This is a genomic window from Alcaligenes phenolicus (assembly GCF_032063905.1).
GTDB lineage: Bacteria > Pseudomonadota > Gammaproteobacteria > Burkholderiales > Burkholderiaceae_B > Alcaligenes > Alcaligenes phenolicus.
In genome coordinates, this window is record NZ_DAMBOE010000003.1 from 347028 (window position 1) to 403511 (window position 56484).

Consider the following 56484-nt stretch of genomic DNA (forward strand, 5'->3'; position numbering starts at 1 on the left):
CTGTTCCGGCTGTTCCGGCTGTTCCGGCTGTTCCGGCTGTTCCGGCTGTTCCGGCAGCATGATCAGCCAAAGCCAGACGAGCTGCATCATCCGATGTGTTTTGTATTTGAACTGGCAAAGCAGGCTGCAAAGCTCCCGACTCGGACAGCAGTTTCAACTCCGGTGTTGTCGCGGCTTGTGACCCCGAAGCCTGAGCTAATTGCTGCCCTGCCTCCGTGCCATTTTGTGTACCTGTCAGCTGCGACCCAAGCTGATCTGTTCCTTCCTCCAAAGGCTGCCCAGATTGAGATGCAGACACACCCCCTGCACCCAAAGCAGCCACATCATTCGGCTTGGACTCTCCACCCGCCACCAGCCCGCCCAGCGGCTCCGACGTAGTTGGTCCCGGCCTTGATATGGACTCTTCAGGCGTGGCGCCCGCCACCGCCGGACGATTGGCATCAGACGATGCAACAGCGGGCCCGGAAATATCGCCATCACCGCTCCAATACGCCGCCCCCAGCCCTGCCAGAACGATTACTGCCAAGCCTGCCACCCACAAGGGCAAGGAAGACCGGCGTTCAGGCGTAATCGGCAGCACAGTTTGCGCAGCGGGAGCATGTGCGGGTACAGGCTCTGGCACTTGCCCCAATCGTTCCAGCCTTCGGTAAGAAGCCATGGACTGAGGCCGCTGCACCCAGTCAAGGGCCAGACCCTGCAACATGGCCTGCGTCGGACCGTCCGCGTCCTCGTCCATCACCACAGGATCTTTCAATTGCCGCCAAGGGGCGGCCATCAGAGGAAAGCCCGTTGTCAGTTGCCAGCGCAAGGCCGCATAAGCGTATACATCCGTCCAGGGGCCGGCAGGCCGCACAGGATCATCCACATATTGCTCGGGGGCCGCACAAGATTCATCAAAAGCCATACCCTGAGCATGCGCCTGCGCCAGACTGCGCTTGTGCATGTTCTGCTCCAGCGGCAATAACTGAACCAGACCTTCATCACTCAAAACCACCGTATCCAGCCCCAGTGCGCCATACCATTCCTGGCTCTCATGCAGCTCGGCCAGTTGCAAGGCCAATTGATCCAGAATCACCAGCCGTTGGTCTAGCAGCAAGGAGTCCAGAATCTGCCCCAAAGGGCGACCCTGGACATCCTTGGCAGAGTTTGTACGTTTCATGAGGGATCTCACCATGGTTGATAAGCGCGGCTTGCTGCATCTGCCGCTGTTGCTGACACGAACAAGCGCCGAAACAGGGCCAGACTTAGCTCGCCGCTGTGCGTCACGCTGCGCCAGCCAGGATTGTTCATGCCCAGGCACCACCAGTAACTACGGTGGGAGCCGGGCTCCAGACAAGGCTGCAGGACAGCCCACGGGTCTTGTGGCACAGACGGCGCACGAGAGCCATACAAAACATCCAGAATGTCCTGCCCGGCATCACGCTGCTCGGACTGGGCGGCGACACTCTCCGCCAGCAAACCGGCGTAGGGCATGGCACTGCACAAAGTCTGATCCAGCTGCGTTACCGCCCAGCAAAACCTCACCCCTTGCTGCAAGGACAGGCCCAATTGCTCAACCATATTGGCCAGTACAGGCAGACGGACACGCTGACATTGCTCGACACTCAAAGGCACCAAAGCGCACACCATATACTCGCGCCCAACCCGGTCCTGACTGGGCATGACCGCCCCTGCTTGCACACCACCTTGCGGCAAGGACATCAGAAATCCCCAGGCATGGACGGGCGAGCTGGACATATTGGCTCCAGCCGTCTTGTTGGGCGAACGAATCTGGCTGACACCACTGCTGAACCAGCGTTCCCACGGCAGCAAAATCGGCTCGGGCATACGTCGACGTACAAAGTCCCCCATGGCCGGAATCTTGCCGTACCACATCACCACCGGATTGGAGTCGAAATCATCCTGGCGCATCTCAATGGCTCCCTGGGCAGCTAAACCCTCTCATCTCCGCCAAACGCCACGGATTCCTGGAGCTATTGGCCACCACATCCACCACAAACTGGCGGCTCCCCAAGGCAAAGGACAAGCGCTGGGCCCCAGCAGACGCGCCCGATACAGGCTGTGCCTTGTCCAGCAAGCGCAGCAGTGCCCAGGCACCGGTCGCCCTCATCCCCGAGCCTTCGGACTGTGGCTGTGCCTCCAGACTGACCTGACGGCCCCCGCGCGGCCCCGGCCACTGCACCCCCATGGCGACCTGCGGGCCATGGGCATAACGCAGCACCTGGCCATCCACATCCAGCAGCACTTGTGACAGCTCGGCATCCAGCTGAACCGGAGTGAACGCCATATCGATACGCGGTTGATTACTGCCTGCCGGGAAGAACACATCCCGAATCACAGCCGCACGCTGAAACGCATCCAGATAACGGAAGTTGGCCGCCGCCTGTCCATCTATGCCCGGCTTGAAGCGCCAGCGCCCACCTGACATATCCACCTGGTGCATCAGATGCTCTTGAAAAAAGGCATCCATCAAGCCACCCGGCGCAAACATGCGGGCAAAATCGTTAGGTGCGACATCCTGCCTGGATTGAGCGGCGAAGGGATAACGACCCGCAATCGCACTACGGCAAAACTGACCGATAGTGGCATTTACCAACTGCCCCAAACTGGCTTGAGTCCGCGACGCAATCTCGGCAGAAGCACCCACTGAAAACTGATCCAGCGCGTCCCGCAAAGGCCCTGGCAACCGACCTGCCTCTGCCTGCAGCTTGGTCAAGACATTGGACTGCGGCGGTGTCCCCGCGCTGCGCAAAGCAGCATCCGAGGAGGTCAAAAAAGCATAGAACTCATCCAGCAATTCCAGGGTGCCATCAATAGGCGCTGGTGCCCCGCCACTACTGGAGGCCAGGCGGTGATAAGGCTCGAAGTGCTGATCCACAATCGCCTCTACCTGCTTGGCCTGGGGCTCATTACGACGACTCCCCTCCAAGCCGACCGGGCCAAACATCTGCTCCAGCGCCTGCCGGGTATCGTCCAGCCGCACTTTGGCTTGTGCCCCCAAAGAGGCCCCCTGCTGCGCATCCTCTCGCAACAGGCGAGTTTGCAAAGCCACCTGCTGGACCAGCTGCTTCAAGGGAGAATCGGACATGGACAAGGTGCGGGCCAGCTGAATGTTTTCCAGCAAGCTGCCGCCTTGCAGCAGGCGCAAGTCAGCCAGATACTCATCCCACACACGCACATAATCCAGCAGATACAGACGACGCAGCTCCTGACTTGCCGCACGACGCGCCGCCTCGGACTGTCCGGCTCCCGTATCCAGCCCCAGAATCCAGCGGTCATCCTCGCGCATCTGCTGCAGTTCGCTGTCGATACGTGGTTCAACCACGGTCCAGTAACCCTCGTAGGTGTACAGACCGTCTATCCCTTCGGTTAACGGTTTGCCGCTTTCACGCTTGAATACAGAGGCAGCGTATGGCCCGGCCATGCCTGAGACAGACATGGGTAGCAAACCGGGTGTGGCCGCCAGAATACGGCGCATGCGGCTGTAAGTGCGCTGCTCAAGACTGATACGCGCCAGACGTTCCCGGCTTTGTTCAATCAAGGCTTCATTGCGCGGGAAGGGATTCAAGAGCAAGCCCGCCTGCGTCACTGCACGGACATGGCTCTCCAGCCTGTCGTATTGCGACTGGGTAAAGCCTGCCGGCAAGTCCTGTTTCAAACTACCCAGCAACCAGGTCTGTAAATGGGCCGCGTCATAACGTCGCGTGTCGTATAGCATCAAATAGGCGCGCAGGGCCTCGTAGCCGTACTCCAGGTCCTGCGCCTGCTCGCTGCGCAACACGGTTTCTATACGACGCGCCAGCAAGGGGGCCAGCAGTTTTTCCAAGGCGCGTTGATAGACGGTATCGGCGGCGGCCTTCATCTTGTCGCCCTGATACAGGCCCATGCGCCGCTCCAGACCGGGCGCATCCAAGCGAAACTGATCGCTTTGCGGCAATAGCGACAACATATCCAGCAAAGGCAGCAAGCCGACTGCCGGAGTGGTATCCAGCACCTGTGTCTGATCCGCCTGTTGCTGAGCCTGGGGGACACGTCCTTCAACCTGCTCCACATAGCTGCGGTTCAACAGGAAACTGCGACTCCAGGCCAGCCCGAGTAACAGCACGCCCACCGCCACCAGACCGTAGACCAGAAAATGGCGCAAGCGTACACGGCGCTCCCAGCGCTCGTCCCGGCCTGCCACACCGGCTTCCTGAAAAATCAGCTCTTTCAGCAACTGCGTCAGAAAATAGCTGCGACCCTGACCCGCCACCGGCTGCACTTGATCCGCCTGCACATCCACTTCCAGATACTCGCGCATGGAGTCCCGCACCTGATCCAGGCGCACACCTCCTTGCCGACCACTGGTGAAGTACACGCCACGCAGCAACAACGGTGCCTCGAAGCGGGACTGGCTAAACACCTGTTCCAGAAACTCCTCCAGCACAGGCCCCAGGCGAGCAAACTGTTGTGGCAGCAGATAGGCTTCGGCACGCACGCTTTCGTTGGGCTGCTCGGCCATCACGGCCGCCAGACCACGCTCCAGGCGTTGATGCAAGGCTTCGTACTCGCGCCCATAGGTGTGCGACAAGGAAAATCCCGCTTCGCGAGAGCTTTCATAAGGCAAGGTGAAGCCCCAGACCTGCTCCAGTTCCTGACGATCACAATGGTCGAAATACTCCTGAAAGCCCTGGAGCAAATCCATTTTGGTGACCAGCACATAGATAGGAAACTGAATCCCCAAACGCTCGCGCAATTCGGCCAGGCGCTGGCGCAAGACCTGCGCATGATCGTGACGTTGCGCGGCCGTGCTGGACAATAAATCCGGCACGCTGATGGTCAACAAGGTGCCATTAATAGGCTGCCTGCGGCGATAGCGTTTGAGCAAGCCCAGAAAACCACGCCATTCCTGTTCATCCCCTACCGGATCACTTTCATGCGTGGTGTAGCGTCCTGCCGTATCCAGCAGGACGGCTTCGTCGGTAAACCACCAGTCGCAATTGCGCGTGCCCCCTACACCTCGCAGAGACGTTTTTCCGTAGCGCTCCGACAAAGGGAACTGCAAGCCGGAATTGACCAGCGCCGTGGTTTTACCTGCTCCGGGTGCACCGATGAACACATACCAGGGCAGCTGATAAACGTACTGACGCGACAACAAGGAGCGCAAACGCCCGCCCATATGCGAACCGAAGCGAATCCGCTTGAGCAGTTCGATCGCCTCATCGAACTGGCTTTGCAAAGGATGCGGCGTAGCCGTATTGCTCGGTGCTGACACCTTCTGCGCCGGGCGGCTTAATTGGCCTAGCAACTGCGCGTTCAAGCGGCCTTCACGCCAACTGCGCCATAACAGGCGCAACAACCAGAACACCACCACAACCGCCATCGCAATCCAGCGCGACAGCTCGGTTTCCAGTGGCCGGGTTTGACCAATCGCCAACAAGGGCCCCAGCAACCAGATCAGCACCAGCAGGATCAGCACACCCACAAAGGTCCAGACGCTACGGCTGAAGACCAGACTCAAAAGACGTGTCATTGCCCGGCCTCCTTGCTCAAGGGCACGATCGTGATCTCCACCCGACGGTTCTGTGCCCGGCCTTGAACGGTGTCGTTATCAGCCACAGGTGCGGCATCGGCCCGACCTTGGGCACGGACACGTTCAGGCTGGCTCAAGCGCTCCTGCAAGACAGCCTTGACTGAATCGGCACGAGCCTGCGAGAGATGAAAATTGGAAGGAAAGCGCACGCTGCGTATGGGGACGTTATCGGTATAGCCATCTACCAGCACCAAACCCGGCGCGGCTTCCACCGCATCCGCAATACGGGCAATGACGGGGAGCAGCGGCGCACGGATCTGGTCGGCTCCTGAATCGAACAGGCCATCGCCCCGCAGGATAATGACGCTGCGATCGGCCTGATCGCGCACGGTCAGCAGACCCTCGGCCACCTCGGGGGCCAGCAGCTCTGCCAAGGCCAAGGGTGCAGGCGGTGCGACGCCACCAGACGGCGGCTGGCCCTGTGTCTGCAAGGCCGGCAGGCGCAAAGCCACGATGTCTTCGAAAGCTCGATCAGACTGCCGGTTCAGCAACAGACTGGCACCCAGATACATCAACAAGCACAGCAGCAAGGCCACGCAAACGGCCACCCAGATAGGCACAGGTAAAGGCTTGCCAACTTTCTGCGCCGGGTTGTCGCGCCAATGCGGGGACAGAGCGGCTGGCACCGTTTGCCCATACTGGCGCAAGCTCATGTACAGCCGTTGGCGCACGGTTTCCAGCTGGCTGGCGCCCTGCTCATGCACGCGATAGCGGCCTTGAAAACCCAAAGCCAGGCAGAAATACATCAGCTCCAACAACTGCAAATGCGCCGCCGGGCTTTGCATCAATTTATCCAGAAGCTGAAAGAACTTCTCCCCACCCCAGGTCTCGTTGTGAAAAGTGACCAGCAAGGTGTGCGAGGACCAGACTCCAGCCTGCCCCCAAGGGGTTAGCGCGGCCGCCTCATCCAAGGTCGTGCACAGGCAATAACGAGCCGCCAAAATGGTTTCATTGGCCACGGGCACGGCCTGGGCGCGCAATTCAAATTGACGGATTTCAGCGACCAGCTTGGCACGCAGACCCGCCGGGTCTGCATGTCGGGCACTGCGGCGTATATCGGACACCATCACCAGCAAAGGGTTGGCGGCCTCCAACAGGGGATTGGCCCCTTGCGCAACAAAACGCGGCGCATCTGCCCGCGATCGGCGCTCGTCCGGGACCGGGCCATTACTCCAGGAAACTGTCTCGTTCATAGCCATGCTCCGGGTCAGCGGCGTATTGCCCAAAACTCAAGTTGCAGGCCGGGAAAGTCTCCGGCCAAATGCAGGGCCAATGCACCGTTCTGCTCCAGCTGACGCCACAGCTCGCCGCCTTTTTCCAGCTCGAAGTAGGTGAAGCCGGCGTGATACGGCAAGGCACGTGGCGCGACAGACAAGGGCTGCAAACCGATACCCGGCAATTGCAGATGAACCAGATCGCGGATGCGCTCTACCGGCCCCAATTTCACCTGTGCCGCAAAATGCTGCCGCACGGTTTGGGCGGGCAAATCGGCCTGTACGGCCAGCACAAAACCCGCCTGACGCAAGAGTGCGCGGTCCGCAATCTGGGCCAGCCGTACACCCTGCCCCTTGTCCTCCAGAGCAATCGACACGGCCTGCTGTTCCAGGACCACAGACAAGGCGCGGCGCAACTTCAGCACCAGCGGCAAAAAGGACTGGGCCAGATCGTCATGCTGATAGGAGGGCCAGACCAGCGGCTGACGTCCGTCCTGGGTGTAGGTGGCCAAGGCGCCATGCAGCTCCATCCAGGTCTGATACAGCTCGCCAGGATGTACGTATACGCGCTGCTCCATGGCCCACAAGGCAGCCCGGTAGCGATTGACCAGCTCCAGCATCATGAAGTCGGCCACATCACCCTGCCCGCGCCCTCCCGGCCCCAGGCGTTCTGCCAAAGCTTGTGCACGGGCCTGCAATAGAGCCTGCACATCCGCGCTTAAAACACTGAGGCGTGCATGAGCCTGAATGGACAGGATGGGGGGAATGAAATCCGGGTCCAACACCAGCGAGCGGTCAGGCCTGCGCTCCAGAATGCGGGCCACGGGCATGGCAATGCTGTCTTCATACACCTCGGATTCGGGCAGCAAAACTGGCTGCAAACGCCCTAGTTGCGACAGGCAAGGTTCAGGCGACAAACCACTGCTGTCATACAAATCCTGTTCGCTGACCACATAACGCGAACGACGCGAACTGTGCCCATCAAACTGAATCTCTGCCCGCCCGGCCTGACGACGGGGCAGCACCAGCATCAGGCGCTCGGGACGCACCACTTCGGGGGCTGTCCAGGCCACAATCTGCATCGCACCCGGCCGACAATCAAAGGGCGTGCCATCCGGCAGCAGACCACACGCTTCGCGCAAGGCGACACTGCCCATACTCAGGGCCTGTTCGTCCAGACTCAAGGTTTCAAAGCCCCAGCAAAATGGCTGCGCAGCCCGCCTTCCGGCGTGGGCATAGTGCTCCAGATAGCGCTCCATCTGCTGAAAATGCTGAGGCCGTAAAAACAGCCCTTCGGTCCAAATGACTTTATCCATTGAAATAATCCGTTCTACGCCCATCAATCAACGACATGAATGGCGTTCTTGCGTAACTGCAGGCTGACCTGGACGGCGTCCGGGGCCGCCTGCCAGAACTTGTAGATATTGGTGGTGCGCGACTCGGGCAGCGGCAACAGGACACGCCACACACTGGCATCCAGCTCGCGATACCCTACGACCACGCCAACAGCGGTGGCCTGCAGATCGCCCGGCCGTTTGAAGGTATGAGTCTGGCCGGGGCGCAGCACGATCTGCTCCACATTGAGCAGATCCGCCTGCAAGGCTTGTTGCGGGTCAGACTGCAAGGCAAAGAAGTCCCTGGATTCAAAGGTGCTGCCCGAGCGCAGCTCGAACACAAACACCTGTACCGGGGAAGGCCGACCCGTGGCATCCGGGTTGAGCTGTTCATCAGCAGTCAGAACAATCTCGTAGGGCACGGCCATGCGACTGGAGGTGGACGCACACGAGGCCAGCAAACCCAGCATCAGCAGCGAACACAAACGAAGCAATCGGCGAACGGTCACGATGTCTCCTTGAATGGCAATGCGCCCCATCTAAAAGCATGAATGCGACAACTTTGTTAAGGACACGGGGTGTTTCGGTGCTTACCCTTGCGCAACAACTCTTACAAAACCGTCCGCGTCATGTCATGTGGCTGTCTTTTTCCTTTCCTAGTCTTGAGGGCAAGTACAACTTTTCTTTTTCCTGCCATGTATTTACCTGCCCGCCTGATCGTTCCGGCTCTGGCCCTTTTACTGACCGCCTGCGCCCAAACCCAGAACAAGCCAGTGGCTGTTTTCAGCCCGGCTGCCGAAGCTGAACTGGAGCAAATACGCTCTGCCTTTAATGAGGGCGACTACAGCACCGTGATCCGGCAAGTGGGCCGCTCCAGCACCCTGCCTGCTGCCGCGCCCAATCAATACAGTGAAGCCTTGAAACTGCAGGCCTTCAGCTTTTGCGTGCGCGACTACACTTTTTTATGTGAAGAGCGTTTCAAGCAGGCACGGGCTGTAGACCCTGGCTTTACCCTGGCCCAGGCCGAGCGCGGTCACCCCACCTGGGGGCCGGTTTATGAAAAAGTGGCAGGAGCACAGCCATGAACACAGCAGCTTTAGATTGGCGCTTGCAAGCAGAATCCGGCGGAGCCCCGCGCCCTGTTCCTGAACCCGGTCTGGTCTGCGGTTCCTGGACTCAGGCTGACCTGGTTTTGCCCGATAACAATCAGACGCCGCCCGTGCTGTCTTACCTGCGTCGTCAGCAAGATGTGCTGACAATTCAACGAGCTAGCGCAGACGGTCAAGTTGCCGTGAATGGCATCGAGTTGGCACTGGCACAGGTCAAGACTTTGCAGAACGGAGATCGCCTGACTTTGGGGGAAATGCACTACCGGGTGGAATCGGGAGTCAGCCCTGTCACACAGGATGAAACGCCTTTGGCAACTGCGCCGGCAGCCGATCCTTTTGCGGATCTGCATGTTCCCGGCATGGTCCCGGTGGGTGGTCCCATGCCTGATCCTTCGGACAAGCATCCCTTTGATACAACAGCTAAACCGGCCAGCTCGCCCAGCACCGACAGCACCATTCCGGCAGCCAGTTGGCAGCCCGAATTGGGGCGCGCACCGGAGTGGGTCAGCACCTTGTCCGACAAGGAAAACGAGTTCGATCTTTTGCAGGGAATGCGTCAGGCCTAGGCCTTAGCTGCGCGGATCTTGCCAATCTGGACGGCTGTCCAGAAACAGGCACAGATCCGCTCTGTCCTGCGTGCCGGGCGAGCCCAGCCAGGTTTCCTGGCCCAGGCCCAAGCCCGCCCCCAATCCCAGATCAGGCTGTTCGCTGGCTTGTAGCACCAGTTGCAACTGAACCGACCACTCCAAGCCCAGATACAAAGCCAGGCAATAGCGCAATTGCCGCCAGGCCGGACGACCCGGCAAGAAGCGGCCATAGTCCTGCCGACTCAAAGGGCCGATCCGTATTCGTATGGTTTGCTGCACATCCAGAATACGTGCGCCAAGAACGGTATTTTTCCCAAGCCCCGAACAACTGCGGCCCAGGCTGACCTGAGTTTGATCATCCAGCGGCACCCAAACCGGCACGTTCTGCTGAATGCTGACGGGCAATTGGAAATAGCTGGCCAGAAGCGACTGCAGAGCAGGCGCACTACGGGTTTGAGAAGCCAGCGCGGGTGCCTGAAAATGGACCGCATGGTCGCTCATGGGAGCCGATTCGCTCTGGCTCCCGACTCCTGCCAGGCTGGCCAGCCAGCGCGTAAAACCATCCTGATCATGTTCCAGGTCACAGACTGCCTGCGCTTGTGCCCAGGCTCTGAAAAACAGCAAAAACAGACGGTGATGGAACTGGTCCAGAAAGGCCACACCAGCGCGGTCACCAAAGTTGCGACTACGCTGAAAAAAGTACTCCGTCATGTGCAGCGGCAAAGGGCCATTGGGCCCCCACAAGCCAAAGCCCTGCACATCCAGATGCAGTTGTTCATCGTCCCAACGAGCGGTTTGCACACTGGAGGCCGCAAAAGCCAAACTAGGCGGCTGGCCTACCCGCACATCTTCTTGGCGAGGCGTAGGCGCGGTTCCCAAACGAGGCTGGCCTTGGGCGGCTTGCAAGGCATCAACAGCCCGCAAAACCCGAAACAGATCATGGCCATAAGGCCATTGCTGAATGATCCGGCCCAGCTCTTCCAAAGAAGCCTGGGGCTTTAGCTGTTCCTGCTCGGCCCGGTTCACAGCACCGCCCGCGTACCTGCTTGCGGTCCCCAGGCACCTAGCTCCACCCCTGTCTCGGAAAGAAACTGGGTAGAGACAAAACTGTTCAGGCTGACATGACGGGCCAGATAACGACTGAGCACGGCGGCCAGAACAAAAGGACGACCGCCGGGAAAACCACTTTGGTCCAGCATGACCTCAAAATGCACGCCACGCGCCATCACCAACGGTCCTGGAACCGGCATGGCCCTCTGCACAGGCCGCGCCTGCACCGCCACAATGGAGGCCAATTGACGCAAGGCACCGGCATCCGCGCTGTCCACATGCGGGGCCAGCAAGGCACGCCAGCGACCTGCTGCCTGCTTGGGGTCGGACTGGGCCACACCCAACTGGGCCAGACTCATCTGCGAAATCAAGTCCCAGGCCTGACGGCCGCCGGTTGATGCGGATCGCGGACGGGTCAACCCTCCCAATAAACTGACACCGGCCACGGGCGCCGAGACTTGCAGGCTGAAGTCAGACTCGGGCGAGCGCGGCAGCAACAAGGGCAAATCACGATTGCTGCACCAGGCCGTGACACTGATCTGATTCATGCCGAAAAACTCGGACTGCTCGTGCTGATTCACTAGCGATAAATACACTTCGCTACCGCCATAACTGCTGCGGCCACCCCAGCGTTTCTGGGTGTCAGACACCACGCGTGGTTCGCGACGCAAGGTGTAGTAACTGCCATAGCGTCCTGGGTCCTGCGCCGTGCTGGCATACAAGGGACGAAACAGCACATCGTCCGTACCCTGTCGGCCATGCCCTTGCACTTGCTCCATCAAGCAAACTTCAAAGTCCATGGGACGCGTTCTGTCCATGACCACATGATGATCTGTTGCCTGTGGGCGTAAGGCCATGCGTTCACTGCGTCGACGAAATAGATTCACGACCGGTGTGCAATACAAACGCACATGGCCAGGGCCAACGCGTGCCGCCAGATCGGGCCAAGCCTGCTTAAGGACAATATGCAGGCTCCAGCGGCGGCTTTTTCGCTCCTGCGCACGTCCTCTGGCGATAGCGGCTTGCAGACCACGCAGCCGTACAAAAGCAAAACGGCCCGGCAAGGCGAAATACTCCCGCAGCAAGCGATGGCCGGAGAACTCGTGGGACACCATGGGCAAGATGGTTTGATCATCTTCCAGGCCATCGTGTGTCAAACAATCAGACGTAGCCAGAAATTGTGGGGCCTCGTCCTCCATTTGGATGAACACCCCCAACGCCTGCCGCAGCAAGGCATCCAGCAGCAAGCTGCTGTCAGATTCCGGGCCGTCCAGATGCAGGCTAAGCTCATCCAGAGCCAGCTCTTCCAGTGTCAAACCGCCATGCACCGTGAAGTCCAATTTCAAAGCCGAACGAGCTTGCGCGGCCTGTCGGCTACCTAAAGCCGCCAGGGGCAGATCAGCCGCCACATCGCCTAAACGTACCTGCGACAAGCTCATGGGCCACAAGTCCACGGCATGGCAAGTAGAAAACTCGCAGGCGGTTTGTTCTCCGGCCGGAATACGAGAGCGCAAGGCGGTGTGGCGCGGCATGGTAAAGCCTTTGGCCAGAGCACCTTCGCTCATGCTGGGGCGAAACTGCACCAGTCCCATACTGGGGGTGGGCATCAACCAGGAAGGTTGAATCACATCCAGCAATTGCTGGCTTAGACGGGGAAATTCCGCGTCCATCTTCATCTGAATGCGAGCCGTCAGAAAGCTGAATCCTTCCAGCAGACGCTCGACATACGGGTCAGCCACCGCCGTATCGTGCACACCCAGACGGGCCGCCACTTTGGGGTAGGCTTGCGCAAATTCGGCTCCCAGCTCGCGCAGGTAAGCCAATTCACGGTTGTAGTAATGCAGCAGCTCCGGATTCATCCCGACGCGTAACTCTCTTCAAGGTCCAACTGCCCGCTTTCCAGATCAATACTGGTGCGCAGCAAGAATTCCTGCGGATACGGCTCGCACCAGACATGGCCCTGAATACGCAGGCTCAAAACGTTATGCAAATCGCGCTGAGCCCTGTGATCCAGACAATGCACCTGCAAGGTATCGGGCAAAATGCGCGGCTCGAAATGCAGGATGGCGGTACGCAGCGCTTCTTCCACATCCAGCCATTCCACTTCGCTCATGGTCTTGCCCGCCAGCGGGCTCATGCCATAGTTCAGGCAGGAGCGTCGTACATGGGCCAAGGCCTGCATCAAGGGGGTAGCGCCCTGATTGGGTGTATTGAGCAAATGACCCAGATCGCGCAATACCGCCTGACGCATCTGGTACTGGCTCATAGGCTGGGGAGGTTCCCAGGTTTGATCGGGCCGCTCGTCGGTCAGCCTGTCCAGCAGACAAGGTTGCAAGCGATCCGCCTGACCGCGCATCAGCGCGGCCCCGCGGCGTCCCGGTAAGCGAAAGCGGTCCATAGCGGCCCTGCCTGAAAACCCAAGCCCGATCAGGCTTCTTTGTTCTGCTTGATGTCCCAGGCCACCAGCGTTTCAGCACCTTTGCTGCCACGATCGGACTGTTCCCAGTACTGCTGTTTGACGCGTGCGGCCTGGAAGGAGTAATTGACCATTACGCTTTCCACATCGCGCTCGGCATTGAGCTGAACCGAAGTCACCAGCACTTCTTCCAGGGTGATTTTGGTGTATTCCACCTGCTCGCCACCGGCCTTGCACACCGACAGCTCCACCTTGCCCAGGTGCTTGCCGCTGGCGCAGTGCTTCATCACGGCAGGCGCGGCCTTGTCGATGCGGGCGACCACATGCAGATCGTTGAAATTGGCCTTGCCCTGGCCGCCACCGCCGCCCGAACTCATGCTGCCGGGTTGCGAAGCGCCCCACGAAAAGGACTGGATATCGGTCCAATCCTTGTGGTTGGAATCCTTGGATTCGCCATTGGCGCCTTCAATTTTCATGAACATATCAACAGACACGCTTTTCTCCTTGGAGGTCGAATAAGGCCATCAAAAGGCCAGGGTGGGAATCAGTTCTGCTCGCCTTTGAGCGACGGCAAACGGGACACCAGGCGCAGGGAAACCGTCAGGCCTTCCAGCTGGTAGTGCGGGCGCAAGAAGAACTTGGCAGCGTAATAACCGGGGTTGTCCGGTACTTCCTGCACCGAGACTTCGGCGGCGGCCAGCGGCTTGCGTGCCTTGGTTTCCTGCGAAGAGTTGGTCGGGTCGCCGTCCACGTAATTCATGATCCAGCTGTTTAGCCAACGCTCCATATCGTCGCGCTCGCGAAAGGAACCGATCTTGTCGCGCACAATGCACTTCAGGTAATGCGCGAAACGGCAGCAGGCAAACAGATACGGCAAGCGCGCAGCCAGACGGGCATTGGCGGTAGCGTCTGCGTCGTAATATTCCTGGGGCTTCTGCAAGGACTGGGCGCCGATAAAGGCCGCAAAATCGGAGTTTTTGCGGTGTACCAAGGGCATGAATCCGTTCTTGGCCAGCTCGGCCTCGCGGCGGTCGCTGATGGCAATTTCCGTGGGACATTTAATGTCCACACCGCCATCGTCCGTGGGGAAGGTATGGCAAGGCAGGTTCTCGACCGCACCGCCCGACTCCACACCGCGAATTGCCGTGCACCAGCCAAAATGCTTGAAGGATCGGTTGATATTGACCGCCATGGCGTAGGCCGAGTTGGCCCAGGTGTAGCGGTCATGGCTGGCTCCGTCGGTGTCTTCCTCGAAGTCGAACTCATCAACCGGGTTGGTACGTGCGCCATAGGGCAAGCGCGCCAGAAAACGCGGCATGGCCAGGCCCAGATAACGGGCATCATCAGATTCGCGCAGGCTTTGCCAGGCGGCGTACTCGGTATTGGAAAAAATCTTGGTCAGATCACGCGGATTGGCCAACTCCTGCCAGGATTCCATCTGCATCACGGACGGCGCAGCACCGGCGATAAAGGGGCTATGCGCGGCAGCGCCGATACGAGCCAGCTCACCCAGCATTTCCACATCAGGCGGGCTGTGGTCGAAGTGATAATCCCCCACCAGGCAACCAAAGGGTTCACCACCAAACTGGCCGTATTCCTGTTCGTACACTTTCTTGAACAAGGGGCTTTGATCCCAGGCCACGCCTTTGTAGCGCTTCAGGTTACGTGCCAGCTCTTTCTTGGTGGCAGGCATCACACGAATACGCAGCAGCTCATCGGTTTCAGTATTGCTGACCAGATGATGCAGGCCACGCCAGGCCCCTTCCAGGCGCTGAAACTCCGGGTGGTGCAGGATGTGGTTGATCTGCTCGGTCATCTTCTGATCGATCTGGGCAATCACCGCCTGAATGGTTTGATAGGCGTCGTCGCTCAAGGTCACGGACTGGTCCAACGCCTGCTCGGCCAGAGTGGTGACGGCAAATTCAACCGCCTGCTGGGCCTGCTCGGTTTTGGGACGAAACTCCTGCTGCAACAGGCTGGACAGTTCATCCAGCTGGGCCGTATCGCGGGTGGCGGTCAATGTCTGTGTGGAGGTCATGGGGTAGGCTCCTTATGCTTTGGGCTCGCTGTCCTGATCGGGCTGGGACTCGTCCATCGTCAGGGCCTGGGGTGGGCGGCCAGCCAGGGCACGCAAGAGTTCGGGCTGTTGAAGCAGCCGGGACAGCAATTCCTCTGCCCCGCTTTTGCCATCCATATAGGTCAGCAAATTCGCCAGTTGGGTACGGGCTTCCAGCAGGCGGGCCAAAGGTTCGATCTGGCGGGCTAGTTCAGCCGGGGAGAAGCTCTCCATGGAGTCAAAAGACACTTCTACACCCAGCACGCCATCGCCCTTCAGGCTGTTGGGAACCTGCATGTTCAGCTTGGGTGCGATGGACTTCATGCGGTCATCGAAGTTGTCCACGTCGATTTCCATAAACTTGCGCTCGCCCAGATCCGGTTGGCTCTCCGTGTTGTGTCCGGCCAGATCCGCCAGCACACCCATCACGAAAGGCAGTTGCACACGATGCTCGGCGCCGTACAGTTCAACGTCGTACTCAATTTGCACACGCGGAGCCCGATTGCGCCCAAGGAATTTCTGGCCACTGCCAGAATTGGATTTCACAGACATCAGGTCTTCTCCAGTTGATTTATGGAATTAAGAAGCGGCTGTCGCCACTTCGGATCGAGGCATGAAAACCTGGATCTGATCCCAGGCACCGGGAGCCAGGTCACGAATCAGCTCGTGAAAACCCATGGGCACCAGTTGCTGGGCGCGACGCAGCAGCAAAGGGGCAGGATGGCTGGGTTCGTGCTGTTCGAAATACGCCACCAGCTTGTCCAGCAACAACACCACCTCTTCGCGGGATGAAACATGCAGGTTTTGCCAGCCCGCCAAGCCCATCACCGGCGGTACCTGATTGGCAGGCTGCGGCGACACGGAAATGGTGGAGTGACTTTCCTGCACAGGCTCGGGAGCAGAAGGGGTAGACAGTGAAGTCGCCGCATCCAGCACCGCGCAGGCGGCTTCCACGGTGTCCCAGGCTCCGTCCAGACGCACAGACCACTCGGCATCCAGATGGCGATGCACCAAGGCCTCCAGCTCCTGGCGGAACTGACGCAAACGGCTCAAGGCCACGGTCTGACTTTGGCCGGCGGCAAAGGCACGGCGCAACTCATCGACCAGACGGTCACGCCCCGGCAGGCCGCTATCTTTCTGGCTGCCATCCAGCACATAGCCGACTTCACGTAAATTCAGTTGACGATGCCCCAGGCTGACCACGGGAGCCTCACGCATCAGGCGACCCAGACCATCAATAGCCGACAGCCCGGCCAGCGCATTGACGCGCGGCAAGGGGTCCAACTCACCATCGTCGTGCAGACGCGGATGAACGTGCTCCCAGCCTTGTTGCAGGGCGCTCAACAGCCAGTCGCACACTTCCACCAAGGCGGGCAATCCACCTGTCTGCAATCGCGCCTGAGCCAGCACCACCAGCAAGCGAATATCCGCCGAGCGATCCAGCAAGTCCTGCACCAGGCGCACGATGCGCGTCCAGTCCGGCACCTGCGCCGGAATGATGGTTTGGCCAAACTGCTGCTCGCCCTGTACTTGCAAAGCCTGCATCAAGGCCAGAAAGTCGGCTTCGTATTCCAGGTTGTCGCCGTAATGGGCTTTGCCGGTAGCCAAAATCCAGGCTGGCTGCCACTGCTCCTGTATTCCTTCGACCATAGCTGTCGTCTCGGATAACTGATCACGGAGCCAGTCTAGGAACTGAAGGTGACACCTTTTTGACGAAAATTTTTCCTTACTTATTTTGCAAAATGGATGTATTTACGCTCTTTTTGAAGCAAATAAAGAAAAAGCGCCACCCCCAGGCAGCGCTTTTCAAAGGAAGCAAATAGAGATCAGCTAGGTGCTAGTCGTCCAGCCCCTGCTCCTGTCGCCAGTGCTGGTAGCGTTGCTCCAGAACCGGCCGCAAGGTTTCGTAGCTGTCCCAATCGTCAGGCACGTGATAGATGGATGGCAGAACCTCGTCGTCCAGCGTATCCACGTAATCATCCAGATACAGCTCGTCGTAATAAAAGTCGCTAAAGGCTTTGCCCTGCTCGGACATGTCTTCGCTGACCAGCACATCGTCGCAACACTCTTGCAGCAGTTGCGAGCCTTTTATCATGTGATCACGGCACTGGCGCACCTCGTTGGGGTAACGGTCCATAAAAGCATTGGCCAGCAGGCCTTTTTCTACCAGCCAGGCCAGATACATGCCGATGTGCGTGCGACCACCTTGCGGGCCCAGATCAGAGGGGTAGTCCCCGCCCACATGCCAGTCCACAGCGTCATATTTAACGGGATCAGTGTGCGTTTTCAATGTCGTACCTCCGTAGGTATGCGTATGTTCTTGGGAAGTGGCTGCTTGGGTGCATTCTTGCCAATCAACTCTGCGCCCTTGCTCTCCATTGCCTTGTCCTTGGCCTTCTGGGTTGCGGAGCGGCGCGCTCCCCCGCTCTTGACTTCGACCGCCCGGATTTTGCCCGTGTTCTTGTCCTTGATCAGTATATCGATCACACGGCGGGTCAATGGTGTTTTTGCAGAAACCTGCGTGCCCATGACCTCGTGGCCTTCCTGCTTCAGCTCGGCCTCGACCTCGCGCTCTCGCTGCGCACCCCGACGCCGGTTGCGTTTAAGCTGTGCCCGCTTGGCTTCACGTGCTGCCGCTTTACGCGCCGCCTTCGGCCCGCTGCCCGACACGCCCTTGCCGCCTTTACCGGCGCCGCCCCCAGCGCCACCGCCGCCTAGCAACAGCACTTTGAACTGGCTGGGCACTACCCGCATCCCTACCGTATTGACGGTATTTTGCATGCTCAGACTGGTCAGGCGAGTCGCCGGAATTCCCTTCCACAGCACATTAGGTACGCAGGTAATGGAGCGCGAGCGCGACATCACGGTTTGCGAGATCAAGCCCAAAGCCACACCCGGATTGTCACCATTACTCAAGGGTATCGTTGTGAGCAGATTATGGGCAGGCCCTCCCTGCAACAGGATGTTCCAGGCATTGGGAATACCCATCAGACCCGTTGCGAAATTGGGGTAAGGAATCGGCAACAGAGCCGGTGGCGTCTTGCAGATGTCGGGAAAGGCAATATCCATGCCGCCCCGTTGGCAATTGGCAAACATCAGGGCTCCTTATTCAAGATTCATGTAACGCGCGGTCCAGCTTTCAGACTCGTGCAAGGCCGGGTCATTAGGCAGGCAGCCTGCGGCCTGTTCTTGCCCGGCCTTGTCCAGCAAGCAACGATGAAACTGGGTGCGCTCAAAATGTGCGCCATCCCAGCGAGCACGGCGGCAATCTGCGTAGGAGAAATCGGCATAACGCAGCTGGCTATGCTCGAAACGGGCCTGCTCCAGAACCGCTTGCGCGAAGTAGGCTTGCTGCAAAAAAGAGCCACGAAAATCTGCCTCGGGAGCGTGGGCTTGAGCCCACAGACTTTGTGTAAGATCCGCCTCCCGAATCTGCAGCCCCTGGGCCTGCGCCTGAACGAATAAAGCTTGGTTGGCCTGGGCTTTGTTCAGCACGGCCTGATTCAGGATGGCCGACTTGAAATTGGTGCCGCAAAGACGAGCGTGGCTCAGATCCACTTGAGTAAAGTCGGACTCCATCAAGACACTGCCGCTGAAATCCAGCCCCGACAGGTCCATGCCCTGGAAATTGCATGTTTTGGCCGTCACCCTGCTCCAGCGACTACCGGCCAGAGTGCTGCCCCGCCAATCCATTTCGGTGACCACCACATCTTCCAGACGGGTCGACTGCAAGGACAAGCCCCCTGCGCGGCAACCGGTCCAAGTGCAACGCTGCAAAAGAGCTTGGTCGAAATTTCCCGACTGCAAAATGCATTGCGCCCAGTGAGTGTCGCTCCAGGCTCCGCCTTGCCAGATAGCGCCCTGTAAATCACAGTCCTGCCACATCACCTCCTTGGCCTGGACATGCTTGCAGGACAAGCCAATCAACACGCATTCCATAAAAGCGCAGCCATCCAGCACACTGGCGTCCAGTACTGCTCCGCTCAAGTCACATTGATGAAAGCGGCTACCCGCCAGATTGACGCCCAAGGCTTGCACACGCGGCAGGCGACAAGCGATGAACACCGCTCCTGAATAATCGCCCGGTGGCAAATACAGATCGCTGATATCCAGTCCCAGCAAAGGCTCACCTTGCCGAATACGCAAACGCAAAGCATGTGCGTCCATCAGGCTTGTCCCCCAGCAGGGTCGCGACGTGCAGTGCGCAAATACAGATTGCGGCTGCGGGTACGTGCATCCGTTTGCAAACCCATCAAATCAGCGCGGAAGAAGTTCACGGTATCCAGCATCGCGCCTTGAACCTTCGCGCCCCCGGCCAGGCTATTGCTCATATCCACCTTGTTCAAGGTGGCTTGGCTAAAGTCAGTCTCGATCAGAATGCAGTCGCTCAGGCGGGCCTGCGTCCATTGCGACCCCTGGAGATTGGCACCGGATAAATCACAGCGAATCAGTTGGGCCTGTTCAAAACAGGATTGCGACAAATCCAGCCCACGCAAATTGCTTTCTTCCAGGCAGGCACCGCGCCAGTCTGACCCCGGCATGTCCACGCCGGACACCACGCTTTGACGCCAGCGGCTGTCACGGCAATCGAGCACACCGTCCAACAGGCCCAGCAGCCAGGACGTGTCCTCCAGGCTGGAGCCCCTCAAGGACAGATCCCGCAGATCACAGTCCAGCCAAGCGCATTGCTGCAACTGGCAATCCAGATAAGACAATTCGGACAAGCGCGAGCGCATCAAATATTGCACGCCACTTAACTGCGAGGTCTCGAAGGTGCAGCGCAGCAGGTCCACATCCAGCCACTCCTGCTCCTGCAAATGGGACTGCTGAAACAAGACATCCTGCCAGCTGGACTCGCGCGGCTGCCATCGGGCCGCCTGCACCTGACGAAACTGTACGGATTGCAGCACTGCCGCGCTGAAATCCACATCATCCAATTGGGACTGATTGAATTGAACCTGCTCCAATCTCGCCCGCACAAATGTGGCTCCCGAGCAGTCTGCTCCTGCAAACGTGCCTTGCTGTAAAACCGCATCGTTAAAGCAGGTCCCGACACAGCGCACCCCGGAGAAATCGAAGTCCTGCAAATGCAGTCCGCTCAAATCCAGGCCAGACAGGTTACGGGTTCCGGCCAGAATCAACTCCACGCGCCTGCGCAAACGCTGCTGACGCAGATCAGAGGCAACAGGCGGTGCAGGGGCATAGGTTTGCATCGCTCGTCTGGCCTGCTCCATAGGTTTGGATAGCAAGCCGGACACAGGCGCCTGGTCGCTGGCCGCTGCATCCAGCTCATACAACATGCGCTGCGTATCGCGCGCCGTAACACGGGTGCCGGCCTGATCCTGAAAGGGAGATTCACGCTGCAAATCCTGCACTTTCGCCATGCCCTCTTCCATCTGCTGACGCGCCTCCCATTGCTGGCGATTGGCTTGGCGCACTTCCTGCACCCAATCCGTTCGGTCCACATCCATAGGTTTGGGAGGCCCAGCCTGCGCCAAGGAAAACAGCTCGTTCTGCCAAGCCGGGTGTTCATGTGCCGCGTCCTGCGCCCAGCGCTCCAGGCGCATCCGCATGGTCAAGGACAAGGGGTCGTCTGAACTGGTCTGAACGTCATCCAAAGGTGCGCAGCAGTCGGCGGGTAGCAAATCCTGGTCGCGCAAGGCAAATAATCCGGCTTGATCGCCTTCGCTACGCAAGCGCAGCACTTGCTCGTAATGATCCTGGCCACGCGCTTGGCCCAAGGGCTCCAGGGCAGGCATTAATAAGTTCACATCTTGCGCCTGCGCGTCCTGAACCGGCACGCTTCCTTGGTACAGCAAAAGCATGTGGCCCAAATCGGGGAAGAACCAGACAGTGGTGTGCCGCAGCGCCAACTTTTGCAGCCCGGGTAGACGACGATCCTGATACCAGCAGATCGCCTCCCACTGCGGCAAGCTGCCACTCCACCGGGGTCGCTGGGCGTGCAGATGGTGCAGTTCCCAAGAACTGTCTGCGGGCCAATGACCTTGCTCACGCCACCACTGGTCCGGTTCAGCAGCATTGAAAAAATGTGGGTCCAGGCTGTCCAGCATCATGCCTGGATCGCCTTGCTGCCAGGCGGGGTCATAACGACCCGCCAAACGAAAGCGACGTGGTCGCAAAGGCGATACCGGCCCCAAACCCGCTGGACGGCCCTGCTGGCCAGAACGGTGCAAGCGCCCTTCCCAAGGCTCTACCTGCGGCAAGCAAAGCGGCTCACCCGGACTGGCTGTTTCCATCCCCATGCCGGCAGGATTATCAGGATACTGCGGCCCGCCCCAGCTACGGCTGCCATCCAAAGGCACGCGGGTAAAAGGCTCTGCCTCCCCCGGTCTGCCTTGCCGCCACTGACGTTGCCCAAATACAGCCAACTGCTTTTCTATCGGGCCGACACGTGCTTGTACTGCCAGTTGGGATACCGGCCCACCACCGGGAGCGCAGGCATGGCCAGAGACCAGAAACTCTGCACAAGGTTTGGGCAAGGCCAGATCCAGTACATCGTCGTCCTGCATCAGGCCGGATACGCTTTGCCACATACGTGCATCGGTGCTCAAGACATGCGGAGCATCCATGGAGCACCAGGCCTGTACCGACACGCTTAGCGCGTGTTGTCCGCGCCAGCTCCAGGGGCGTGCCAAAACACCCAAGCGCAAGGGCTTTACGATGCGCATGGGACTTGTCCTTTGGGAGAGCACGAGCAGGACTGGCTTGAGTCAAGAGCACTGCCTGACTGCCTCGGACCAGCGTGTGCATCATCCCTGTTCAACTGCAAAGCCAACGCCACCATCAATCAATCCCCATAGGAGTTGGCGGCGGGTTTCAACTGCAAGGTCACCTGTTCACGGTTCAGAGCACACAGCTGAGCATTGGCCGGATCGCACAGTACGCTGACCCAATTACCCGGCTTGAATCGCTTGTTCAGTTCGGGCTGCACCAGCACATCCACATGGGTTTTCTGGCCATCTACGTCCAGGCCCAGGCGCACTAGCGGATAAGCAGATTTGAAAACTTCTGGCAGCAGCTCATCCTGAGATACGATCACGGCCTGTTGAGGTACGACCTCGGCACGATGCAGGCGCTGATACAAGAGTTCCTCAGGACGAGCACGCCAATAGCGCGTAAAACCCCGATACCCGGCGACAAAACCACCCACGGCGATCAGCATGGGCAAGATGACCAGATAAGGCAGCCAGTCCCGCCACTCCAGGGCAATACCAATCGAAATCATGATGGCCCCCATCAAGGCGCTGAAAGCCATCCACATAATCTGTCCCAACATCGTCGCGGACGTCCTTAAAAAAAGATGTGCAAGCCGGACTTGGCCAAACGCAGAGCCGAACTGCCGACGCGCACCGCCTGCTTGCCCAGATACACCGCACTGGTCTTGATCGCCGCGTAGGCTTTCTCGTCCTTGAAGGCCGAGTGGTCCATCTTCATGACGGCAGCCTGGAAATTGACCAGATAGCCCTGCGCTCGAATACCCCAGGCATCCAGGGAGGAAATCGTGCCGTTCAAGCGGAACCCCGTCACTTTTTCGGTATGCGGGATCCACCACTTTTCAATACCTGTGACATTCACCTTCCAGCTAGGCGTGGTGATGTTCACGCCCGCTGCGGCGGTAATGTCCACGGGACCGGAAATGCTTTTGGTCAGATTGCCAGTCAGGGTGTCAGTGATATTGCCGGTGGTGGTCAGGTCCACATCACCTGTAATGGTTTCTTTGACATCGCCAGTCACGGTGTAATCCACCGCGCCGGTAATCGTGCGGGTGTAATCACCGGTTTGGGTGGAGTTGCGAGTGCCGGTGATGGAATCCGTGACATCGCCCGTGACCGTATGAGTGACCTCGCCGGTGATGGTTCGGGTCAGATCGCCGGTCAAGGTGTCGGTGACATTGCCCGTCACGGTACGCGTCACATCACCGGTATGAGTTCGGGTCTGCTCACCTTCTATGGTTTCCACCAGATCCCCGATGACAGTACGTACGACGCCGCTATTGAATGTCTCGGTTTCCAGATCCTGCACCGTTGTTGTGCGGGTTGCCGTGACACTCAAGGTGTCATGGCCTGTGACCACCGTCGTCCGATTGCCATCGACGGTGTGGGTTTCATCGCCCTCGACTTCCGTATCCAGATTGCGCTCGGCATGCAGCCAGATACGCTCCTGCCCGGCTCTGTCCTCAAACATGAAGGCGTTGGCATTGCTCGGATCGCCATCCTTGGAGCGGCTTAAAAAACCGCTTTGTGTGGCATTGTCCGGCAAGTTCCAGGGCGGCATATTGCTGGCGTTATACACACGACCGACGGCAATGGGCCGGTCCGGGTCGCCCCCCAGAAAGTCCACAATCACTTCGTCGCCCACTCGGGGCAGTTGAATGCCACCAAAGCCACCACCTGCCCACGGGCTGGAAACGCGCAGCCAGCAGGAGCTGTTTTCATTGGCCTGCCCGTAGCGATCCCACAAAAACTGAACCTTGATACGACCATATTGATCGGTCCACAGCTGCTCGCCGCTCTTGCCCACCACCTTGGCCGTTTGCGGGCCGTAGGTACGCGGAATAGGTGTGCGTCGCAAAGGGCGATACGGCTGGCTGGACGGGATCACCAGAAAGTCAATGAAGTAGTGACTGGCCATGCCGCTCTCGCCGGTATGGCCTACATCCAGAAAGTCGTAATCGACCTGAGTCACCAGATAGTCGCGGTTATCCTCGGGGCGCGGATGATTGCGCACGGACAGCAAATAACCCGGCGCGACACCACGCGCGTTGGTCTGGGCCTGTGCCTGACTGCGGACCGCCTGCAAGGCTTCCAACCGCAAGCGGGAGTAATGTTCACCATGTTGAGGCTCGGTGTAGCCACCCGCCCATTCGTAGACTTCCAGATCACCCAAGGCGTGTTCAGCCGGGTTGCTGCGCGTGGCGTCCAGGCTGGCTCCCGGCTTGCAATAGTCGTAGTCAGCGGTCGCGTAGCGGCCCGGAGTGACTTGCTCATACGGGTGCCAGGCGTGAATGTGCTCAACATCGGGATGCGCTACCCGGTCGGGGGAAACAAAGGGCAGCTCAGAAAGCCAGGGCGCAGCCGCATGTTGACCCACATCGTCGGCCATCACCAGGGTATGGGCGCCATTGCGATGCTCAAACCAGTAGTAAATCCCCTCGCGCTCCATCAAGCGGCTAACAAACTGAAAGTCGCTTTCCTGATACTGGACGCAATAGGTTTGACGCGGATAGTCCTGCGTCAGGCGCGACTCCCAGGCAAAGGGGTAGCGGCCCAGCACCTCCTGCAAAACCTCGGGCACAGTCTTTTCCTGAAAGATCCGGCTGTCCATGTTCTGGCTCAAGAACCAGAGCCAGGGGCGCAAGGTGGCCCTGTAGGTATAAAAGCGGTCACTGCGGCCGGTTTTACCCATCAGGCGAAATGCACTGATACGGCCATCCAGAAAGCGCGGCACCGCAAAAGGTGTTTTGATTTCCAGGCTCAGGGACTCGCCCAGCAAGCTGCGCAAATCCAGCAAGGGGGTATTGCAGACCACATCCACCTGCAATTCAAAAGGCTGGGACAAAGCTTCCCGACCTTGCAGGGCCTGAAACAGCAAGACTTCCGGCCCCAGCGGGCTATGCACTTGTACAAGGCGTTCTGTCAGCATGCTTACCCCATATGGATTTGGTCAGCGTCGACTTTGACCAGTTCACGAGCAGTCATCAAAGTATGGCGGGCATGCAAACGCATTTGATGCTGGGCCTGCACATCCATGCGGCCCCCACGCCAACGCTCTTCTTTCTCTGTCAGACGAAATACGTGATTGCACACTTGGGACAGGCGATCCGCCACGGTTTCCTGCACGCGCGACAAAATCCGCAGCGTGCCTGCGGTCAGGCTCATCTCCCGGCCAGACTGGCGCAGATGGCCACCTGCCTGCAAAGTCAGGTCCGCCTCGGACTGGATATGCACCCCACCCTGCGCCGCCTGCACATGCAAGCCCTGCTCGGCGACCAGATGCAAAGCCCCACCCTGGGGTCGTTCCAGCACGGCGAACACATAGGCCTGCTCGCCATCGGCACCGCCTACCCAGACCTTGTCGCCCACTTGCGGCTGCACCAGGCAACTGACGGCCTGCGGCACAATCCAGCAATGCTCGCCGCAGTCGACTTCAAACTGCCCCGACTCCAGACGAGCCTTGACCCGTCCCTGCCAGAACATGGGGGGAACGTGCAGGCTGGACACCATGCGCGAGGGCAATCCCATACATCCTCCGTGTGAGCTGTTCAACACAATGAAAAGGACTATGGCGCGAGCCCATGTCTACTCTATGACAACAACAAAACTTTACTTTTTTGACATTTAGCGGGTTTTAAGCAAATTTGCTTACACGTATTGCGCCAATGCTCACTGATGCGGGTAGGCGAGCCAATAAAAAAGCCGCCCGAAGGCGGCTTTGTCCAGCAACGATAGAAACAGCAGCAGATCGGAAATTATGTCCGCTCGAAAATCCCGGCGGCTCCCATGCCTGTACCGATACACATGGTGAGCATGCCGTATTTCAGCTGACGACGCTGCAAGGCATGAACCACGGTGGCGGCACGCATGGCACCAGTCGCACCCAGAGGGTGACCCATGGCAATAGCACCACCCAGCGGATTGACGCGCTCGGGGTCCAGGCCCAAATCACGAATCACCGCCAGAGATTGAGCAGCAAAGGCTTCGTTCAGCTCGATCCAGTCCATCTGGTCTTGCTTCAGGCCAGCCAAGGCCAGCGCATGAGGCACGGCCTCTTTAGGACCGATACCCATGATTGCTGGGGGCACACCACGGACCGAGAAGGTCACGAAGCGGGCCAGCGGCGTCAGGTTGTGCTCGCGCAGGGCGCGCTCGGACACAACCAGCAAGGCACCTGCCCCGTCCGACGTCTGCGAGCTGTTGCCAGCCGTGACCGAGCCACGCGCTGCAAACACGGGACGCAGCTTGCCCAGCACTTCCAGGCTGGTATCAGGGCGGGGACCTTCGTCACGATCAACCACTTGGGTTTTGACGGATATTTCCTGAGTGCTCAGGTTCGGTTGACGACGTGTCACCGTTACAGGCAGAACTTCGCCCGTGAACTCGCCCGATTCCCAGGCCTTGACGGCTTTCTGGTGCGAAGCCAGGGCAAACGCGTCCTGATCTTCACGGGACACTTTCCACTGACGCGCCACTTCTTCAGCGGTCAGGCCCATGCCGTAGGCAATACCGTAGTTCTCGTCCGAGGCGAAGATCTCGGGGCTGAACGTGGTGTTCACACCCATCACCGGCACTTGGCTCATGGACTCCACGCCCGAAGCCACAATGATATCTGCCTGACCCGTACGGATACGGTCGGCAGCAATCGCAATGGCGCTCAAGCCCGAAGCGCAGAAACGGTTGACGGTCATACCAGCCACGGTGTGCGGCAGGCCTGCCAGCAAGGCAGAGATACGCGCCACGTTAAAGCCTTGCGGGCCTTCAGGCAGAGCGCAACCGGCTACCACTTCTTCAATGGCGGCTGGGTCCAGTTTGGGTACATCGGCCAGCATGCCGCGAATGGCTTCCGCCAAGAGCTCGTCAGGACGGTAGGACGAAAACACACCACGAGGTGCTTTTCCAATGGGCGTACGCTTGGCAGCGACGATATAAGCTTGTTGTACAGTCATGTCTACTCCTTGATCCGCTCTAGTTACGCACCGGCTTGCCAGTGGACAACATCCCAGTAATACGTTCCTGGGTCTTGGGGGAATTGAGCAGCTCCAGGAAGGCCTGCCGCTCTTGCGCCATCATCCAGGCTTCATCCACCAGCGAGCCTGGATCCACATCGCCCCCGCAGATCACGGTTACGACCTTCTCGGCAATATGGAAATCATATTCCGAGATGAAACCACCTTCTTTCATGTTCACCAGCTGAGCTTTCAGCGTGGCAATGCCATCGCGACCGGCAACCGGGAAGCGACGAGGCAATGGAGCACGCCAACCGGCGCTGGCCAGAGCCTGTGCCTGACGAACGGCCACATACACCAGTTCCTGACGATTCATGACGATGGTGTCGGACTCTTTCAGGAAACCAAGCTGACGGGCATCCAGAGCGGAGCGCGACACCTGAGCACTGGCGATCGCCAGTGCAAAACGCTTCAGGTAAGCCAGCAGCGGGGCATCAGGTGCACCCATGGCTTGCAGTTCAGCCGAGCGACGAGCTGAGTAAGCCAGACCACCTGCGCCTGGAACCAGACCCACACCCACTTCAACCAGACCAATGTAGGACTCGAAGTGAGCGACGCGGTGCGCGCAATGCACAGCCAGTTCGCAACCACCACCCAGAGCCAGACCGGCAACCGCAGCCACCACAGGCACCTGGGCGTAACGGATACGCAGAACCATGTCCTGCATGGCACGTTCTACCGGCTCAACACCGGCCACGCCTTCTTTCTCGAACACGGGCAAAATGGCTTTCAGGTCAGCGCCAGCGGAGAATGGATCACCATCCTGGGCCACTACCAGAGCCTGATACGAGGCTTCAGCCAGTTCAATCGCCTTGGACATGCCATTGACCACACCGGGGCTCAGCGTGTGCATCTTGGTCTTGAAGGACACGATCAGCACGTCTTGTGGGTGCGGTGCGGGCAGCGTCCAGCAGCGTACCGATTCATCCTCGAAAACCGTGGTGGTTTCCAGAGACTCGATCTCGCCCACCAGCAAAGGTGTGCCAATGTGGCGCAGGTAAACAGGCAGATCGCTACGGCCTTCAAAGCGGCTTTGCGAAGGATTCCAGGAACCGGCCGCGGTGTGCACACCTTGCGCTTCCCACACAGGACCACGAGTCGCCCAGTCTGGCAGCGGCTGGCTGCTAAGCGTCTTGCCGTCCTGAATGTCCTGATTGATCCAGTCGGCCACCTGACGCCATCCGGCAGCTTGCCAGATCTCGAAGGGGCCTTGCTTGTGACCAAAGCCCCATTTCAAGGCCAGATCCAGCTGACGGGCGTTGTCGGCAATGTCTTGCAGATGAATGGCACTGTAGTGGAAGGTGTCGCGCAGCACGGCCCACACGAATTGAGCCTGAGGCTTGTCGGACTCGCGCAGCTGGCGCAGGCGCTCAGCCGGGTCACGTACCGCCAGAATGGCGGCGACATCGGAATCGATTTTCTGGTCAGCAGCCACGTAATCGCGCTGTTGAGCATCGAACCGCTGGATTTCACGGCCCTTCTTGCGGAAGAAACCGGCACCGGTCTTCTGACCCAAAGCGCCTGCATCGATCAGGCCCTGTACTTCTGGTGGCAGGCCAAAGTGTGCTTTGAAGCTGTCATCAGGCAGCTGATCCTGCATGGTGCGGATCACGTGTGCCAGAGTGTCCAGGCCAACCACGTCAGCAGTACGGTAAGTACCCGATTTGGCGCGACCCAGACGTGTACCCGTCAATTCATCAACCTGCTCGTAAGTCAGGGAGAAACGCCGAGCCTGCTCGAACACGGACAGAATGCCAAAGACACCGATGCGGTTACCGATGAAATTGGGGGTATCTTTGGCGCGAACCACGCCCTTGCCCAGTTGCGATACCAGGAAGGTTTCCAGAACATCCAGCAGCTCTGGCTGGGTGTATTTCGTGGGGATCAGCTCCACCAGGCTCATGTAGCGTGGCGGATTGAAAAAGTGCACACCGCAAAAACGTGGGCGCAGCGCTTCCGGCAAAACATCTGCCAAGGAAGTGATGGACAGGCCGGACGTGTTGCTGGCGATGATGGCATTCGGGTTCAGTGCTGGCCCGATCTTGCGGTACAGATCCTGTTTCCAATCCAGACGCTCGGCAATGGCTTCGATCACCAGATCGCAATCGGCCAGACGGTCCAGGTTGTCGTCGTAATTGGCGGGCTCGATCAGGTCGGCCAGGTCTGGCGTACCCAAAGGAGCAGGATTCATTTTGCGCAGATTGGCAATGGCACGCAGGGCGATGCCATTTTTGGGCCCCTCGCGGGCGGGCAGATCAAACAGAACTACTGGTATGCCTGCATTCACGCAATGGGCGGCAATTTGCGCGCCCATGACGCCGGCACCGCACACGGCGACCCGACGCAAGGTACGGGCACTGCCCGTCACTGCACTGGCTGAACTAGATGTCATAGGTTTGTCTCCAGGAAACTGAAACCCCACGCAGCATAAGGTCCCAAACGGACGCTCTACGATGCGAGGCAATCAAATAATCGTACACGCACAACCGCTTTTACGACCATAAAGTCTTTTTTATTTTCAATCAAAGATGGGTATAGATCAAATCCATCTTCATGAAACTGTCCATGTTTGGATCCGGATCGGGGTCATCAGCCGCTCCAACAAGCCACCATAAATTCAAACGATCGTTTCAATCCCTTTTATTTCAACAGATTGAACCCATAAAAAGCTCATTACACACTTCATTATCCGCCGGAAGCACTAGTCTCCTAAAGCGGGCATCACACATGGTTTCAAGTTATTTTTTAATTCTTTTCTTATTTATTTCAATTCATTTTTTATTTAATTTCTGCGCCCACTTTAATTAATTTTTATCTTTAAATATTTCAAACAAATAAGCAGCGCTTGAGGTTAGAAAAAAATTTGAGCGACCGCTGCCCGACGGCCGTTTTCTTGCCAATAAAGGCCTCTCCGCACCCCCAGCAAGAAGGATCAGACCGCCACCCGAGCGCACAAGAGGGCAAAAACGGCTTAATTTGTATGCCAGAATGTTCAAACTTCCACTTTTGACGAGCCCTATCCGCCTTCATTGCTCTATGACCCGGTCTCAAGAAGCTGCCCCTTTATCCTTAAGCGCTCTATTTCTGATCTTTGCCCGCATTGGCCTGACCAGCTTTGGTGGGGGCTTGAGTGGCTGGTTAATGCGTGAGTTTGTTGTTCAGCGGCGCCTGATGAGCCAGGCAGATTTTCTTAGCGGTCTGGCGCTGTCCCAAGCACTGCCCGGCATCAATGTGGTGAACCTCTCTATATGGATTGGTTATCGTCTGCTGGCCGGACCTGGGGCGTTAGTTGCCACGCTGGGCATGGTGCTTCCCCCGCTGCTCCTGGCCATTTTGATGCTGATTGGTCTGGAACAACTGACGGGCTCTACCCTGGTGCCTCAGGTCATGGCCGGAATTGCCGCCGCAGCCATTGGCCTGTCTCTTGAAATGGGCGTACGCTCGGCGCGCAGCGCAGCCACCGGAATCGTGCCCATTGCTCTCATGTTGGCCGTTTTTGTCGGCATTTTCGTCATGGAATGGAGTCTGATCCCCGTGATTCTGATCTGTGCACCGCTGTCCGTCTGGTATGCCTGGCTGCAACTTGAAGACAAAGCGGTGGAGCAATCATGATCACGATTTTGCTCCAGCTCATGCGCGTCTTTGCGCCCCTGTCTTTTCTGACTATAGGGGGCGGGCAAAGCATCATCCCGGAGATTCACCGGCAATCGGTAGAAATTCATGGCTGGCTCAGCAATCAGGAATTTCTGGATCTGTTCGCCCTGTCGCGCCTGACACCCGGCCCGAAATCCTTGCTTGTCACCCTGGTGGGCTGGAAGGCGGCTGGCTGGGCCGGTGCCCTGGCCGCATCCGTCGCCATTTTCCTGCCCTCTGCCCTGCTGATCTATTACCTGGCAACAATCTGGAAGCGCTATGAGGGCACACGCATCATCCGCGCCATTGAAATTGGTCTGCTGCCCATTGCCGCCGGCATGATCCTGGCCGCCAGCGGCACAATTCTGAAAGCGGCCCAAGGCGGACTGTGGGCCTGGGGCACGGCTCTGGCCTGTACGGCCATTTTGCTGCTAAGTCGCATCAACCCTTTATGGTTGCTGGCAGGCGGCGGATTGCTGTTCGCCTTGATACAACCCGCTATCTAAAACAAATTAGACACAAAAAAGGGCGACTTCACCACCAAAGCCGGTTTGAAGTAAGTGGCTGTATCAAGAGCCACAAAATGGCTCATAAAAGCGCCACGACCCCGCCCCCATAGCGCGCAAGACATTGAGACGCCAGAGCTGCAAGCGGTACAATGGCAGGTCCTTTTATCCCCTTTTGCCCGCGACATGGTTGTAAATACTGACCGAGCCGTACTAAATCTGGACTCCGCCTCGCTGGGCTACGGCGCCTTTACCGTGCTCGCGGACGTGTCCATGACCGTTCAGAAAGGTCAGGTCGTCGCCATGATGGGGGGGTCAGGTTCCGGAAAAACAACACTTCTGCGTGCTGCGACCGGACAAATTCGTGCTCAGAAAGGGACCGTTACGGTTTTTGGCCAGGACTTGGCCAAGCTGGACGGCGAGGCTCTGCGCCAGACGCGTCAACGCATGGGTGTGCTGTTTCAGCAGGGTGCCCTGTTTACGGACCTGAACGTGTTTGAAAACGTGGCGTTTCCCCTGCGGGAGCTGACAAACGACTCCGAAGCCGCCATTCAGGACCGTGTACTGGACAAGCTGGACGCCGTTGGCCTGCGCGCGGCTGCCCATTTAGGCATCAATGAAATTTCTGGCGGCATGGCTCGCCGGGTTGCACTGGCCCGTGCCATTGTGCTGGAGCCCGAGCTGATTCTGTACGACGAACCCTTTGCCGGTCTGGACCCCATTTCCATGGGCATTACCGCGCAGCTGATTCGCGACCTGACCGACCGCCTGAACTGCGCTTCGGTGCTGATTACGCACGATGTGGCTGAATCCTTTGCGATTGCCGACCAGGTTTATATTGTTGGCCAGGGACGCTTGCTGACCCAGGGCACGCCCACCGAGCTGCGCGCTTCCAAGGATCCCTACGTGCAGCAGTTCCTGCGTGGTGAACCCGACGGCCCTATCGCCTTTAACTATCCCGTCACCCCGGCTTTTGAAGCCTGGCTCCAGAATCGGACGACGCGCTCATGAATTTCATCACCGCCCCGATTAGCGCGCTAGGCGCTGCGATACGCAATAGCATCTACGGCCTGGGTGCCTTCAGCCGTTTGTTCGTGGCCTTGCTGGCCCGTTCCTCCTTGCTGTGGCGTCGCCCCCGTCTGGTTTCCCAGCAAATCCACTTTATTGGCAATTATTCGCTGCTGATCATTGCCGTTTCCGGCCTGTTCGTGGGTTTTGTGCTGGGCTTGCAAGGTTATTACACACTGAACCGCTATGGTTCCGAAGAGGCCTTGGGCCTGCTGGTCGCCCTGTCTCTGGTACGTGAACTGGGACCGGTCGTCACCGCCCTGCTGTTTGCAGGCCGGGCCGGTACATCGTTAACCGCTGAAATCGGCTTGATGAAAGCCGGTGAACAGATTGCCGCCATGGAAGTCATGGCGGTGGACCCCTTGCGCCGCCTGCTGGTACCGCGCTTTTGGGGCGGCATTATTGCCATGCCCATTCTGGCCGCCGTGTTCTCCATGGTCGGCATCCTGGGTGGCTATATCGTCGGCGTACAAATGATCGGCATTGATGCAGGCGCCTTCTGGTCGCAAATGCAAAACGGTGTCGATGTGATTGATGACGTACTCAACGGAGTGATCAAAAGCCTGGTGTTTGGCCTGATCGTGACCTTGATTGCGCTGTATATGGGCTGGCATGCCAAGGCCACGCCCGAAGGCGTTTCTCGCGCGACCACACGCACGGTCGTCAGCGGCGCTTTGGCGGTATTGGGCACGGACTTCCTGCTCACCGCCCTTATGTTCAGTTAACTATTTAGGAATTGCTCAACTATGAATCGCGAGAAAACCGATTTCTGGGTTGGCCTGTTTGTTTTGCTGGGGCTGGTCGCACTGGCATTCCTGGCCCTGCGCGCGGGTAACCTCAGTTCTTTTTCCTTTGCAAAAACCTACCAGGTATCGGCCAAGTTCGATAATCTGGGTGGCCTGAAACCGCGTGCGCCGATCAAGGCCAGTGGTGTGGTCGTTGGCCGGGTCGGCTCCATTGGTTTTGACAACCAGGACTTCAAGGCCGTGGTTACCCTGGATATGGATGAGCACTACAAGTTTCCTGTCGACACCTCCGCTTCCATCCTGACGTCCGGCCTGCTGGGTGAACAGTATATTGGCCTGACTGCCGGTGGCGACGAAAAGGACCTGCAAGGCGGTAGCACCATTACCTATACACAAAGCGCGGTTGTGCTGGAAGAACTGATCAGCAAGTTCCTCTACAACACAGCCTCCAGTGACGGCGGCTCCAAATCGGAGTAATAAACCGCCAGCTCATGCTCATTACAGACGACACAATCATGAATACAACAACTCGCCGCTCTTACTCCCTGCCTCGTGGAGTCCGTTTGAGCCTGATCGGTGCCAGTGCTGCGCTTGTGGCTGGTTGCGCCAGCGTGCCCAACCCCAACCCCCAGGATCCTTGGGAAGGCATGAACCGTGGCATCTACGCCTTTAACGAAACCGTGGACGGCGCGCTGATCAAACCGATTGCAGAAGGCTACAACGCCCTGACGCCGCAGCCTGCACGCACATGTATTAGTAACATTTTCAACAACCTGGGCGATGCCTGGTCGGCCGTCAACAGCTTCCTGCAAGGTGAGCACGTTGACTTCTTCAACACCCTGGGCCGAGTCCTGTTCAACTCGACCATGGGCCTGGGCGGTTGTATTGACGTTGCCACCATGAACGGCTCCAAGCGCATTCCCAACGACTTTGGCGTGACGCTGGGCGTATGGGGCATCAAATCTGGCCCTTACGTGGTTCTGCCCTTCTTTGGCCCCAGCACCGTTCGCGACGGTGTGGCACGTGGCACCAGCTTCCTGGAAGGCTTCTCCTCCACGGGTCCGATCATGGCGATCAAGGATGTACCGGTACGCAACAGCATCATGGGTCTTTGGGCTCTGGATGCCCGCGCTGGCGTGCTGGATGCAGAAAAACTTGTTAACGACATCGCCCTTGACCGCTACAGCTTCATACGCGACGCTTACCTGCAACGACGCCATGCGATGGTGCAAGCCCGCCGTACCGGTGGCGACACCAGCCAGGATTTGCCTGACTACTCGGACGCAGACGAATAAAAACGCCCTGCCCGCAGAACACTCATCTGGAGTTTTTTTATGATTTCCCGTCCCGCCTTGGGCGGGACTGCTTTGCAGTCCTCCCCCTCTCGCCTGATTTCCTGGATCCTGACCGCCTGTGCAGTGCTGGCCTTGTGTTTGCATGCGGTGGCCGCGCAAGCCCAAGCTGCTGACCCGAAAGGCGAGCCCAACAAATTTGTTGAATCGGTCGGTAATCAGGCATTGCAAGTGGTCAAGGAAAGCGACGCCATCCGCAAGGGTGACCGCGCCGCCATCCTGGCTGCCGTGAATGAAAACATCATGCCTTACGTGAACCTGGAAAAGACGACACGTCTGTCCGCGGGCCGCTACTGGCGTCAAGCCAACCCCGAACAGCGTCAGAAACTGGTCGAAGCGTTCAAGGGCACCTTGGTTCGCACCTACAGTGGCGCCTTGTCCCGCGTGGATGACAAGACACAGCTGACCATCCTGCCGTTCCGTGGCGATTCCAATGCTGACGACGTGGTAGTGCGCTCCTCGCTGACTCAGTCCAACGGTGGCCCGGTTGGTGTGGATTACCGCCTGGAAAAAACACCGGAAGGCTGGAAAATCTACGACTTGAACGTGGAAGGCATCTGGCTGATTCAAAACTACCGCAACCAGTTTGCCCAGCAAATTGAGCAAGGTGGTATTGATGGCCTGATTCAGGCGCTGAACAAACAAAACAGTTAAGGCAGGCCGTGGCGAGCACGGGCGCTTTGGTCGGGCATTCTTAAGCAGACCAGAGTCGTACTCTATAATAAAGAGCCTGATCACCCCCAAACAGGTCTACGCCCATGCGTAGGCCTGTTTAGTTAACAAAGACGCTACAGCGACGACTTTCACCGCCACACCCGCGTCAGGCCAACCCAAATTGCCATGTCCGCCTTCAAACTCGATAACGTCAGTAAACGCTTCGCTCCCCAAAGCCGGGGACTCAAAAGCCTGTTTTCCCCTCCCCGTTCCGATGCCGGTTTTCTGGCCGTCGATCAGGTCAGCCTGACTATTGAACATGGTGAATTTTTCGGCTTGCTCGGCCCTAACGGCGCCGGCAAAACAACCCTGATTTCCATGCTGGCCGGTCTGACCCGTCCCACCAGCGGCCAGGTCAGCGTCTGTGGTTACGATGTGCGCACCCAGTATCAAAAAGCCCGCCAATCGCTGGGCGTGGTGCCACAGGAAATTGTGTACGATCCCTTTTTCACCGTCCGTGAAACCTTGCGTCTGCAATCGGGCTACTTTGGCCTGAAAAACAATGACGACTGGATCGACGAGATTCTGGCCAATCTGGCCCTGAGCGACAAGGCCGATGTGAACATGCGCGCCTTGTCCGGCGGCATGAAGCGCCGCGTTCTGGTCGCCCAGGCGCTGGTGCACCGCCCCCCTGTCATTATTCTGGATGAACCTACTGCCGGTGTGGACGTGGACCTGCGCCGCACGCTGTGGGAGTTCATCATTCGCCTGAATCAACAAGGCCACACCATCTTGCTGACCACCCACTATCTGGAAGAAGCCCAGGCCCTCTGTGGTCGCCTGGCCATGCTTAAAAGTGGCAAGATCGTCGCCCTGGATACCACGCAAGCCATTATGGAGCGCGCAGGCGGCCACGATCTGGAGGATGCATTTGTGCGCATCATGCACAACGAAGGAAAAATGGGAGTCGCCCTGTGAACCAGAACAACTCTCCCAAACACTGGGGCGTGCCTCAAAACACGGACGCCCCCGCTGCCAAGATCGGCACCCTGAGCCTGCCCCCTCAGCCCAAGATGGGCTCGGGCTTTCCTACGCTGCTACGCAAAGAGCTGATGCGTTTCTGGAAAGTGGGCTTTCAGACCATTGCTGCGCCCGTTTTGACGGCGCTGATGTATTTGCTGATTTTCGCCCACGTGCTGGAAGGCCGCGTCACGGTATACGACTCCGTGCCCTACACCGCCTTCCTGATTCCGGGCCTGATGATGATGAGCATGTTGCAAAACGCCTTTGCGAACCCGTCCTCATCACTGATTCAAAGCCGCATTACAGGTAATCTGGTCTTTATCCTGCTGCCACCGCTGTCGCACCGCGAGATTTTCGCCGCCTATCTGCTGGCGTCCATCGCCCGCGGTGTCTGTGTGGGCCTCTGTGTGTGGCTGGTGTCGCTGTTCTTCGTGTCCCTGCCCGTGGCCAAGCCTTTGTGGGTATTGGTCTTTGCCGTCATGTCTTGCGGCATCATGGGCACCCTGGGTCTGATCGCCGGACTGTGGTCCGAGAAGTTCGACCAGTTGGCTGCGTTCCAGAACTTCCTGATCATGCCTGCGACGTTCCTGTCGGGCGTGTTCTATTCGATTCATAGCCTGCCGCCGTTTTGGCAAACTGTTTCACACTGGAATCCGTTGCTCTATACCATTGACGGGTTCCGCTACGGTTTTTTTGCCGCCTCGGATATTTCTCCCTGGTTCAGCCTGACCGTTGTCGCCAGCGTCTTTGTTGCGCTGTGTCTGATTTCGCTACGCCTGCTTGCCTCAGGCTATAAATTACGGAATTGATTTCATGTTGCCGACCCCCGAACAAGTTCACCAATACATTGCCGACAACCTGCCCTGTGAACACTTGCAAGTGCAAGGCGATGGTTCGCACTTTGAGGCCCTGATCGTCAGCACCGCCTTTGAAGGCAAACGCCTGATTGCGCGTCACCAACTGGTTTACAAAGCCCTGGGCGACCGGATGAAAGCCGAAATCCACGCCCTGTCCATGCGCACGCTTACCCCCGACGAATACAAGGCCAATCCGAATGGATAAATTACGCATCACGGGCGGACAACGCCTGAATGGCGAGATCACCGTCTCTGGCGCCAAAAACGCCGCCCTGCCCATTCTGTGCGCCAGTCTGCTGACTGCTGACACGGTGTACCTGGATAATGTCCCGCGCCTGCGTGACATCGACACCACCCTGAAGCTGTTGGGACAGTTGGGTGTCACCCAGGAGCGCAATGGCACGCTAGAGCTGAATGCAGGCGACATCACCAATCTGGAAGCGCCCTACGAACTGGTGAAAACCATGCGCGCCTCCATTCTGGTGCTGGGCCCCCTGCTGGCCCGCTTTGGCGAGGCCCGCGTCAGCCTGCCCGGTGGTTGCGCCATTGGTCAGCGCCCTGTGGATCAGCACATCAAGGGTCTGGCGGCCATGGGTGCCGAAATCCATGTCGAGCACGGTTTTGTGAATGCCCGCGCCAAACGCTTGCGCGGTGCCGTGGTGCGCACGGATATGGTGACAGTCACCGGCACCGAAAACCTGATGATGGCGGCTGTGTTGGCCGAAGGCCAAACCATTCTGGAAAACGCAGCCCGCGAACCGGAAATTATTGATCTGGCCGAACTGCTGATCAAAATGGGTGCCAAGATCCAGGGCCACGGTACCGACCGTATCGTCATTGACGGGGTCGAGCGCCTGCACGGTGCCAAGCACACCATCTGCCCTGACCGTATCGAAGCCGGCACGTTCCTGTGCGCCGTTGCCGCTACGGGTGGCGAGCTGACCTTGCGCAATACCGATGCTGACGCCATGGGCGCCACGCTGGACAAGCTACGCGAAGCTGGTCTGCAGATTGAAACCGGCCCGGACTGGATCAAGGCCAGCATGAATGGTCGCCCCAAGGCGGTCAGCTTCCGTACCAGCGAATACCCCGGCTTCCCCACGGACATGCAGGCTCAATTGATGGCACTGAACACCATTGCCGACGGCACCGCCTCGGTTGTGGAAACCATCTTTGAAAATCGCTACATGCACGTACAGGAACTGAACCGCCTGGGTGCACAAATTGATATCGAAGGCCATATGGCCGTCGTTACCGGCGTTCCTTACCTGACTGGTGCCACCGTCATGGCAACCGACCTGCGTGCGTCGGCCAGCCTGGTCATTGCAGGCCTGGCGGCTCGGGGTGACACTACCGTCGAACGCATCTACCATCTGGACCGTGGCTACGACCGCATGGAAGCCAAGCTTCAGGCCGTAGGCGCCAACATCGAGCGAATCAGCAGCAAGGAAACCTAATGAGTCCCGCCGGTTTAAATCAACCTCTGACGCTGGCCTTGTCCAAAGGCCGGATTTTTGACGAAACCCTGCCTTTGCTGGAAGAGGCAGGCATCAAGGTGCTGGAAAGCCCCGAAACGTCGCGCAAACTGATCCTGCCCACCAATAACCCGGACCTGCGTCTGATTATTGTGCGTGCCACCGACGTGCCAACCTACGTGCAATACGGTGCCGCCCATATCGGGATTGCCGGCAAGGATGTGCTGTACGAGCACATGGAACAGCACCCCGGCGGTCTGTACCAGCCCGTGGACCTGAACATTGCCCGTTGCCGCCTGTGTGTGGCCGTGGCCGAAGGCTTTGACTACCATTCGGCCGTCAAGCAAGGTTCGCGCCTGCGTATCGCCACCAAATACACCCGTGCGGCTCGCGAGCACTTCGCCAGCAAAGGCGTATATGTGGACTTGATCAAGCTGTATGGCTCCATGGAACTGGCTCCGCTGGTCGGTCTGGCCGACGCCATTGTGGACCTGGTCTCCAGCGGCGGCACCCTGCGTGCCAACAAGCTGGTGGAAGTGGAAGACATTACCCCCATTTCCTCGCGCTTGATCGTCAATCAGGCTGCCATGAAGAACCGTGGTGCCCAGTTGCAACCCCTGATCGACGCTTTCTCTCGCGCTTCGGTGGACGAGTAAAACGTCCCCTGCCACGGGCGGGGGATAAACAGCCTGACAATCCTGCTTGCGCAAAAGGCGCAGACCGCCTTTTGCCTAAGCGAAATGTTATACACTGGCCCTTGAACCTTAGCTTTTTCCTATAGCGACATGTCACTGATCCATCGCCTGACCTCCCAATCCGCCCAGTTCGATGCCGAACTGCGCACTCTACTGGCTTACGAAGCGTCCGAAGACGCGTCTATCGAGCACGCTTGTGCCGAAATTCTGCATCGTATCCAGCATGAGGGGGACGTGGCCTTACTGGATTACACCCAGCGCTTTGACCGACTTGCTGTTGAACAGGCCTCGGCACTGGAAATCTCCAAAGAAGAACTGTTTGCGGCTCTGGACAGCCTGCCTGCCGATCAGCGCAAGGCACTGGAACAGGCCGCCGAGCGTGTGCGTCGTTACCACGAGCACCAACGCACTGAAACCTGGACCTACACGGAAGCCGATGGCACCGTGCTGGGTCAGCAAGTTACCCCCTTGGACCGTGTGGGACTGTATGTTCCCGGTGGCAAGGCCGCTTACCCCTCCTCGGTTCTGATGAACGCCATTCCTGCCAAAGTGGCTGGTGTTCCAGAACTGATCATGGTCACGCCTACACCCGATGGCGTGCGCAACCCCATCGTGCTGGCGGCTGCCGCCCTGGGCGGTGTCGATCGCGTGTTCACTATTGGTGGCGCGCAGGCTGTAGGCGCTTTGGCTTACGGTACGGACACCATCCCGCCGGTAGACAAGATTGTCGGCCCCGGCAACGCCTATGTCGCCGCTGCCAAACGCCGCGTCTTTGGCGTCGTTGGCATCGACATGATTGCCGGCCCCTCCGAAATCCTGATCATCAGCGACGGCAGTGCTCCTGCTGACTGGGTGGCTATGGACCTGTTCTCCCAGGCGGAACACGACGAGCTGGCCCAGGCCATCTTGCTGTGTCCCGATGCAGATTTCCTGGACCAGGTTGAAGCGGCCATCGAACGTCTGCTCCCCACCATGCCACGCGCGGACATCATCCGCCGCAGCCTGTCGGGTCGCGGTGCCCTGATCCACGTCCGCGATCTGGACGAGGCCTGTAAGATCAGCAACCATATCGCGCCGGAACACCTGGAAGTCTCTACCCGTAACGCCCAGGACTTGTTGAGCAAAATCCGCCATGCTGGCGCCATTTTCCTGGGCCCCTACAGTTCCGAATCGCTGGGCGATTACTGTGCCGGGCCTAACCATGTCCTGCCGACGGCACGCACTGCGCGTTTCTCGTCACCTTTGGGCGTCTACGATTTCCAGAAACGCAGCAGCATTATTCAGGTTTCAGAATCAGGCGCCCAAACACTGGGACCCATAGCCGCTACGCTGGCACAAGGCGAGGGCCTGTACGCCCACGCTGCCAGCGCGCAATTCCGATTGAACCAATCCTGATACCGGCCTTGCCGCCGGCACTGATATGCGTACCGCCGAGATTACCCGCAATACCAATGAGACCCGCATCCGCGTGGCCGTTAACTTGGACGGCACTGGCCGTCACTCGCTCAACAGCGGCGTGCCTTTTCTGGACCACATGCTGGACCAGATCGCCCGCCATGGTCTGATTGACCTGGACGTGCACTGTGAGGGCGACACTCACATCGACGATCACCACACTGTCGAGGATATCGGCATTGCGCTGGGCCAGGCTTTTGCCAAGGCCGTAGGCAGCAAAGCCGGTCTGCGCCGCTACGGCCATGCCTATGTTCCCTTGGACGAGTCGCTCTCGCGCGTAGTGGTGGACTTCTCCGGTCGCCCCGGCCTGTTTTATTTTGTGCCCTTTACCCGCGCACGAATCGGCCAGTTCGATGTAGACTTGGCACGCGAGTTTTTCCAGGGTTTTGTCAATCACGCCCTGGTTTCTATGCACATCGATAACCTGCGCGGCGAAAACGCACACCACCAGTGCGAAACCGTGTTCAAAGCCTTTGGCCGAGCATTGCGTATGGCTCTGGAGCTGGACCCACGTAGCGAAGGCGTGGTGCCTTCGACCAAAGGGGTTCTGTAAACGTCCTTCGGACACACATCGTGACCACTATCGCTATTGTCGATTACGGTTCGGGCAACATCTTCTCGGTTGCCCGAGCACTGCATGCCGCCGCACCTGATGCGCGCATCGTTCTTGCTCAAACCCCTCAAGCCATTCTGGATGCGGACCGGGTTGTATTACCCGGCCAGGGTGCCATGCCCGATTGCATGGCCCACCTGGACCAATCCGGTTTGCGCGATGCCTTGCTGACAGCCGCCCGCAACAAGCCCCTATTGGGCATCTGCGTAGGCGAACAAATGCTGTTCGATTCCAGTCAGGAAGGCAATGTCCCCTGTTTAGGTCTGATTCCCGGCCAAGTGCGCCGTTTTGAGGGCCCGAACTACAAAAGCAGCGACCACGCCTCCGGCCCCGGGCTGAAAGTGCCCCATATTGGCTGGAACCGCGTACACCAGACTCAGGATCATCCCTTATGGGCTGGCATTGAGGATGGCGCGTTCTTTTACTTTGTTCATAGCTACTTTGTCGATCCGCTGCATATAGATCAAACTTGTGGTTCGACGCACTATGGCCAACGCTTTACCTCGGCGATAGCAAACGCTAATATTTTTGCGTTGCAATGCCATCCTGAGAAAAGCGCAGACAACGGCCTGCAACTGTTCCGGAATTTCGCCAACTGGAAGCCATGATTTTTCAAGCAAGCTTCCCGGCGTTGTTCTGACTTTTTCCGACCCAGTATTTCTTACGTTTTTTACGGCTAAAGACCATGCTTTTGATTCCCGCCATCGACCTTAAAGACGGGCGTTGTGTGCGCCTTCGCCAGGGTGACCTGGACGATGCCACTATTTTCTCGGATGATCCGGCCAAAATAGCAACACAATGGCTGGAACAAGGGGCCCGGCGCCTGCATCTGGTGGACCTGAACGGCGCTTTTGCCGGCAAGCCCAAGAACAGCGAAGCCATCAAATCCATTATTGCTGCCATCGACGGTGAAATTCCCGTACAGATTGGCGGTGGTATCCGCGACCTGGATACCATCGAGCGCTATCTGGACGCTGGCATGAGCTATGTCATTATTGGCACTGCCGCTGTCAAAAGCCCTGGTTTCCTGCAAGACGCCTGCAGCGCCTTTCCTGGCAACATCATTGTTGGCCTGGATGCCCGTGACGGCAAAATCGCCACCGACGGCTGGAGCAAGCTGACCCGCCACGACGTACTGGATCTGGCCAAGAAATTTGAAGACTACGGCTGCGAATCCATTATCTACACCGATATTGGCCGCGACGGCATGCTCACTGGCGTGAACATCGAAGCCACCGTCAAGCTGTCCCAGCACGTGAAGATTCCCGTCATCGCCTCCGGCGGTGTCACCAACCTGAAAGACATTGAAGACCTGTGTGCCGTAGAGCACGAAGGCATCGAAGGTGTGATTTTGGGTCGAAGCATTTACGAAGGCACCCTGAATTTTGCCGAGGCGCAAACCTTCGCTGACGAGTACCAGGCATGAGCCAGGACGTCACCAATGAATTAGCCTGCCGCATCATTCCTTGTCTGGACGTGACCGCTGGCCGTGTGGTCAAAGGCATCAACTTTGTGGATCTGGTCGATGCCGGAGACCCGGTCGAGATCGCCCGCAAGTACAACGACCAGGGTGCCGACGAACTGACCTTCCTGGACATTACGGCCACCTCGGACAACCGTGATCTGATCTTGCCCATCATCGAACAGGTGGCCAGCCAGATTTTCATCCCCCTGACAGTGGGCGGTGGTGTGCGCGAAGTAGCCGACATCCAGCGCCTGCTCAATGCCGGTGCGGACAAGGTGTCCATTAACAGCGCCGCCATCAGCAACCCCGACCTGGTGCGTGCTGCCAGCGATCACCATGGCAAGCAATGCATGGTCGTCGCCATTGATGCACGCCGTGTCAGTGCTGAGAACGAAGCACCACGCTGGGAAGTCTTTACCCACGGCGGTCGTCGTGGAACCGGCCTGGACGTGGTGGAATGGGCAGCCCGCATGGCCGAATATGGCGCCGGCGAACTGCTGCTGACCAGCATGGACCGCGACGGCACCAAATCCGGCTTTGATCTGGAACTGACTCGTGCCGTGTCCGAGGCGGTCTCCGTTCCCGTTATCGCCTCTGGTGGAGTGGGCGGCCTGCAAGACCTGGCCGATGGCGTGATCAAGGGCGGCGCCAGTGCCGTACTGGCCGCCAGCATCTTCCACTACGGTCAACACACTATTGCCGAAGCCAAGGATTTCATGGCTGCGCAAGGTATTCAGGTGCGACGCTAATGGCTGACTTACCGGCCTGGCTGGCTGAAATCCGCTTTGACGAACAAGGCTTGATCCCCGCGATTGCGCAGGACCAGGCCACGGGCAAAATCTTGATGGTCGCCTGGATGAACCAGGAGTCCCTGCAAGAGACCGTCAGCACTGGCCGCGCCGTGTACTGGTCGCGTTCCCGCCAGCGTCTGTGGCGCAAGGGCGAGGAATCCGGTCACGTACAGCATGTCAGCGACCTGCGCCTGGACTGTGATGGCGACGTTATTTTGCTTAGCGTGGAGCAGGTTGGCCAGATCGCCTGTCATACGGGTCGTGAAAGCTGCTTTTATCGCCAGCTGCAAGGCCAGAGCGATCAGGCACAATGGGTGGCGGTTGACCCCGTCCTGAAAGACCCGGAGCATATTTACCGATGAGCGAACAACCTACTGTCGAGACCATCCTCGATCATCTTGGCCGTACCCTGAAGTCCCGCCTGCCTGCACAAGGCGGGGACCCATCCTCTTCCTACGCCGCCAAGCTGCTGGCCAAGGGACCGGATGCATTCCTGAAGAAAATCGGGGAAGAAGCGACCGAGCTGGTCATGGCTGCCAAGGATGAAGAACGCGAGCGCATCGTCTACGAAACGGCAGACCTGTGGTTTCATAGCCTGGTGGCCCTGACTTACTACGGTCTGGAGCCCCGCGATGTCCTGACAGAACTGCTGCGCCGCGAAGGTACATCAGGCCTGGAAGAAAAAGCTTCGCGCCCTAAGGACCAGGTGTAATTCTGTCATTTAGACGCGCTACACTGTCCTGATACCTAGATTTTTGGCACTTGCCCAGCAAGTGCTTCGCTACCGAGGTTGCTATGAGCGAGAACTGTCTGTTTTGTAAAATTGCTGCCGATCAGATCCCGTCCAAAAAAGTGTACGAGGACGAGGACTTTCTGGCATTTCACGACATCAACCCAGCTGCACCTATCCATATCCTGGTAATCCCCAAGAAACACGTCGTGTCCATGCAGGACGTATCAGGTCAGGATAGCGAATGGTTGGGTAAAATGATGGCTTTGGCACCTTCCCTGGCCGCAAAGGCTGGTTGTCGCCCCGGCCCTGAAGGCGGTTTCCGCATTGTCATCAACAACGGTTTGGATGGCGGGCAGGAAATCAACCATTTACACATGCACATCTTGGGCGGTGAGCGCCCATGGCAACAACGCGCAGCCATGGCTGCTTAAGGGAGATACATTATGGGTAGCTTTAGCATTTGGCACTGGCTGATCGTTCTGGTCATCGTTGCCCTGGTTTTCGGCACCAAGAAACTGCGTAATATCGGCTCGGATCTGGGCGGTGCAGTCAAAGGTTTCAAAGAAGGCATGAAAGACGTGGGTGAAGAAGAAAAAACACCCGAAACCGTCAGCCAACGCGCTGCCGATCCTCAAACGATCGACGTGCAGGCCAAGGAAAAATCCGATCGCGCCTGATCCCCTTCTTGTGTGAGTCTGAATGTTTGATGTCAGCTTTAGCGAACTGCTCCTGATTGGAGTGGTTGCCCTGATCGTCATCGGTCCCGAACGTCTTCCTAAAGTAGCGCGCACCGTCGGCCATTTGCTTGGCCGCGCGCAGCGCTACGTTAACGAGGTCAAGACCGATATCCAACGCGAAATCAATCTGGATGAGGTGAACAAGCTCAAAGACCAGATGGAGGACGCCGCGCGCTCGGTGCGCAGTTCGGTCGAGGACACGGGCAAAAGCATCAGCCAGCCTCTGACAGAAGCCCGCGACACCCTGCAAAACGCGTCGGAGTCCGCACGCAAGGCCTTCTCGGATACCGCCGAGAGCGTCAAGGCGAGCCCCGACGCCACCCCCGCGAAAGAATCGGCTGCCAGTCAGCCCGATACGGATGCAGCCGCCCAGCCAGCGCCCAGTGCGCTAGCCAGTGACGACGCTCCCCGTCCTACGGATGCTCCCGCCCAACCCTCTAAAGGACCGACGGCATGAGCACCGAAGCGCCTCAAGAAGATACCTTCATCTCCCACCTGGTCGAGCTGCGGACACGCCTGCTGCGCGCGGTCATTGCCGTGGTCGGGATTTTTATCGTGCTGTTTACGTATCCTGGCGCTTCGGCCATTTATGATGTGCTGGCCCAGCCCATGATGAGCTCTCTGCCCGAGGGTACGCGCATGATTGCCACCGGGGTGATTACCCCCTTCATGGTGCCGGTCAAAGTCACCTTGATGGCATCGTTCGTATTGGCCTTGCCTATCGTGCTCTACCAGGCATGGGCCTTTATTGCGCCTGGTTTGTACAACCACGAAAAGAAGCTGGCTTTGCCGCTGATCATGACCAGCACTTTGCTGTTCATTGCCGGCATGGCGTTTTGTTATTTCGTGGTGTTCCGCACCGTATTTCACTTCATCGCCTCGTTTGCCCCGCAATCGATTACACCAGCACCGGACATCGAAGCCTATCTGGGCTTTGTCATGACCATGTTCCTGGCCTTTGGCATTACCTTTGAAGTGCCTATCGCCGTGATTTTGCTGGTGAAAACAGGCGTTGTAACAGTAGCCAAGCTGCGCGAAATCCGTGGTTATGTAATTGTGGGCGCGTTTGTAATCGCCGCTATCGTGACCCCGCCCGATGTGGTCAGCCAGATCTTGTTGGCCGCCCCGCTATGCCTGCTTTATGAATTAGGGATTCTGGCCGCCAGCCTGATCAAGAAACGGGAAGCGGAAAACAGCGAAGGCCGCGAGCTGGATCTGTAAAACGATCAAAGCGACACCTGTTTGTACGCGCTACACGGCGTCCAGACCCAAAAATGGCTCTCTTGCCTTGCTCCAAAAGGAGTAGCCCAGAGAGCCATTTTTTTAGATACCTTGCCAAGCCTTTGCGCCACTACGATCTGCAAAACAGCGTAGCCAAATGCAAATCGCCTGACCATACAAGCATCAACACACTACCCAAGAGCCTGTACGGCCTGCAAGGCCATGAACGCATCTCTACACCCTTTCAGTGAACTCCAGCGAAGAGGAGAAGCTGCTGACCCTATTTGCGCACCTGAGGTCGCATACCAACCTTGACGGGAACGTCCAGCTCCTTGCCATCGCGCAATACGCTCAATGTCACGGTCTGCCCGGGTTGCACTGGGCCAATCTGATTGAGCAGGCCAATTGAATCGGCCACTTGCTGACCATTCAAGCGCAACACTATATCGCCCACCTGCAAATGCGCCTCGGCAGCCGGACCGTGACGTTGCACACTGGCAATAATCACACCTGCATCACTCTTTAGTTTGAAAGACTTGATCAGGTCCGGGGTAATGTCCTGTGGCTCCAGGCCCAGCCAGCCGCGCGTCACTTCACCATTACGGATAATTTCGTTCATGATGGCCAGCGCAGTCGAGGACGGAATGGCAAAACCGATACCCAGCGAACCGCCCGTTTCGGAATAAATAGCCGTATTAATTCCCACCAAACGGCCAACCGCATCCACCAGGGCCCCGCCCGAGTTGCCGGGATTAATGGCGGCATCGGTCTGAATGAAGTTTTCGTAAATATTGATGCCCAGGCGATTGCGTCCCAAGCCGGAGACAATGCCCATCGTTGTGGTCTGACCCACCCCAAAGGGGTTACCGATGGCCAGTACTACATCGCCCACCTGCAATTGATCCTGTTCCTGGGTCTGAATCACAGCCAGCTTGGGCAGATCCACTTTCAGCACGGCCAGATCGCTTTCAGGGTCCGAGCCAATCAGACGCGCCTTGGCCTGACGTCCATCCGATAATGCCACCTCGATGGCATCAGCCGCTTCAATCACGTGGTAATTGGTCAGGATATAACCCTGCTCGTGTACGATCACGCCCGAACCCAGGTTGATTGTGGAGCGGCGGCCCATCAAGTCGGGCAGTTCGCGAAACAGGCGCTGCAGATCAGGATCTTCCAGCAAGGGAGAATTGCCTTCCAAATGCTTGCTGGTGTACACATTAACGACCGCAGGCGCGGCGCTAGTGACAGCCGAGGCATAAGACAGCGGGCCATCCTGCTCCATAGCAGGCGCGGGGATCAGGGACGGAACCGGTGCAGGCAAAACCACCGCATTCGTAGAACGGACGGGAGCCTCGGGCGCGCCCACCCACTGCGGTCGCAGCGTCACTACAATAAAAAAGCCCGCCAGACAAATTGTCACCGCTTGAGCAAACACTAGCCACAATCGACGCATAGCACTCTTTCAGATAAGGATTTCCATGACTCAGGTTTCAACAGCCGAACTGGCCAGCTGGCTCAATAGCACCTTGGATGTCGCCCGTTTCAAGGACTATTGTCCCAATGGGCTTCAGGTCGAAGGCAAACCCTATATTGGCAAACTCGTCACCGGCGTGACGGCCTCGCTGGCACTGATTGATGCCGCTATTGCCCGCCAGGCGGACGCAATTTTGGTGCACCACGGCTGGTTCTGGAAAAACGAAAACCCGTGCATTGTAGGCGCCCGAAAAACTCGCATCGAACGCGTCCTGACGCATCAGCTTAACCTCTTGGGCTATCACCTGCCCCTGGACGCTCACCCTGTCCTGGGCAATAACGCCCAGTTGGCTCGCCAGTTAGGCATCGAGGTGCTGCGCGACGCAGACGGCGTGGCACAAACCTGTGGTCCGGATGGACTGGTCTGGCTGGGTGAACTGCCAACCCCAGTTTCACTGGAAACATTCAGCCTGACAGTTTGCAATAATTTACAACGGCAGCCACTGGTTGTTGGCGATTTACAACGGAAAATCCGCCGAATAGCTTGGTGCACGGGAGGGGCACAGGGCTTTATTGATAGCGCCATCGCCGCGCAGGCCGATCTCTACATCAGCGGCGAGGCTTCGGAACAGACATTTCACAGTGCACAGGAAAACAATATTGCCTTCATGGCAGCCGGCCATCATGCAACCGAACGCTATGGGGCCAAGGCTTTGGGCGAAGAAATCGCTCGCCAGTTTGGCATAGAAGTGGAGTTCATCGATCTGGACAACCCGATCTGATTTCATCAAAAACCCGCACATATGACCTTGAACAAGCTTTAAAGCGCCACAGGCTAGACAAGCCCAGGCCCTGAAAGGCTAAAATCAGGCATCCGGCGCGGGCAAACTTGACCCTGCCGGTGGGTTTACATAAACAAAAAGGTGCCGCAAGGCACCTTAAAGCTTTGATAAGTCTGGGCTTTTATTTTTTCAGCGAATCCCTGATCTCGCGCAGCAAGATGACGTCTTCAGGGGTTGGTTCGGGTACGGCCTCAGCAGCTTCAGCCTTGGCCACGGTGGCACGCATACGGTTAATCATCTTGACCATGCAAAACACCACGAAGGCCAGCAAGATGAAGTTGATGAAAATGGTCAGGAAGTTACCCCACGACAAAACAACAGCGCCGGCCGCATTCAGAGCTTCCAGGGTTTCTGGGCCGGTAAAGCCCTCTGGTGTACGCAAGACCGTGAACTGGTTGGTAAAATCCACTTCGCCGCCAAGGATGAAACTGATGACGGGCATGACGATGTCTTTTACCAGCGAGTCGATAATCTTGCCAAAAGCAGCGCCAATAATGACACCGACCGCAAGGTCCATCATGTTGCCCTTAACTGCGAACTCCCGGAATTCGTTCAGGAAACCTCGAGCCTTGTTCATATGTTCACCTTTGATCAAGTTATGCTGCGCTGGGTAACGCGTATAATGTGCGGTTGAATAATATACCCAGGCCCAAATCCGTAAATTGTGGTATTGCCCGAGTCGGGCAGGAATAAGGATACTAGAATGAGTCAGAATACGACACAGCCCGATGCCAGAGGCGCGGTTGATTTCAATCTTCCGCCCGATCCTTCGCGCCGCACCTGGGTCGCCACCGCCTGTGCATTAGGTGGTGTCGCTGGTGTGGCGACAGCTGTTCCCTTTGTCAGCTCCTTTGCTCCTTCCGAGAAAGCAAAAGCGGCCGGCGCTCCCGTAGAGGTCGATATTTCCGGTATCGCCCCCGGTCAGATGCGCACCGTGGAATGGCGCGGGAAACCCGTCTGGATTCTGCACCGCACCAAAGAGCAGCTGGATGCACTGCCCAAGCTGGACAGCCAGTTGGCCGACCCTGACTCGGATCGCCCCGGTTACACCCCTGCGTACGCCAAGAACGAATATCGTTCGCGTCGCCCTGAAATCTTTATCTGTATCGGTATCTGCACCCACCTGGGTTGCTCCCCTACCCCGCATCTGGCTGCTGGCGCTGGCGCTGGTCTGCCCGGCGGTTGGGAAGGCGGCTTTCTGTGCCCCTGCCACGGCTCCACGTTCGACCTGGCCGGCCGCGTCTACAGCAACAAGCCTGCTCCAGACAATCTGGAAATCCCGCCCTACGAGTTCTCGGCTGACGGCACGATGGTTACCATCGGCGTAGACGAAAACAACAAGGCCTAAGGCGGCTGTAACCCAATACGTACTATTTAAAAAGATAAAGGAGCCGTTTCATGGCTGGCGAGAAAACCGTCGAAACGACAGGACTCTTGGGATGGATTGACAGGCGTTTCCCCCTGACATCCATGTACAAAGAGCACATGTCAGAATATTACGCGCCGAAGAACTTCAACTTCTGGTACTTCTTTGGCTCTCTGGCACTGCTGGTGCTGGTTATCCAGATCGTGACTGGTATTTTCCTGGTCATGAACTACAAGCCTGATGCCAAGCTGGCCTTTGAGTCGGTTGAATACATCATGCGTGAAGTGCCCGGTGGCTGGATCATCCGCTACATGCACTCCACAGGCGCTTCCATGTTCTTCGTGGTGGTGTACCTGCACATGCTGCGCGGCTTGTTCTACGGTTCTTACCGCAAGCCACGTGAACTGGTCTGGATCTTTGGCGTTGCCATTTTCCTCTGTCTGATGGCTGAAGCCTTCATGGGCTACCTGCTGCCATGGGGCCAGATGTCCTACTGGGGCGCCCAGGTGATTGTGAACCTGTTCTCGGCCATTCCTTTCATTGGTCCTGATCTGGCTATTTTCATCCGTGGTGACTACGTGGTGTCCGACGCCACCCTGAACCGCTTCTTTGCTCTGCACGTGATTGCGGTGCCTCTGGTCCTGCTGGGTCTGGTTGTGGCTCACCTGATCGCTCTGCACGAAGTGGGTTCCAACAACCCCGACGGCGTGGAAATCAAGAAAGGCCCCAAAGACGCTCAAGGTCGTCCTTTGGATGGCATCCCCTTCCACCCTTACTACACCGTACACGACATCCTGGGTGTGGCGGGCTTCCTGATTGTGTTTGCCGCGATTGTGTTCTTTGCCCCTGAAATGGGCGGCTACTTCCTGGAGTTCAACAACTTCAGCCCTGCCGATGCACTGAAGACTCCTCCGCACATTGCTCCTGTCTGGTACTTCACGCCGTTCTACTCCATGCTGCGTGCCACGACTGCCGACTTTACCTGGGTTCTGGCCGGTGCTTCCGTGCTGGGTGCTCTGGTGCTGTTCGTCAAAGGCAAGCTGCCCGGTATCTGGCGCCTGGTCGTACCCGCTGTCCTGATCGCTGTTGCTGTGCTGCTGCGTGTTATCGACGCCAAGTTCTGGGGCGTGGTGGCCATGGGTGGTACGGTCGTGATCCTGTTCTTCCTGCCTTGGCTGGATAAATCGCCTGTGAAGTCGATTCGCTACCGTCCTACCTGGCACAAAGTGCTGTACGCGATTTTCATCATCAACTTCCTGATCTTGGGTTACCTGGGCACACAGGCTCCGAACGATTTGTTCAACCTGCTGAGCCAGATCGGTACGGTGATCTACCTGGCCTTCTTCCTGCTGATGCCAGTATGGAGCCGCATGGGTACGTTCAAACCCGAACCTGATCGCGTGACTTTCCGCCCTCACTAGGCCCCCAACACGAAACGGAATGACCATGATTAAGAAACTGCTTGGCGCTCTGGCCTTGTCCCTTACCTGCACGGTGGCTGGTGCCGCCGAAGGTGGCTATGCCCTGGAGCGCGCGCCCGACCGCATGAATGACATGGCGGCGTTGCAAAATGGCGCAAAACTGTTTGTGAACTACTGTCTGAACTGTCATAGCGCCAACTCCATGCGCTACAACAAGCTGACAGACATCGGCCTGACCGAAGAGGACATCAAGAAAAACTTGCTGTTCTCCTCGGACAAGGTGGGTGATCTGATGAAGATCGCCATGACCCCCGAAATGGGCAAGAAGTGGTTTGGCGCTGCTCCTCCGGACCTGTCCGTGATTGCGCGTGCCAAGTCCACCAACCTGGGCCCTAGCGGCGCGGACTACATCTACACCTACTTGCGCACTTTCTACCGTGACGCATCCCGCCCAACCGGCTGGGATAACCTGGTCTTCCCAAGCGTGGGTATGCCTCACGCCATGTGGGAGCGCCAAGGTGGCGTCACCTTGCACCGCACGACCGTGGCTCAGGAAGCCAAGGACGATGGCAGCAAGGAATGGGTCAAGACCACGGCTACTTACGATCCAGCCGGCTTCTCCGACGTCAAGAAAGAAGTATTGGCCGATTACACCGGTCACGCTACTGACACCGTCAAGCTTGAGCCTGTTAACGCCAAGGCCGCTGCCAAATACGACAGCGACGTGGCCGACCTGGCCAACTTCATGGACTGGATGGCCGAGCCTGTGCAGCTGGAGCGCAAGAAAATTGGCGTGGGCGTGATCCTGTTCCTGCTCTTGTTCTTTGCCGTTGCATGGCGCCTGAACAGCGTTTTCTGGAAAGACATCAAGTAAAACGCTATGCTAGACGGGCAGGCCTAACTAGCCTGCCCGGCTTTTTATTGTTAAAACCCCTTGCAGGGTTTTAAATTCTGAGCCGTGAGGCTCTTGTTTTTATTTCTACGACTGGAATCTCCTACCATGATGGTGCTCTACTCTGGAACAACTTGCCCATTCTCACAGCGCTGCCGTTTCGTGTTGTTTGAAAAAGGCATGGATTTCGAGATCCGCGACATCGACTTGTACAACAAGCCTGAAGATATCGCCGTCATGAACCCCTACGGACAGGTGCCGATCCTGGTAGAACGTGACCTGATCTTGTACGAATCGAACATCATCAATGAATACATTGATGAGCGTTTCCCGCATCCTCAGCTGATGCCTGCGGACCCCACCATGCGCGCCCGCACACGCCTGTTCCTGTACAACTTCGAAAAGGAACTGTTTGTACACGTGGCCGCCCTGGAAGACCGCCGCAACGCGGATGCCAAGGCACAAGAACTGGCCCGTCAGCAAATCCGCAACCACTTGTCGCAGCTGGCTCCCATCTTGCTGAAGAACAAGTACATGCTGGGCGAAGAGTTCTCCATGCTGGACGTGGCGATCGCTCCCCTGCTCTGGCGCCTGGACCACTACGGTATCGAACTGCCCAAGAGCGCTGCTCCTGTGCAAAAGTACGCCGAGCGCGTGTTCTCGCGTCCTGCTTACATTGAAGCACTGACTCCTTCCGAAAAAGTCATGCGTCGCTAATCCACTATGCAAGAAACCTCGACCAAGCCTTACCTGCTGCGCGCTCTACATGAATGGTGTTCCGACCACGGATACACCCCACATATCGTGGTCACGGTAGACGCCAACACGGTTGTTCCACGCGGCCATATTCAGGATGGTCAAATCACCCTGAATATCGGGCATCTGGCCACCAATGGCCTGATTCTGGGCAACGACTACATTGAATTCCAGGCCCGCTTTGGCGGCGTCACGGAAGACATTTTCGTACCCGTGGCAGCTGTATCGGCCATCTACGCACGCGAAACAGGCGCTGGTATGGGTTTTGAAGTGGTGGAGTCCGAGCCTTACGCAGAAGGTGACACACCGGACGCCGCTCCTGAAGCTGCACCGGAAGCTCCCGCTGCCAAGAAAGACGCTGACAAGGTCTCGCACCTGAAGATCGTCAAATAAGGCGCGTTCGACGCAGACAAAAATAGAGCCCCGCATGGGGCTCTATTTGTTTGGGTTCCAAGCTCGGCATTCACCCACGCTTTGGCTTGGCTTGGCTTGGCTTGGCTTGGCTTGGCTTGGCAGATCAGTATCAGGTACTTGAACCACCTCAGGGAATACTCAGCCACCTAACGCCACTGAAAATACTTCCCAAGCCCCCAGCCCACCATCTACCCTTGCACTGCCTCCGCTTGATTACGGCGACGTCCAGCCGCCACACGCCACTCCAGCAGGCTCTTGAGCATCACGGACACAATCGCGAACACCGCCAGCAACGCAGCCGCTGTAAAAGCCGCTGCCGCCTTGTTATCGTTGTTCAGCTGATCCACCAGCAAGGACAAGGTCAGAGTCTGATTCATGATGGTGCCCGACACCACAGACACGGCGCCAAACTCCCCAATCGCACGGGCATTGGTCAACACCACACCATAGAGCAAGGCCCATTTGATATCCGGCAGCGTCACATGCCAGAAGATCTGCCAGCCATTGGCGCCCAGACTTAGAGCAGCCGCTTGTGCATCCGAACCCTGAGCCTGCATGATGGGAATCAGGATACGAGCCACATAAGGCGTCGTCACAAAGATAGTGACCATCAGAATACCCGGCCAGGCGAACATCAACTGGATATCACGCGCACTTAGCCACTGCCCCAGGGACGACTCCACACCGTAGACCACCAGGTAACACAGGCCCGCCACCACCGGAGAGACCGCGTAAGGCAAATCCACCAAGGTACTTAGCAAACGACGACCACGGAACTGGTAATGCGTCAGACACCAGGCCAGCAAGATGCCAAAGACCATATTCAGGGGCACCGTCAGCACCGCCACGAACAAAGTCAGCCCGATGGCATGCAGCATATAGTCCTCTTGCAGATTGCTCCACAAGGCGGGCAAGCCGTCGCCCAAAGCTTTGGAGAAAATCAGTACCAAGGGGACTACCAGCAGCCCCAGCACCAACACAATGCCCAAGGCCAAAATCAGGCGGTCTGCCGTGCTTTTAGGTGTTTTTCTCATGGTGCCCTCCGCTGCCAGCCTAATAGACGATTCTGCACCATCTGCAAGGTGAACAAGAGCAGCAAGGATGCGATCAAGATCACCGAGGCAATCGCGGCAGCGGCCGGGTAATTGAACTCTTGCAGCCGCACAAAAATCATCAGGGACGACACTTCAGTTTTGAAGGGAATATTGCCCGCAATCATGATGACTGCGCCGAACTCACCCAAGCTACGAATAAAGGCTTGAGACGCTCCAGTCACCAGAGCAGGAATCAGCGGTGGGAACACCACCTTGCTGAAGGTCTGCCAGCCACTGGCACCCAGTGTGTGGGCAACCTCTTCATACTCGGCACCCAGCTCTTCAATCACGGGCTGCACGATACGCACCACAAAGGGCAAACTGGTGAACGTCATGGCCAACACAATACCGGGGTATTGATAAGCAACCTTCCAACCCTCCGGCAGAAACTGGCCAAACCAGCCACCAGGCACAAATAGCGTCGCCAAGGTCAAACCTGCTACCGACGTTGGCAAGGCAAATGGCAGGTCCACCAAAGCATCAATCAAACGCCGCCCGGGAAATTCAAAACGCGTGATAATCCAGGCAATGATGAAGCCCACCACACTGGCAATCACAGTGGAATAAAACGCGGCACTGATCGTGACCTGATAACTGCTGACAACACGTTTATCAGTCACTGCACGCCAATAATCGGCCAGGCTCATGTCACTGACGTACATGAACAAGGCCGACAAAGGCAGCAGCACAATAATGGACAGGTACAGGACGCTAAAGCCAAAGCTCAGTCCAAAACCCGGCATGACGGGGCGGCGCAGAAAGAAGATGGGCTTTAGCGCAGTCTTCGCCCCGGAATCCTGCGCCCCGCCCACAAGAGTACGACTCATGAATTACTTGGCCAGCAACTGGTCCAACACCCCGTTAGCAGCAAAATGGCGGCTCTGGATTTCAGTCCAGGAACCCAGAACATCAGTAGGATTGATCAGCTTGACTGGCGCGTACTTGGACTCGAACTCCTTGGCCACGGCAGGATCCGTCACACGGTAGTTGAAACCAGCCAGCAGGCGCTGGATCTCGGGGGTGTACTGGAACTTCAGGTATTCGGTTGCTTCCTTGCGAGTGCCTTTCTGATCGACCACACGGTCCACCACGGCGACAGGGAACTCGGCCAATACGCTGACGGGTGGCACCACCACTTCCAGCTCGCTGCCCTTGAACTCATCGCTGGCAGCAATATTGATCACTTCGGATTCAAAGGTCAGCAAAACGTCGCCCTGACCATTCTGGGCAAACGCCACGGTCGCACCACGACCACCTGTGGGGAAGCTTTCTACATTCCCCAGCACCTTGCCGACAAACTCCTTGATCTTGGCCTCATCACCGCCGAATGCTTCGTTGGCATACAGCCAGGAAGCCAGGTAGGTATAGCGGGCATTGCCCGAGGTCTTGGGGTTCGGGAACACCAGCTTCACGTCGTCACGCACAAGATCGTCCCAGGACTTGATGTTCTTGGGATTGCCCTTGCGCACCAGAAAAGCGATGGTGCTGTAGTAAGGCGAGCTATTGTTCGGGAACTTAGTGGCCCAATCCTTGGCAACTGCACCGCGCTCGGCCAGGAACTCAATATCGGTAACCTGGTTGAAAGTAACGGTGTCTACTTTCTTGCCCTGGATAATGTCCTGGGCTTGGCGGGAAGTGCCGGCAAAAGACTGGTCAATCTTGATGTCTTCACCAGTCGTCGCTTTCCAGTGTTCAACAAACTTGGGGTTGATCGCCGCAAAGGTCTCGCGCGCCACGTCAAACGAGGCGTTCAGCAAAGAAACCTGGGCACTGGCCGTGCCACCCAGCAAAGACACAAACAACAAGGCAGAGCCAACAACAGACTTCAATTTCATGGTGTTCCCCAAAGGTCCCGGACGCGGCCTTCGGAGCCCGTCACTGATGTTCAATCGCGTGCTATCTATATAAGCGCAGCTTGGATAGATCAGATTATGGGTAGGGGAAAAGGCATTTAAAACGACATTTTCATCATGCTCTTATAACCAGAACCTATCTATTGGCTGGGCTGGCGTGGTGTGCACCACAGCAATATTTTTCTGGTGATTGCTTCTTGGCGAAAAACCCGGCTATAATCGTCAATTCGCCGGCTTAGCTCAGTTGGTAGAGCAGCGCACTTGTAAT

Annotated in this window: 58 protein-coding genes and 1 tRNA gene (1 of these 59 cut by a window edge); 32 read left to right on the forward strand and 27 right to left on the reverse strand. The window is 57.8% G+C overall.

Annotated elements, in window-relative coordinates; genetic code table 11:
- The 6 genes from U2949_RS08105 to tssJ form a co-directional block, all read right to left on the reverse strand.
- Positions 1-1159: serine/threonine-protein kinase (locus U2949_RS08105; protein ID WP_462675657.1), on the reverse strand; the 1159-nt coding region annotated here is incomplete at its 3' end.
- 8 nt (positions 1160-1167) lie between these two features.
- The gene (tagF, locus tag U2949_RS08110) at positions 1168-1911 is read right to left on the reverse strand and encodes a type VI secretion system-associated protein TagF (protein WP_257722948.1); all 744 of its coding nucleotides are present in this window, start codon (positions 1909-1911) and stop codon (positions 1168-1170) included.
- Between the two features lies 1 nt (position 1912).
- Positions 1913-5512, reverse strand: a complete 3600-nt coding sequence (gene tssM / locus U2949_RS08115) for a type VI secretion system membrane subunit TssM (RefSeq protein WP_321287095.1) — start codon at positions 5510-5512, stop codon at positions 1913-1915.
- Entirely contained in the window at positions 5509-6765 is a 1257-nt protein-coding gene (locus tag U2949_RS08120; protein WP_321287097.1) for a DotU family type VI secretion system protein, read from the reverse strand. The genes tssM and U2949_RS08120 overlap by 4 nt, the downstream gene beginning before the upstream one ends.
- A gap of 14 nt (positions 6766-6779) precedes the next feature.
- A complete protein-coding gene (gene tssK, locus U2949_RS08125) occupies positions 6780-8102 on the reverse strand; it encodes a type VI secretion system baseplate subunit TssK (protein WP_321287099.1) in 1323 nt (440 codons plus the stop codon).
- A gap of 23 nt (positions 8103-8125) precedes the next feature.
- Positions 8126-8629, reverse strand: a complete 504-nt coding sequence (gene tssJ, locus U2949_RS08130) for a type VI secretion system lipoprotein TssJ (RefSeq protein WP_266140678.1) — start codon at positions 8627-8629, stop codon at positions 8126-8128.
- Between the two features lie 186 nt (positions 8630-8815).
- Between tssJ and U2949_RS08135 the strand changes: the two genes are divergently transcribed.
- Positions 8816-9205 carry a TssQ family T6SS-associated lipoprotein gene (locus tag U2949_RS08135; protein WP_026483661.1) on the forward strand — a complete coding sequence of 130 codons (390 nt, stop codon included), beginning with the start codon at positions 8816-8818 and terminating at the stop codon, positions 9203-9205.
- Positions 9202-9795 carry an FHA domain-containing protein gene (locus U2949_RS08140; RefSeq protein WP_026483660.1) on the forward strand — a complete coding sequence of 198 codons (594 nt, stop codon included), beginning with the start codon at positions 9202-9204 and terminating at the stop codon, positions 9793-9795. Before U2949_RS08135 ends, U2949_RS08140 begins: the two co-directional genes overlap by 4 nt.
- 3 nt (positions 9796-9798) lie before the next feature.
- Here U2949_RS08140 and tssG read toward each other — a convergent pair whose 3' ends face one another.
- From tssG to U2949_RS08220, 16 genes are all read right to left on the reverse strand, one after another.
- The gene (tssG, locus tag U2949_RS08145) at positions 9799-10842 is read right to left on the reverse strand and encodes a type VI secretion system baseplate subunit TssG (RefSeq protein ID WP_321287103.1); all 1044 of its coding nucleotides are present in this window, start codon (positions 10840-10842) and stop codon (positions 9799-9801) included.
- Complete coding sequence (gene tssF, locus U2949_RS08150; RefSeq protein ID WP_321287105.1) at positions 10839-12725, reverse strand: type VI secretion system baseplate subunit TssF; 1887 nt, start codon at positions 12723-12725, stop codon at positions 10839-10841. Before tssF ends, tssG begins: the two co-directional genes overlap by 4 nt.
- Positions 12722-13264: a type VI secretion system baseplate subunit TssE gene (tssE, locus tag U2949_RS08155; RefSeq protein ID WP_021447237.1), complete on the reverse strand. Its 543-nt coding sequence runs from the start codon at positions 13262-13264 to the stop codon at positions 12722-12724. Before tssE ends, tssF begins: the two co-directional genes overlap by 4 nt.
- A 29-nt stretch (positions 13265-13293) precedes the next feature.
- Positions 13294-13776, reverse strand: a complete 483-nt coding sequence (locus U2949_RS08160; protein WP_009455532.1) for an Hcp family type VI secretion system effector — start codon at positions 13774-13776, stop codon at positions 13294-13296.
- A gap of 50 nt (positions 13777-13826) precedes the next feature.
- Positions 13827-15320: a type VI secretion system contractile sheath large subunit gene (tssC, locus tag U2949_RS08165; protein ID WP_009455530.1), complete on the reverse strand. Its 1494-nt coding sequence runs from the start codon at positions 15318-15320 to the stop codon at positions 13827-13829.
- A gap of 12 nt (positions 15321-15332) precedes the next feature.
- A complete protein-coding gene (gene tssB, locus U2949_RS08170) occupies positions 15333-15890 on the reverse strand; it encodes a type VI secretion system contractile sheath small subunit (RefSeq protein WP_321287108.1) in 558 nt (185 codons plus the stop codon).
- Between the two features lie 27 nt (positions 15891-15917).
- On the reverse strand, positions 15918-16988 hold the full coding sequence (tssA, locus tag U2949_RS08175) for a type VI secretion system protein TssA (RefSeq protein WP_321287110.1): 1071 nt from the start codon (positions 16986-16988) through the stop codon (positions 15918-15920).
- A 187-nt stretch (positions 16989-17175) separates the two neighbouring features.
- A complete protein-coding gene (locus tag U2949_RS08180) occupies positions 17176-17628 on the reverse strand; it encodes a DUF7832 domain-containing protein (protein WP_009455524.1) in 453 nt (150 codons plus the stop codon).
- A complete protein-coding gene (locus U2949_RS08185) occupies positions 17625-18434 on the reverse strand; it encodes a DUF4150 domain-containing protein (RefSeq protein WP_321287113.1) in 810 nt (269 codons plus the stop codon). The genes U2949_RS08180 and U2949_RS08185 overlap by 4 nt, the downstream gene beginning before the upstream one ends.
- A gap of 9 nt (positions 18435-18443) precedes the next feature.
- Positions 18444-19505: a pentapeptide repeat-containing protein gene (locus U2949_RS08190; protein WP_257722939.1), complete on the reverse strand. Its 1062-nt coding sequence runs from the start codon at positions 19503-19505 to the stop codon at positions 18444-18446.
- Positions 19505-22027 carry a DUF2169 family type VI secretion system accessory protein gene (locus U2949_RS08195; RefSeq protein ID WP_321287116.1) on the reverse strand — a complete coding sequence of 841 codons (2523 nt, stop codon included), beginning with the start codon at positions 22025-22027 and terminating at the stop codon, positions 19505-19507. The genes U2949_RS08190 and U2949_RS08195 overlap by 1 nt, the downstream gene beginning before the upstream one ends.
- A gap of 119 nt (positions 22028-22146) precedes the next feature.
- Positions 22147-22635, reverse strand: coding sequence for a TIGR03750 family conjugal transfer protein (locus U2949_RS08200; RefSeq protein WP_257722937.1), 489 nt, complete (start codon positions 22633-22635; stop codon positions 22147-22149).
- 14 nt (positions 22636-22649) lie between these two features.
- Entirely contained in the window at positions 22650-25001 is a 2352-nt protein-coding gene (locus U2949_RS08205) for a type VI secretion system Vgr family protein (RefSeq protein ID WP_257722936.1), read from the reverse strand.
- A 2-nt stretch (positions 25002-25003) separates the two neighbouring features.
- A complete protein-coding gene (locus U2949_RS08210) occupies positions 25004-25600 on the reverse strand; it encodes a DUF3540 domain-containing protein (RefSeq protein WP_257722935.1) in 597 nt (198 codons plus the stop codon).
- Positions 25601-25827: 227 nt separating this feature from the next.
- Positions 25828-27021 (reverse strand): acetyl-CoA C-acyltransferase, encoded by a 1194-nt coding sequence (locus tag U2949_RS08215; protein ID WP_026483649.1) that lies wholly within the window; start codon positions 27019-27021, stop codon positions 25828-25830.
- A 19-nt stretch (positions 27022-27040) separates the two neighbouring features.
- Positions 27041-29473, reverse strand: coding sequence for a 3-hydroxyacyl-CoA dehydrogenase/enoyl-CoA hydratase family protein (locus U2949_RS08220; RefSeq protein ID WP_462675658.1), 2433 nt, complete (start codon positions 29471-29473; stop codon positions 27041-27043).
- 644 nt (positions 29474-30117) lie between these two features.
- Here U2949_RS08220 and U2949_RS08225 point away from each other — a divergent pair.
- The 23 genes from U2949_RS08225 (at position 30118) to tatC (ending at position 46105) form a co-directional block, all read left to right on the forward strand.
- On the forward strand, positions 30118-30693 hold the full coding sequence (locus U2949_RS08225; protein ID WP_321287120.1) for a chromate transporter: 576 nt from the start codon (positions 30118-30120) through the stop codon (positions 30691-30693).
- On the forward strand, positions 30690-31220 hold the full coding sequence (locus tag U2949_RS08230) for a chromate transporter (RefSeq protein ID WP_321287122.1): 531 nt from the start codon (positions 30690-30692) through the stop codon (positions 31218-31220). The genes U2949_RS08225 and U2949_RS08230 overlap by 4 nt, the downstream gene beginning before the upstream one ends.
- 186 nt (positions 31221-31406) lie before the next feature.
- Positions 31407-32231 carry an ABC transporter ATP-binding protein gene (locus U2949_RS08235; RefSeq protein ID WP_009455504.1) on the forward strand — a complete coding sequence of 275 codons (825 nt, stop codon included), beginning with the start codon at positions 31407-31409 and terminating at the stop codon, positions 32229-32231.
- Positions 32228-33013, forward strand: a complete 786-nt coding sequence (gene mlaE, locus U2949_RS08240; protein ID WP_194273416.1) for a lipid asymmetry maintenance ABC transporter permease subunit MlaE — start codon at positions 32228-32230, stop codon at positions 33011-33013. The genes U2949_RS08235 and mlaE overlap by 4 nt, the downstream gene beginning before the upstream one ends.
- Before the next feature lie 21 nt (positions 33014-33034).
- Positions 33035-33511, forward strand: coding sequence for an outer membrane lipid asymmetry maintenance protein MlaD (mlaD, locus tag U2949_RS08245; protein WP_321287127.1), 477 nt, complete (start codon positions 33035-33037; stop codon positions 33509-33511).
- Between the two features lie 38 nt (positions 33512-33549).
- Complete coding sequence (locus tag U2949_RS08250; protein ID WP_051316296.1) at positions 33550-34329, forward strand: MlaA family lipoprotein; 780 nt, start codon at positions 33550-33552, stop codon at positions 34327-34329.
- Positions 34330-34368: 39 nt separating this feature from the next.
- Positions 34369-35040: an MlaC/ttg2D family ABC transporter substrate-binding protein gene (locus tag U2949_RS08255; protein WP_035274790.1), complete on the forward strand. Its 672-nt coding sequence runs from the start codon at positions 34369-34371 to the stop codon at positions 35038-35040.
- 186 nt (positions 35041-35226) lie between these two features.
- Positions 35227-36018, forward strand: coding sequence for an ABC transporter ATP-binding protein (locus tag U2949_RS08260; RefSeq protein ID WP_009455490.1), 792 nt, complete (start codon positions 35227-35229; stop codon positions 36016-36018).
- 95 nt (positions 36019-36113) lie between these two features.
- A complete protein-coding gene (locus tag U2949_RS08265; protein ID WP_042486095.1) occupies positions 36114-36872 on the forward strand; it encodes an ABC transporter permease in 759 nt (252 codons plus the stop codon).
- A gap of 4 nt (positions 36873-36876) precedes the next feature.
- Positions 36877-37125: a BolA family protein gene (locus U2949_RS08270; protein ID WP_009455487.1), complete on the forward strand. Its 249-nt coding sequence runs from the start codon at positions 36877-36879 to the stop codon at positions 37123-37125.
- Positions 37118-38377 carry a UDP-N-acetylglucosamine 1-carboxyvinyltransferase gene (murA, locus tag U2949_RS08275; RefSeq protein ID WP_257722932.1) on the forward strand — a complete coding sequence of 420 codons (1260 nt, stop codon included), beginning with the start codon at positions 37118-37120 and terminating at the stop codon, positions 38375-38377. Before U2949_RS08270 ends, murA begins: the two co-directional genes overlap by 8 nt.
- Entirely contained in the window at positions 38377-39051 is a 675-nt protein-coding gene (gene hisG, locus U2949_RS08280) for an ATP phosphoribosyltransferase (protein ID WP_009455485.1), read from the forward strand. The genes murA and hisG overlap by 1 nt, the downstream gene beginning before the upstream one ends.
- 129 nt (positions 39052-39180) lie before the next feature.
- Entirely contained in the window at positions 39181-40485 is a 1305-nt protein-coding gene (hisD, locus tag U2949_RS08285; RefSeq protein ID WP_257722931.1) for a histidinol dehydrogenase, read from the forward strand.
- A 25-nt stretch (positions 40486-40510) separates the two neighbouring features.
- Positions 40511-41098, forward strand: a complete 588-nt coding sequence (gene hisB, locus U2949_RS08290; protein ID WP_009455482.1) for an imidazoleglycerol-phosphate dehydratase HisB — start codon at positions 40511-40513, stop codon at positions 41096-41098.
- A gap of 20 nt (positions 41099-41118) precedes the next feature.
- Positions 41119-41766 (forward strand): imidazole glycerol phosphate synthase subunit HisH, encoded by a 648-nt coding sequence (gene hisH, locus U2949_RS08295; protein ID WP_009455481.1) that lies wholly within the window; start codon positions 41119-41121, stop codon positions 41764-41766.
- A 77-nt stretch (positions 41767-41843) separates the two neighbouring features.
- Positions 41844-42584 (forward strand): 1-(5-phosphoribosyl)-5-[(5-phosphoribosylamino)methylideneamino]imidazole-4-carboxamide isomerase, encoded by a 741-nt coding sequence (hisA, locus tag U2949_RS08300; RefSeq protein WP_009455480.1) that lies wholly within the window; start codon positions 41844-41846, stop codon positions 42582-42584.
- The gene (hisF, locus tag U2949_RS08305) at positions 42581-43372 is read left to right on the forward strand and encodes an imidazole glycerol phosphate synthase subunit HisF (protein WP_035269852.1); all 792 of its coding nucleotides are present in this window, start codon (positions 42581-42583) and stop codon (positions 43370-43372) included. Before hisA ends, hisF begins: the two co-directional genes overlap by 4 nt.
- Positions 43372-43776 carry a phosphoribosyl-AMP cyclohydrolase gene (gene hisI / locus U2949_RS08310; protein WP_009455478.1) on the forward strand — a complete coding sequence of 135 codons (405 nt, stop codon included), beginning with the start codon at positions 43372-43374 and terminating at the stop codon, positions 43774-43776. The genes hisF and hisI overlap by 1 nt, the downstream gene beginning before the upstream one ends.
- Positions 43773-44126: a phosphoribosyl-ATP diphosphatase gene (locus tag U2949_RS08315; protein WP_021447244.1), complete on the forward strand. Its 354-nt coding sequence runs from the start codon at positions 43773-43775 to the stop codon at positions 44124-44126. Before hisI ends, U2949_RS08315 begins: the two co-directional genes overlap by 4 nt.
- Before the next feature lie 83 nt (positions 44127-44209).
- Positions 44210-44578, forward strand: coding sequence for a histidine triad nucleotide-binding protein (locus U2949_RS08320; protein WP_026483636.1), 369 nt, complete (start codon positions 44210-44212; stop codon positions 44576-44578).
- Between the two features lie 12 nt (positions 44579-44590).
- A complete protein-coding gene (tatA, locus tag U2949_RS08325; RefSeq protein WP_021447245.1) occupies positions 44591-44824 on the forward strand; it encodes a Sec-independent protein translocase subunit TatA in 234 nt (77 codons plus the stop codon).
- Positions 44825-44846: 22 nt separating this feature from the next.
- On the forward strand, positions 44847-45341 hold the full coding sequence (gene tatB / locus U2949_RS08330; protein ID WP_257722930.1) for a Sec-independent protein translocase protein TatB: 495 nt from the start codon (positions 44847-44849) through the stop codon (positions 45339-45341).
- Positions 45338-46105, forward strand: a complete 768-nt coding sequence (gene tatC, locus U2949_RS08335; protein ID WP_009455473.1) for a twin-arginine translocase subunit TatC — start codon at positions 45338-45340, stop codon at positions 46103-46105. The genes tatB and tatC overlap by 4 nt, the downstream gene beginning before the upstream one ends.
- A 280-nt stretch (positions 46106-46385) precedes the next feature.
- Here the strand turns inward: tatC and U2949_RS08340 are convergent, their stop codons facing one another.
- On the reverse strand, positions 46386-47558 hold the full coding sequence (locus U2949_RS08340; protein ID WP_026483634.1) for a S1C family serine protease: 1173 nt from the start codon (positions 47556-47558) through the stop codon (positions 46386-46388).
- 25 nt (positions 47559-47583) lie between these two features.
- On the opposite strand from U2949_RS08340, the gene U2949_RS08345 reads away from it, so the two are divergent.
- Entirely contained in the window at positions 47584-48360 is a 777-nt protein-coding gene (locus U2949_RS08345) for a Nif3-like dinuclear metal center hexameric protein (RefSeq protein WP_009455471.1), read from the forward strand.
- Positions 48361-48541: 181 nt separating this feature from the next.
- Here the strand turns inward: U2949_RS08345 and mscL are convergent, their stop codons facing one another.
- On the reverse strand, positions 48542-48997 hold the full coding sequence (gene mscL, locus U2949_RS08350) for a large conductance mechanosensitive channel protein MscL (RefSeq protein ID WP_009455470.1): 456 nt from the start codon (positions 48995-48997) through the stop codon (positions 48542-48544).
- Positions 48998-49123: 126 nt separating this feature from the next.
- On the opposite strand from mscL, the gene petA reads away from it, so the two are divergent.
- From petA to U2949_RS08375, 5 genes are all read left to right on the forward strand, one after another.
- Complete coding sequence (gene petA, locus U2949_RS08355) at positions 49124-49768, forward strand: ubiquinol-cytochrome c reductase iron-sulfur subunit (protein ID WP_026483633.1); 645 nt, start codon at positions 49124-49126, stop codon at positions 49766-49768.
- Between the two features lie 50 nt (positions 49769-49818).
- Entirely contained in the window at positions 49819-51207 is a 1389-nt protein-coding gene (locus tag U2949_RS08360) for a cytochrome b (protein WP_009455468.1), read from the forward strand.
- 19 nt (positions 51208-51226) lie between these two features.
- Positions 51227-52081 carry a cytochrome c1 gene (locus tag U2949_RS08365; RefSeq protein WP_009455467.1) on the forward strand — a complete coding sequence of 285 codons (855 nt, stop codon included), beginning with the start codon at positions 51227-51229 and terminating at the stop codon, positions 52079-52081.
- Between the two features lie 126 nt (positions 52082-52207).
- On the forward strand, positions 52208-52816 hold the full coding sequence (locus U2949_RS08370) for a glutathione S-transferase N-terminal domain-containing protein (RefSeq protein WP_009455466.1): 609 nt from the start codon (positions 52208-52210) through the stop codon (positions 52814-52816).
- Between the two features lie 6 nt (positions 52817-52822).
- Complete coding sequence (locus U2949_RS08375) at positions 52823-53248, forward strand: ClpXP protease specificity-enhancing factor (RefSeq protein ID WP_009455465.1); 426 nt, start codon at positions 52823-52825, stop codon at positions 53246-53248.
- 209 nt (positions 53249-53457) lie between these two features.
- Here U2949_RS08375 and cysW read toward each other — a convergent pair whose 3' ends face one another.
- From cysW to cysP, 3 genes are read right to left on the reverse strand one after another with little or no spacing between them, the layout of a single operon-like run.
- Entirely contained in the window at positions 53458-54303 is an 846-nt protein-coding gene (gene cysW / locus U2949_RS08380) for a sulfate ABC transporter permease subunit CysW (RefSeq protein WP_051316283.1), read from the reverse strand.
- On the reverse strand, positions 54300-55190 hold the full coding sequence (gene cysT / locus U2949_RS08385) for a sulfate ABC transporter permease subunit CysT (protein ID WP_060185455.1): 891 nt from the start codon (positions 55188-55190) through the stop codon (positions 54300-54302). The genes cysW and cysT overlap by 4 nt, the downstream gene beginning before the upstream one ends.
- 3 nt (positions 55191-55193) lie before the next feature.
- A complete protein-coding gene (cysP, locus tag U2949_RS08390) occupies positions 55194-56198 on the reverse strand; it encodes a thiosulfate ABC transporter substrate-binding protein CysP (protein WP_026483630.1) in 1005 nt (334 codons plus the stop codon).
- Positions 56199-56445: 247 nt separating this feature from the next.
- Here cysP and U2949_RS08395 point away from each other — a divergent pair.
- Positions 56446-56484: transfer RNA gene (locus U2949_RS08395), tRNA-Thr, on the forward strand; it runs 37 nt beyond the window's last position.

What these genes read in the sequence shown, in the direction of transcription:
- tagF (WP_257722948.1), bottom strand. Translation starts at nt 1,911, where the DNA reads ATGCGCCAGGATGATTTCGACTCCAATCCGGTGGTGATGTGGTACGGC.
- tssM (WP_321287095.1), bottom strand. Translation starts at nt 5,512, where the DNA reads ATGACACGTCTTTTGAGTCTGGTCTTCAGCCGTAGCGTCTGGACCTTT.
- U2949_RS08120 (WP_321287097.1), bottom strand. Translation starts at nt 6,765, where the DNA reads ATGAACGAGACAGTTTCCTGGAGTAATGGCCCGGTCCCGGACGAGCGC.
- tssK (WP_321287099.1), bottom strand. Translation starts at nt 8,102, where the DNA reads ATGGATAAAGTCATTTGGACCGAAGGGCTGTTTTTACGGCCTCAGCAT.
- U2949_RS08135 (WP_026483661.1), top strand. Translation starts at nt 8,816, where the DNA reads ATGTATTTACCTGCCCGCCTGATCGTTCCGGCTCTGGCCCTTTTACTG.
- U2949_RS08140 (WP_026483660.1), top strand. Translation starts at nt 9,202, where the DNA reads ATGAACACAGCAGCTTTAGATTGGCGCTTGCAAGCAGAATCCGGCGGA.
- tssF (WP_321287105.1), bottom strand. Translation starts at nt 12,725, where the DNA reads ATGAATCCGGAGCTGCTGCATTACTACAACCGTGAATTGGCTTACCTG.
- tssE (WP_021447237.1), bottom strand. Translation starts at nt 13,264, where the DNA reads ATGGACCGCTTTCGCTTACCGGGACGCCGCGGGGCCGCGCTGATGCGC.
- tssC (WP_009455530.1), bottom strand. Translation starts at nt 15,320, where the DNA reads ATGACCTCCACACAGACATTGACCGCCACCCGCGATACGGCCCAGCTG.
- tssB (WP_321287108.1), bottom strand. Translation starts at nt 15,890, where the DNA reads ATGTCTGTGAAATCCAATTCTGGCAGTGGCCAGAAATTCCTTGGGCGC.
- tssA (WP_321287110.1), bottom strand. Translation starts at nt 16,988, where the DNA reads ATGGTCGAAGGAATACAGGAGCAGTGGCAGCCAGCCTGGATTTTGGCT.
- U2949_RS08185 (WP_321287113.1), bottom strand. Translation starts at nt 18,434, where the DNA reads ATGTTTGCCAATTGCCAACGGGGCGGCATGGATATTGCCTTTCCCGAC.
- U2949_RS08190 (WP_257722939.1), bottom strand. Translation starts at nt 19,505, where the DNA reads ATGGACGCACATGCTTTGCGTTTGCGTATTCGGCAAGGTGAGCCTTTG.
- U2949_RS08195 (WP_321287116.1), bottom strand. Translation starts at nt 22,027, where the DNA reads ATGCGCATCGTAAAGCCCTTGCGCTTGGGTGTTTTGGCACGCCCCTGG.
- U2949_RS08200 (WP_257722937.1), bottom strand. Translation starts at nt 22,635, where the DNA reads ATGTTGGGACAGATTATGTGGATGGCTTTCAGCGCCTTGATGGGGGCC.
- U2949_RS08205 (WP_257722936.1), bottom strand. Translation starts at nt 25,001, where the DNA reads ATGCTGACAGAACGCCTTGTACAAGTGCATAGCCCGCTGGGGCCGGAA.
- U2949_RS08210 (WP_257722935.1), bottom strand. Translation starts at nt 25,600, where the DNA reads ATGGGATTGCCCTCGCGCATGGTGTCCAGCCTGCACGTTCCCCCCATG.
- U2949_RS08215 (WP_026483649.1), bottom strand. Translation starts at nt 27,021, where the DNA reads ATGACTGTACAACAAGCTTATATCGTCGCTGCCAAGCGTACGCCCATT.
- U2949_RS08220 (WP_462675658.1), bottom strand. Translation starts at nt 29,473, where the DNA reads ATGACATCTAGTTCAGCCAGTGCAGTGACGGGCAGTGCCCGTACCTTG.
- U2949_RS08225 (WP_321287120.1), top strand. Translation starts at nt 30,118, where the DNA reads ATGACCCGGTCTCAAGAAGCTGCCCCTTTATCCTTAAGCGCTCTATTT.
- U2949_RS08230 (WP_321287122.1), top strand. Translation starts at nt 30,690, where the DNA reads ATGATCACGATTTTGCTCCAGCTCATGCGCGTCTTTGCGCCCCTGTCT.
- U2949_RS08235 (WP_009455504.1), top strand. Translation starts at nt 31,407, where the DNA reads ATGGTTGTAAATACTGACCGAGCCGTACTAAATCTGGACTCCGCCTCG.
- mlaE (WP_194273416.1), top strand. Translation starts at nt 32,228, where the DNA reads ATGAATTTCATCACCGCCCCGATTAGCGCGCTAGGCGCTGCGATACGC.
- mlaD (WP_321287127.1), top strand. Translation starts at nt 33,035, where the DNA reads ATGAATCGCGAGAAAACCGATTTCTGGGTTGGCCTGTTTGTTTTGCTG.
- U2949_RS08250 (WP_051316296.1), top strand. Translation starts at nt 33,550, where the DNA reads ATGAATACAACAACTCGCCGCTCTTACTCCCTGCCTCGTGGAGTCCGT.
- U2949_RS08255 (WP_035274790.1), top strand. Translation starts at nt 34,369, where the DNA reads ATGATTTCCCGTCCCGCCTTGGGCGGGACTGCTTTGCAGTCCTCCCCC.
- U2949_RS08260 (WP_009455490.1), top strand. Translation starts at nt 35,227, where the DNA reads ATGTCCGCCTTCAAACTCGATAACGTCAGTAAACGCTTCGCTCCCCAA.
- U2949_RS08265 (WP_042486095.1), top strand. Translation starts at nt 36,114, where the DNA reads ATGGGCTCGGGCTTTCCTACGCTGCTACGCAAAGAGCTGATGCGTTTC.
- U2949_RS08270 (WP_009455487.1), top strand. Translation starts at nt 36,877, where the DNA reads ATGTTGCCGACCCCCGAACAAGTTCACCAATACATTGCCGACAACCTG.
- murA (WP_257722932.1), top strand. Translation starts at nt 37,118, where the DNA reads ATGGATAAATTACGCATCACGGGCGGACAACGCCTGAATGGCGAGATC.
- hisG (WP_009455485.1), top strand. Translation starts at nt 38,377, where the DNA reads ATGAGTCCCGCCGGTTTAAATCAACCTCTGACGCTGGCCTTGTCCAAA.
- hisD (WP_257722931.1), top strand. Translation starts at nt 39,181, where the DNA reads ATGTCACTGATCCATCGCCTGACCTCCCAATCCGCCCAGTTCGATGCC.
- hisB (WP_009455482.1), top strand. Translation starts at nt 40,511, where the DNA reads ATGCGTACCGCCGAGATTACCCGCAATACCAATGAGACCCGCATCCGC.
- hisA (WP_009455480.1), top strand. Translation starts at nt 41,844, where the DNA reads ATGCTTTTGATTCCCGCCATCGACCTTAAAGACGGGCGTTGTGTGCGC.
- hisF (WP_035269852.1), top strand. Translation starts at nt 42,581, where the DNA reads ATGAGCCAGGACGTCACCAATGAATTAGCCTGCCGCATCATTCCTTGT.
- hisI (WP_009455478.1), top strand. Translation starts at nt 43,372, where the DNA reads ATGGCTGACTTACCGGCCTGGCTGGCTGAAATCCGCTTTGACGAACAA.
- U2949_RS08315 (WP_021447244.1), top strand. Translation starts at nt 43,773, where the DNA reads ATGAGCGAACAACCTACTGTCGAGACCATCCTCGATCATCTTGGCCGT.
- U2949_RS08320 (WP_026483636.1), top strand. Translation starts at nt 44,210, where the DNA reads ATGAGCGAGAACTGTCTGTTTTGTAAAATTGCTGCCGATCAGATCCCG.
- tatA (WP_021447245.1), top strand. Translation starts at nt 44,591, where the DNA reads ATGGGTAGCTTTAGCATTTGGCACTGGCTGATCGTTCTGGTCATCGTT.
- tatB (WP_257722930.1), top strand. Translation starts at nt 44,847, where the DNA reads ATGTTTGATGTCAGCTTTAGCGAACTGCTCCTGATTGGAGTGGTTGCC.
- tatC (WP_009455473.1), top strand. Translation starts at nt 45,338, where the DNA reads ATGAGCACCGAAGCGCCTCAAGAAGATACCTTCATCTCCCACCTGGTC.
- U2949_RS08340 (WP_026483634.1), bottom strand. Translation starts at nt 47,558, where the DNA reads ATGCGTCGATTGTGGCTAGTGTTTGCTCAAGCGGTGACAATTTGTCTG.
- U2949_RS08345 (WP_009455471.1), top strand. Translation starts at nt 47,584, where the DNA reads ATGACTCAGGTTTCAACAGCCGAACTGGCCAGCTGGCTCAATAGCACC.
- mscL (WP_009455470.1), bottom strand. Translation starts at nt 48,997, where the DNA reads ATGAACAAGGCTCGAGGTTTCCTGAACGAATTCCGGGAGTTCGCAGTT.
- petA (WP_026483633.1), top strand. Translation starts at nt 49,124, where the DNA reads ATGAGTCAGAATACGACACAGCCCGATGCCAGAGGCGCGGTTGATTTC.
- U2949_RS08360 (WP_009455468.1), top strand. Translation starts at nt 49,819, where the DNA reads ATGGCTGGCGAGAAAACCGTCGAAACGACAGGACTCTTGGGATGGATT.
- U2949_RS08365 (WP_009455467.1), top strand. Translation starts at nt 51,227, where the DNA reads ATGACCATGATTAAGAAACTGCTTGGCGCTCTGGCCTTGTCCCTTACC.
- U2949_RS08370 (WP_009455466.1), top strand. Translation starts at nt 52,208, where the DNA reads ATGATGGTGCTCTACTCTGGAACAACTTGCCCATTCTCACAGCGCTGC.
- U2949_RS08375 (WP_009455465.1), top strand. Translation starts at nt 52,823, where the DNA reads ATGCAAGAAACCTCGACCAAGCCTTACCTGCTGCGCGCTCTACATGAA.
- cysW (WP_051316283.1), bottom strand. Translation starts at nt 54,303, where the DNA reads ATGAGAAAAACACCTAAAAGCACGGCAGACCGCCTGATTTTGGCCTTG.
- cysT (WP_060185455.1), bottom strand. Translation starts at nt 55,190, where the DNA reads ATGAGTCGTACTCTTGTGGGCGGGGCGCAGGATTCCGGGGCGAAGACT.
- cysP (WP_026483630.1), bottom strand. Translation starts at nt 56,198, where the DNA reads ATGAAATTGAAGTCTGTTGTTGGCTCTGCCTTGTTGTTTGTGTCTTTG.